General features: G+C 49.3%; 45 protein-coding genes (1 of these 45 running past the window's edge). 6 read left to right on the plus strand and 39 right to left on the minus strand.

Going from position 1 to position 57,671, the window contains the following annotated elements:
* Nucleotides 1-413: 413 nt before the first annotated feature.
* Together MMG03_RS09045 and MMG03_RS09050 are read right to left on the minus strand one after the other, a co-directional pair.
* On the minus strand, nucleotides 414-1,655 hold the full coding sequence (locus MMG03_RS09045) for a pyridoxal phosphate-dependent aminotransferase (RefSeq protein WP_249506135.1): 1,242 nt from the start codon (nucleotides 1,653-1,655) through the stop codon (nucleotides 414-416).
* A gap of 133 nt (nucleotides 1,656-1,788) precedes the next feature.
* Nucleotides 1,789-2,871 carry an expansin-like protein gene (locus MMG03_RS09050; protein ID WP_249506136.1) on the minus strand — a complete coding sequence of 361 codons (1,083 nt, stop codon included), beginning with the start codon at nucleotides 2,869-2,871 and terminating at the stop codon, nucleotides 1,789-1,791.
* Between the two features lie 723 nt (nucleotides 2,872-3,594).
* On the opposite strand from MMG03_RS09050, the gene MMG03_RS16290 reads away from it, so the two are divergent.
* The 3 genes from MMG03_RS16290 to MMG03_RS09060 are packed head-to-tail and all read left to right on the plus strand — an operon-like array spanning nucleotide 3,595 to nucleotide 4,734.
* Nucleotides 3,595-3,849: a PDZ domain-containing protein gene (locus MMG03_RS16290; RefSeq protein ID WP_369077390.1), complete on the plus strand. Its 255-nt coding sequence runs from the start codon at nucleotides 3,595-3,597 to the stop codon at nucleotides 3,847-3,849.
* A gap of 17 nt (nucleotides 3,850-3,866) precedes the next feature.
* Nucleotides 3,867-4,277, plus strand: coding sequence for a hypothetical protein (locus MMG03_RS09055; RefSeq protein ID WP_112131961.1), 411 nt, complete (start codon nucleotides 3,867-3,869; stop codon nucleotides 4,275-4,277).
* 10 nt (nucleotides 4,278-4,287) lie between these two features.
* Nucleotides 4,288-4,734: a hypothetical protein gene (locus MMG03_RS09060; RefSeq protein WP_112131960.1), complete on the plus strand. Its 447-nt coding sequence runs from the start codon at nucleotides 4,288-4,290 to the stop codon at nucleotides 4,732-4,734.
* A 456-nt stretch (nucleotides 4,735-5,190) separates the two neighbouring features.
* Here the strand turns inward: MMG03_RS09060 and MMG03_RS09065 are convergent, their stop codons facing one another.
* From MMG03_RS09065 to MMG03_RS09080, 4 genes are all read right to left on the minus strand, one after another.
* Nucleotides 5,191-5,853, minus strand: a complete 663-nt coding sequence (locus MMG03_RS09065; RefSeq protein ID WP_073285226.1) for a hypothetical protein — start codon at nucleotides 5,851-5,853, stop codon at nucleotides 5,191-5,193.
* Nucleotides 5,853-6,584 carry a tetratricopeptide repeat protein gene (locus MMG03_RS09070; protein WP_073235836.1) on the minus strand — a complete coding sequence of 244 codons (732 nt, stop codon included), beginning with the start codon at nucleotides 6,582-6,584 and terminating at the stop codon, nucleotides 5,853-5,855. The genes MMG03_RS09065 and MMG03_RS09070 overlap by 1 nt, the downstream gene beginning before the upstream one ends.
* 84 nt (nucleotides 6,585-6,668) lie before the next feature.
* Entirely contained in the window at nucleotides 6,669-8,444 is a 1,776-nt protein-coding gene (locus MMG03_RS09075) for an NPCBM/NEW2 domain-containing protein (protein WP_249506137.1), read from the minus strand.
* A complete protein-coding gene (locus tag MMG03_RS09080) occupies nucleotides 8,444-9,682 on the minus strand; it encodes a M18 family aminopeptidase (protein WP_101480009.1) in 1,239 nt (412 codons plus the stop codon). Before MMG03_RS09080 ends, MMG03_RS09075 begins: the two co-directional genes overlap by 1 nt.
* A gap of 87 nt (nucleotides 9,683-9,769) precedes the next feature.
* Here MMG03_RS09080 and MMG03_RS09085 point away from each other — a divergent pair, with 87 nt between their 5' ends.
* Both MMG03_RS09085 and MMG03_RS09090 read left to right on the plus strand, forming a co-directional pair.
* On the plus strand, nucleotides 9,770-10,777 hold the full coding sequence (locus MMG03_RS09085; protein WP_073235830.1) for an MlaD family protein: 1,008 nt from the start codon (nucleotides 9,770-9,772) through the stop codon (nucleotides 10,775-10,777).
* Nucleotides 10,771-11,571 carry a hypothetical protein gene (locus tag MMG03_RS09090; RefSeq protein WP_073159012.1) on the plus strand — a complete coding sequence of 267 codons (801 nt, stop codon included), beginning with the start codon at nucleotides 10,771-10,773 and terminating at the stop codon, nucleotides 11,569-11,571. The genes MMG03_RS09085 and MMG03_RS09090 overlap by 7 nt, the downstream gene beginning before the upstream one ends.
* Nucleotides 11,572-11,643: 72 nt before the next feature.
* Here the strand turns inward: MMG03_RS09090 and MMG03_RS09095 are convergent, their stop codons facing one another.
* The 10 genes from MMG03_RS09095 to MMG03_RS09140 form a co-directional block, all read right to left on the minus strand.
* Nucleotides 11,644-12,501, minus strand: coding sequence for a hypothetical protein (locus tag MMG03_RS09095; protein ID WP_112131959.1), 858 nt, complete (start codon nucleotides 12,499-12,501; stop codon nucleotides 11,644-11,646).
* Between the two features lie 21 nt (nucleotides 12,502-12,522).
* Nucleotides 12,523-13,416, minus strand: coding sequence for an orotidine-5'-phosphate decarboxylase (pyrF, locus tag MMG03_RS09100; protein ID WP_073159016.1), 894 nt, complete (start codon nucleotides 13,414-13,416; stop codon nucleotides 12,523-12,525).
* 23 nt (nucleotides 13,417-13,439) lie between these two features.
* Nucleotides 13,440-14,786: a TrmH family RNA methyltransferase gene (locus tag MMG03_RS09105; RefSeq protein ID WP_073235828.1), complete on the minus strand. Its 1,347-nt coding sequence runs from the start codon at nucleotides 14,784-14,786 to the stop codon at nucleotides 13,440-13,442.
* A complete protein-coding gene (gene dxs / locus MMG03_RS09110; protein ID WP_073235826.1) occupies nucleotides 14,783-16,651 on the minus strand; it encodes a 1-deoxy-D-xylulose-5-phosphate synthase in 1,869 nt (622 codons plus the stop codon). Before dxs ends, MMG03_RS09105 begins: the two co-directional genes overlap by 4 nt.
* Nucleotides 16,651-17,538 carry a polyprenyl synthetase family protein gene (locus tag MMG03_RS09115; RefSeq protein WP_249506138.1) on the minus strand — a complete coding sequence of 296 codons (888 nt, stop codon included), beginning with the start codon at nucleotides 17,536-17,538 and terminating at the stop codon, nucleotides 16,651-16,653. Before MMG03_RS09115 ends, dxs begins: the two co-directional genes overlap by 1 nt.
* A gap of 68 nt (nucleotides 17,539-17,606) precedes the next feature.
* Complete coding sequence (locus MMG03_RS09120) at nucleotides 17,607-19,370, minus strand: hypothetical protein (protein ID WP_073159022.1); 1,764 nt, start codon at nucleotides 19,368-19,370, stop codon at nucleotides 17,607-17,609.
* Nucleotides 19,367-20,203, minus strand: a complete 837-nt coding sequence (locus MMG03_RS09125) for a TIGR02147 family protein (RefSeq protein ID WP_073159024.1) — start codon at nucleotides 20,201-20,203, stop codon at nucleotides 19,367-19,369. The genes MMG03_RS09120 and MMG03_RS09125 overlap by 4 nt, the downstream gene beginning before the upstream one ends.
* 46 nt (nucleotides 20,204-20,249) lie before the next feature.
* Nucleotides 20,250-20,645: a hypothetical protein gene (locus MMG03_RS09130; RefSeq protein ID WP_073159026.1), complete on the minus strand. Its 396-nt coding sequence runs from the start codon at nucleotides 20,643-20,645 to the stop codon at nucleotides 20,250-20,252.
* A 4-nt stretch (nucleotides 20,646-20,649) separates the two neighbouring features.
* Nucleotides 20,650-21,978, minus strand: a complete 1,329-nt coding sequence (locus MMG03_RS09135; RefSeq protein WP_073159027.1) for a GGDEF domain-containing protein — start codon at nucleotides 21,976-21,978, stop codon at nucleotides 20,650-20,652.
* A 51-nt stretch (nucleotides 21,979-22,029) separates the two neighbouring features.
* On the minus strand, nucleotides 22,030-23,151 hold the full coding sequence (locus MMG03_RS09140; RefSeq protein WP_249506139.1) for a GDSL-type esterase/lipase family protein: 1,122 nt from the start codon (nucleotides 23,149-23,151) through the stop codon (nucleotides 22,030-22,032).
* A gap of 59 nt (nucleotides 23,152-23,210) precedes the next feature.
* Between MMG03_RS09140 and MMG03_RS09145 the strand changes: the two genes are divergently transcribed.
* The gene (locus MMG03_RS09145; RefSeq protein WP_249506140.1) at nucleotides 23,211-23,690 is read left to right on the plus strand and encodes a c-type cytochrome; all 480 of its coding nucleotides are present in this window, start codon (nucleotides 23,211-23,213) and stop codon (nucleotides 23,688-23,690) included.
* Between the two features lie 11 nt (nucleotides 23,691-23,701).
* Here MMG03_RS09145 and MMG03_RS09150 read toward each other — a convergent pair whose 3' ends face one another.
* From MMG03_RS09150 to MMG03_RS09260, 23 genes are all read right to left on the minus strand, one after another.
* Nucleotides 23,702-25,555, minus strand: a complete 1,854-nt coding sequence (locus MMG03_RS09150; RefSeq protein WP_249269352.1) for a hypothetical protein — start codon at nucleotides 25,553-25,555, stop codon at nucleotides 23,702-23,704.
* 84 nt (nucleotides 25,556-25,639) lie between these two features.
* On the minus strand, nucleotides 25,640-28,360 hold the full coding sequence (locus tag MMG03_RS09155; protein WP_249506141.1) for a helicase C-terminal domain-containing protein: 2,721 nt from the start codon (nucleotides 28,358-28,360) through the stop codon (nucleotides 25,640-25,642).
* Nucleotides 28,361-28,379: 19 nt separating this feature from the next.
* Nucleotides 28,380-30,158, minus strand: a complete 1,779-nt coding sequence (locus MMG03_RS09160) for an Ig-like domain-containing domain (RefSeq protein ID WP_249506142.1) — start codon at nucleotides 30,156-30,158, stop codon at nucleotides 28,380-28,382.
* A 19-nt stretch (nucleotides 30,159-30,177) separates the two neighbouring features.
* Nucleotides 30,178-31,575: a signal peptidase I gene (gene lepB / locus MMG03_RS09165; protein ID WP_073159193.1), complete on the minus strand. Its 1,398-nt coding sequence runs from the start codon at nucleotides 31,573-31,575 to the stop codon at nucleotides 30,178-30,180.
* A 33-nt stretch (nucleotides 31,576-31,608) separates the two neighbouring features.
* Nucleotides 31,609-32,376, minus strand: coding sequence for a LytTR family DNA-binding domain-containing protein (locus tag MMG03_RS09170; protein ID WP_073235813.1), 768 nt, complete (start codon nucleotides 32,374-32,376; stop codon nucleotides 31,609-31,611).
* Complete coding sequence (locus tag MMG03_RS09175; protein WP_083539722.1) at nucleotides 32,373-32,864, minus strand: copper resistance protein NlpE N-terminal domain-containing protein; 492 nt, start codon at nucleotides 32,862-32,864, stop codon at nucleotides 32,373-32,375. The genes MMG03_RS09170 and MMG03_RS09175 overlap by 4 nt, the downstream gene beginning before the upstream one ends.
* Before the next feature lie 46 nt (nucleotides 32,865-32,910).
* Nucleotides 32,911-33,843: an SUMF1/EgtB/PvdO family nonheme iron enzyme gene (locus MMG03_RS09180; RefSeq protein WP_083538179.1), complete on the minus strand. Its 933-nt coding sequence runs from the start codon at nucleotides 33,841-33,843 to the stop codon at nucleotides 32,911-32,913.
* Nucleotides 33,843-37,280 carry a hypothetical protein gene (locus MMG03_RS09185; protein WP_249506143.1) on the minus strand — a complete coding sequence of 1,146 codons (3,438 nt, stop codon included), beginning with the start codon at nucleotides 37,278-37,280 and terminating at the stop codon, nucleotides 33,843-33,845. The genes MMG03_RS09180 and MMG03_RS09185 overlap by 1 nt, the downstream gene beginning before the upstream one ends.
* A 60-nt stretch (nucleotides 37,281-37,340) precedes the next feature.
* Complete coding sequence (locus tag MMG03_RS09190) at nucleotides 37,341-38,084, minus strand: hypothetical protein (protein ID WP_249506144.1); 744 nt, start codon at nucleotides 38,082-38,084, stop codon at nucleotides 37,341-37,343.
* Between the two features lie 14 nt (nucleotides 38,085-38,098).
* Nucleotides 38,099-40,042 carry a lipopolysaccharide assembly protein LapB gene (locus MMG03_RS09195; protein ID WP_249269355.1) on the minus strand — a complete coding sequence of 648 codons (1,944 nt, stop codon included), beginning with the start codon at nucleotides 40,040-40,042 and terminating at the stop codon, nucleotides 38,099-38,101.
* A 10-nt stretch (nucleotides 40,043-40,052) separates the two neighbouring features.
* Nucleotides 40,053-40,835: a PASTA domain-containing protein gene (locus MMG03_RS09200; protein WP_073159048.1), complete on the minus strand. Its 783-nt coding sequence runs from the start codon at nucleotides 40,833-40,835 to the stop codon at nucleotides 40,053-40,055.
* Between the two features lies 1 nt (nucleotide 40,836).
* Nucleotides 40,837-41,547, minus strand: coding sequence for a Crp/Fnr family transcriptional regulator (locus MMG03_RS09205; protein ID WP_073159050.1), 711 nt, complete (start codon nucleotides 41,545-41,547; stop codon nucleotides 40,837-40,839).
* A gap of 23 nt (nucleotides 41,548-41,570) precedes the next feature.
* Complete coding sequence (locus MMG03_RS09210) at nucleotides 41,571-42,854, minus strand: adenylosuccinate synthase (protein WP_073159052.1); 1,284 nt, start codon at nucleotides 42,852-42,854, stop codon at nucleotides 41,571-41,573.
* Nucleotides 42,855-43,422: 568 nt separating this feature from the next.
* A complete protein-coding gene (locus tag MMG03_RS09215; protein WP_073235799.1) occupies nucleotides 43,423-44,406 on the minus strand; it encodes a MoxR family ATPase in 984 nt (327 codons plus the stop codon).
* A gap of 231 nt (nucleotides 44,407-44,637) precedes the next feature.
* On the minus strand, nucleotides 44,638-45,504 hold the full coding sequence (locus MMG03_RS09220; protein WP_073235796.1) for a BatD family protein: 867 nt from the start codon (nucleotides 45,502-45,504) through the stop codon (nucleotides 44,638-44,640).
* Between the two features lie 110 nt (nucleotides 45,505-45,614).
* Nucleotides 45,615-47,525, minus strand: a complete 1,911-nt coding sequence (locus MMG03_RS09225; protein ID WP_088658779.1) for a glycosyl hydrolase family 8 — start codon at nucleotides 47,523-47,525, stop codon at nucleotides 45,615-45,617.
* Nucleotides 47,525-49,666, minus strand: a complete 2,142-nt coding sequence (locus MMG03_RS09230) for a cellulase family glycosylhydrolase (RefSeq protein WP_249506145.1) — start codon at nucleotides 49,664-49,666, stop codon at nucleotides 47,525-47,527. The genes MMG03_RS09225 and MMG03_RS09230 overlap by 1 nt, the downstream gene beginning before the upstream one ends.
* 194 nt (nucleotides 49,667-49,860) lie before the next feature.
* Nucleotides 49,861-51,321: a glycosyl hydrolase family 8 gene (locus MMG03_RS09235; RefSeq protein ID WP_073159062.1), complete on the minus strand. Its 1,461-nt coding sequence runs from the start codon at nucleotides 51,319-51,321 to the stop codon at nucleotides 49,861-49,863.
* Nucleotides 51,322-51,413: 92 nt separating this feature from the next.
* Nucleotides 51,414-52,424 carry a T9SS type A sorting domain-containing protein gene (locus MMG03_RS09240; RefSeq protein ID WP_249506146.1) on the minus strand — a complete coding sequence of 337 codons (1,011 nt, stop codon included), beginning with the start codon at nucleotides 52,422-52,424 and terminating at the stop codon, nucleotides 51,414-51,416.
* A 117-nt stretch (nucleotides 52,425-52,541) separates the two neighbouring features.
* Nucleotides 52,542-53,588: a glycoside hydrolase family 18 protein gene (locus MMG03_RS09245; RefSeq protein WP_073159067.1), complete on the minus strand. Its 1,047-nt coding sequence runs from the start codon at nucleotides 53,586-53,588 to the stop codon at nucleotides 52,542-52,544.
* Between the two features lie 10 nt (nucleotides 53,589-53,598).
* Nucleotides 53,599-54,693: a hypothetical protein gene (locus MMG03_RS09250; RefSeq protein WP_073159069.1), complete on the minus strand. Its 1,095-nt coding sequence runs from the start codon at nucleotides 54,691-54,693 to the stop codon at nucleotides 53,599-53,601.
* Between the two features lie 9 nt (nucleotides 54,694-54,702).
* Entirely contained in the window at nucleotides 54,703-56,883 is a 2,181-nt protein-coding gene (locus MMG03_RS09255; protein WP_249506147.1) for a hypothetical protein, read from the minus strand.
* Between the two features lie 12 nt (nucleotides 56,884-56,895).
* Nucleotides 56,896-57,671, minus strand: partial view of a hypothetical protein gene (locus tag MMG03_RS09260; RefSeq protein ID WP_083538177.1) — the 3' portion only. 1,531 nt of this gene lie beyond the right edge of the window; the window shows 776 of its 2,307 coding nt (coding positions 1,532-2,307); the start codon falls outside the window, past its right edge; it ends in the stop codon at nucleotides 56,896-56,898.

Raw genomic sequence — 57,671 nt, forward strand, 5'->3', positions numbered from 1 at the left:
CGAACAACAAGATAAAGCTACTGATACGGACTGCCTATGGCTTCAGGAACATGAACAACATGCTGTCGCTGATAATGCTGAGCTGTTCCTATGTAGATGTACAGATAGCCTACGAATGGGAATCGGAATCGAGAGAATCATCTAGCAAGGCTGCCTAAATGCTTCCACACATGTTGATGATGCCTCATAAAAGTTTCAAATAAAAAATATGCTCTTCTTTTTTGCAACGGAAAGAAAAATCGTCTCAAAAATCAGGGCAACGGATTCTTTTCAAAAAAAATAAAGATTCCCAGCAATGCAATTGAAGTACTTATAGAAGTCTCTGACACGGAACATGGGCGATATGAAGCAATTGCCAAATATCCTGTAACAAACAATGCAAATTTTTAGCATGCATTCCCATTTTCAGGATCCTATTTAAGCAATTTACGGGCACTTTCCAAGCGGTTCAATGCCTCAATCAAGGTTTCGTCCTTCTTGGCGAAATGGAATCGCACCAGATGGTTCACAGGTTCCCTAAAGAAGCTACTGCCAGGCACTGCGGCGACACCAACTTTCTTTGCCAAGTCCATGCAGAAAAGTTCATCGGGACGAACGGAACCCGAGCCCGTCATGCCGATTCCTAGACCCGCGGCGGAACCGCTTGCTACGAGGCTCGCCAGCTTGCGATCGTAACCGAATTCTGAAATATCCACCATCACGAAGTAGGTGCCCTGAGGTTCTGTAAACTTGAATCCCAGATTGCGGAGGCCGTCAGTAAACAGTTCCTTCATGTGAGTGTAATGGGCCTGCAGTTCGGTATAATATTCGTCGCCAAAATTCATGGCGGTCACGCCCACTTCTTGCAACGGCGAAGAAGCCCCCACCACCGTAAAGTCGTGAACTTTCTTAATGCGTTCCATGATGGGCTCGGGCGCAAGAATGTAACCCAGGCGCCAACCTGTAATGGAATAAGTCTTGGAAAGGCTGGAACATTCGATGGTACGCTCACGCATGCCAGGCAACGTAGCCATGTGGGTATGAACGTGAGGCGCAAAAATAATGTGCTCGTACACCTCATCCGTAATCACATACAAATCATACTTGATGGCAAGATCCGCAATAATCTGCAGTTCCGCACGAGTAAAAACCTTACCGCTAGGATTCGAAGGATTGCAAAGCACCAGAGCCTTTACGCCCGGCTGCTTCATGGCATCTTCAAGGACGTTGGCGTCGAAGGTAAAATCGTCAGGATTCAACGGCACATAAATAGGAGTAGCACCGCTGAGAATTGTATCCGCCGTATAGTTCTCGTAGAACGGAGAGAAGATCACCACCTTGTCGCCGGGATTGCAAACCGACATCATGGTGATCATCATGGCTTCGGTACTGCCGCAAGTAATGACGCATTCCTTTTCGGGGTCAAAGCGCATGCCGCTGAAATGTTCCTGCTTGTTGCAAACCGCCTCACGGAAATTCTTGGCACCGATGGTCAGCGCATACTGATGAGGACCGGACTTGGCCACTTCCGCCATGCGGTTCTGCAATTCCACCGGCGGGTCAAAATCCGGAAAACCCTGAGACAAATTGACGGCACCGCAAGAATAGGCAATGCGGGTCATGTAACGGATAACAGATTCCGTAAAATGGCTAGTGCGATCGCTTAAAGGTTTCATAAAAAACGTTCTTTTTTACAAATTCATTTTTCAAGTTTGCGGAAACAATCTGCTTTAAATATGGGTTTAAGCAATTCAGATCCGCATACTATAAAAAAATAGAAATATGGAAGTCACAAAAGGAACTGCAAACTTACAGGTAGTAATTCGCCTCGCCCACAGCCAAGTCGCTTCCCTTGATTTGCAAGGTATCGGGCACACCAGTGCGGTACTCGATAATCAACTTGACCATATCATCACTCCGCAAAATTCCCTGAGGGACCGTCCAGAAGTTTTCCGCTTCGATGGCGTACTTCAAAGCTACAGGTTCCGCATCCGTCACCGCAGAAATTTGCGTCACGGCATCCTTCGGGTTACGAACCTGCACAATGCTCCAGTAAGGGCCAGCCCCTTCCTTCACCCAGACGCTGGTGGAATCGCCCCACACGCCTTCAACGCCTTCGCAGGATACGAATTCCCATTCGCCGTAATAGCGGCCCACCGTAATGCCCATGATGTCGCTAGCAGGTGCGCCACCCAAATCCACACCGCAACTTTCGTCGGGGCAGCGGTCCGTAATGCGCACCGTAACGCGCTTCCAGCCATCAGGAGTTTTCGCCTTTACGCGAACGCAGCCACCGCAGGCAAGGCCCCCATTCCAGGGTCCTTTATCGTCACCGCTAGAAACGTTCACATGGATGGCGGCATAATACTGGATGTTGGTCTGGCCGTAATTGCAGGCGCCACCCAGACTGGTTTCTTTCTCAGTTATGCTTCCGTAAGTCGTAATGGAACCGGCACCGCCGCGTTCATTCAGCACCGGGTCCTGAGCCGTATAGTTGTCGCACTTTTCGCAGGCACCGTCAGCGTCGTCAAAATACCATTGATCGGATGCATTTGAAGAAATCGGCTGGGACGCAGAACTTTCGGGAGAAGAATCTGTAGAATGCTCTGCGGAACTGCTCTGCAAGATTCCGCCCGCGCTAGAAGTTACGCCGGAATTTGACGACACCGCGGAGCTTATCGGAGCTTCGGCACCAGACGACCCCGCCTGCGTCATACCGCCACTGGATTCCTGCGAACCGTCGGACGAACTTACTCCAGACGATTCGGAAACGGCAGCGGAACTATCAACTGGTCCCGCATCCGACGGACTTGAAGAATCTTCACCACAGGAAACCATCATGGCTCCCGCAAACAACAAACTTAAAACGTTTTTTCTTTCCCAAAAACTCATATACATGAATATAAAAAGCCCCGCGCATTTTAATCCGCGCAGAGCTTAATTTTTTGCGTTTACCTGCTGGTCATTGCGACGCTCGCCTTACCAATCATTGCGCTCTGCGAGCGCAGGACTTGCGGATCGGTCATGCCGGCAAACAAGCTTTTCGTCGCGACGCTCGGCTTGCACGCTTTTCCTTGACGAGTGCGCAGAAGTCAGCCACTTCGTATGTTGGTCTTATGGGCGTTTCCCACACTATCGTGTGGGTCGGGCTATATTCTGGGGGCAATCGGCTGCGCTTACGCTTGCAGCTCACCTCCCAGAACCAAGCCTCGCTTCGCGAGTCTTGTCCCCAAGGGGTCACAATCCCTAACGCAAATTTTAATAGGATACAAAAAAATACCATAAATTACTCAAAGTAAGTACAACGTGCGCAAAATCATTGTGTGACAAAATCTACTCCATTGGGATTTTTGCTAACCCAAACAGACTCCTGAATTCAAAATGATCTTCAAAAACTCTTTGCCGAATGTTTGTAAACAAATTTTTTCTTTAAATCTTGCGTTTTTCATACAAATTCGCATTATATTTTAAACATCTTTTTCTACAACATAATAGGAGGATTAATGAAAAAAGATGGCCTTGATGGCGTTTGCTCTTTGTGCAACGACACTTTTTGCTGACGAATCGTTTGGAGGCATTGGTCTTGTTGTACAAGACTGAAACATTGGATTAGGAATTGAAGCTATCATCCCAAACACACCTGCGGCAAAATCTGAATTAAAGGTAGGCGATTTAATCATCGCTGTAGATGGTAAAGGGTTTGAAAATCTGTCGTTCGAACAATCCGTTTCCTTATTCCGTGATGTAAAGAACAAACCGATTGTTCTCACATATATCAGTGATGGCGACACACCTATGGTCAAATTGTTCATAACTACGAGAAACCTTTTGGTGGTAAAACATATTGGGCGATGTTTACTGCATGCCTAACATTCAAGAAAAGGGAGATGGATCCTTTTCCTTGGTTTAACGGAATTCATTCCATACTTGGTTATAGTTCGTCTTTTCATCCTTACGAAAATGAAACGTACAAAGTAAAATGCGGGCTGTTTAATCAATTCAAATGCTCTCGAACAAGACATTCTTATTACGTTCAAAGAGATTTTGCAGAAAATTGGATTGAAGATAAACAGAGTATTTGGGATTCTTACAAAAATGCAGTGTATAGATGGATGGTTCAAGACCGTAATTATGGAATAGAGCCAGTAATTGTTTTCCTTTTTGGCTCTGTTGATGGAAAAGATTTTGATTCATCGAATGAGACCCTTGAAAAATCCTATCAAAAGCCATTGTATAGGAACTCAAATTTAAAGTTGGCTTATAAATGGTGCACTTTTGGCACGCCTGAATATGATTAGGAGAGTCTTTATGAATAAATTATTGTTGCTATTTGCCATGATATTCGCTTTCGTTGCCTGCTCAAGCGGCAGTTCCAGCGATATCGAAGATGTGTCATATAACTATGATACTTCTCTTGACTATAACGAAGAACTTTTAGTCCTTGATTCTATATCAAATTGCATAAGAAACGCTGAAATGCTGGATAAAATTTACACAAGTGATTCAATCTTTATCAAACAAGAAAAAAACGGAAAAAAAATAACTTTTCCTTCTCAAATACATAGTTCAATTGATAACATAAAATCAATTGGCGTCTACGAAAAAGGAGACACTTTAAAGGTTGAACTCATTGAAAAAGAAAAAACACATCAAAAGCAGCTTTTGTGTCCCGTTTTTGTTTATGCAACAATTAAAGGGGATATCAAAGAAAAATACATATTAACCTTTACTGGTTTATATCCCTTAGTCAAATAGCCATCTATATTCGAAAAACGGCTGTCCTAATAGGAAGCCGTTTTTTGTATTTCTGCCATATAAGTATTTTAAGGACGTTTTACGCGCTCCTTTTAGAGACTTCGCCAACACAAAGCGCAAATAAAACTGAGGCCTATACGAAAAAAGGCAGGCTCTTTCGAACCTGCCTTTTGAGTTGTAACGCTGCCGACCCTGAGTTTCCTCAGGGTGACGTTTGCGGGCGCTTGTGCCTGTACTGACTACCGCACAACCTGGCGGTCGGCGTTGGTCATTTCAAGGAACTGGGCAACGGTCATCTGACCCTTGGGGACTCCTTCGGAGTCCTTCCCGCTCGCCTCTGTCCTATGCCGGCAAACAAGTTTGCCGTCGCGACACTCGCCTTACCAGTCATTGCGCTCTGCGAGCGCAGGACTTGCGGCTCACTCAAGAACAAGCAAGCTTGTTCTTGGTTTCGCCTTACCAGTCCTTGGCAGGTCTTGCCTGGCCGCGGAGGGGTTTCCAAGGTTTACGTTCACCATTCTGTTCGTCAAAATCCTTCAAAAGCTGGCTGGCTTCTTCAGGGCTCATCTGACCTGCAGGAACCTCCTGCGGTTCCTCGGGCTGCTGGGGCTGTTCGCCCTGGCTATCGCTGGACTGTTCCTCAGGCTGCTGCGGTTGTTCGCCGGAGCCGCCTTCGCTATCAGAACTCTGACCCTGACTATCGCTAGACTGGTCACCATTATTCTGATCTTGATTCTGGTCCTGCTGATCCTTGTCCTGATCCTGGTTTTGATCTTGGTTCTGGTCCTTATTCTGGTCTTGATTTTGATCCTGATTGTTCTGATCATTCTGATCGTTCTTAGGATCGTTTTTCTTATTCTCGTTCTTCTGCTCGTCCTTGGCTTCCTGAATGCGATCCAGGAGCATCTGCAGCTTCTGATCATTGGGATAATACTGCAAACCTTCATTACAGGTAATTTCCGCAGAAGGCAAGCGATTCTCAATGTACTGGAAAGCGGCATCGCTATAATAAGCACTTGCAGACTTGGGAGCGGCAAATGCAGCAGCGGCACACAACAAGACGCAAACCGTCATGCGTACCGGGTTCTTCACTACGTTCAGAATGACGTCCTGGAACATTAGATCACCTCCAAGTCGTTATCGGTGTTGCTGGCATCGATTTTTGCCTTGGGCTTGCGACCGGCCTTGATTTCAATGACATCGTCAACACGCTGCACATAGGCATTCAGCTGACCAGCCGTTTCATCTTCGGCGATAATGTTTTCCAGAATCTGCTTGGCTTCTTCGTACTTGCCATCCTTACTCAGCTGGAGGGCTCGTGCCAGGGCTTCCTTGGCCTTTTCACTTAAAGGAGGCTGCTTCTGGTCATTGTCCTGGTTCTGATCCTGATTCTGTTTCTGCTTATCCAGTTCCTCTTTCAGTTTTCGCTGGACAATTTCAACATTCTTCTTGGCATTTTCAAAATTGTTGTCCAGGTCGATCGCCTTTTTAAGGTATGCCACGGACTCACGCCAAGCGGCAATACGTTCGCTGGGCTCAGCGGCCTTTTCACCAACGCGGAAATGGGTATTGGCCAAATTGTAGGCCGCCTTCGCCGCCATCTTCTTATCGGGCATGCGTACCGCACTTTCCAATTCCTTCTTGGCCTCTTCATAATTTCCAAGGCGGTACTGGCAAGTTCCGATGTTGTAGAACAGCAAAGGATTTGCCGGCTCCGATTCACGGGCCTTCATGTACTTTTCAAGGGCTGCGGCATAATCGCCTGCGGCAAACAACTTATTGCCATCATTAATGGGGCGCGCAAAGCCCATCACCGACAGCAAGACAATCAACAAAATAGACAATCGCATATCAAATTTCCTAATCGACCAGTAATATACAAAAAAACGAGGTCCCAGTACTTTTTGACTACGGACCTCATTTTATCCCTAAAACTACTTCTCTGTATAAACCACAGGGTTTACCCAGTCAGCATGGTCAAAATTCTTGGCGCCCATTTCGTCAGTCACCAGAGATATTCTACGGCCACCGCGAATATCCAGATCCGCCGATTTTACCTGACGGCCTTCCATACGGCCACTTCTCCAGATTTCACGGTTGTCCAGTAAGACGATAAAGTCTACGACACCATTGCCCGACTCATCATCCACGCCGCAAGTCACCGTAAATCGGGTCGCATTCTTCGGCAGTTCATAAACGTGCCTTGAAGGAGCATGGGTTCCAATGCCTGCTACGTAAAGTTCGCCATTGACCCGCAGCGGATTTCCATCAATGGATTTTCCAATATGGGTGTTTCCATAACCCTGTTCCTGATGGATCAAGTTCAAATCATACACAAAGACTTCACCATCCTTCAGGCTGTAAGCGGAACGGGCCATCTGGGCAAAAGTACTTCCCATATCCACGCCATAAACCAACAACAACAGCACATAGGGAACAAGTCCCGGCAAGGGGATTTTTTTGAACAGCCCACAGAGACGTTCAAACTTTTCAGGAGCAATGTTCTGAGCCAGGAAATAGACCATGGCAAAAATGCCGGCAATGGAAATCCAGAACCAAAGCGCGTCGCCACGGGTAGACATCAGCATCGAAATATTCAAGTAAGCGACAGCCGACAAAATTACGGCACCATTGATGTTCGGCTTTCTCTGGCAGGACACCGCCGCAACGCACATGACAGCCGCGGCAAGGCAGTAACGTTCATGCATGCAAGGCAACAACATAAAGAAGGCCAGTGCATTCAGGGCAGCTACCATCATGATGGCGCCCATGTCAAGCCTCCTGAAGAAAGTCACCAGTAGTACCGCGAACGAAACGATTACAAACAAAATCTTTCCCATGAGGCCCGGATTCATAAAAGCCGGAGCCCATTCGAATATGGGCCTGGTATCGGGAGTCATGTTGCCCACGAGGGCCATCCACAAGTTACCCGCATTCATGGCCGCATAAGGGTACTGCCCCACGGAACCCAGATAAGCCTGAGAGAATTCCTTGGCAAAGTTCCCCGCCAGAATAAACGGCAAGAAGACCAGCACAAAAACAGCACCGGCAGCAAACAAGCCCTTCCACATAATCTTGCGGTAGCGGAGAGCCAGGGCTCCGAAAACCGGGAGGAACATAATCATCTGGAACTTGGTCAAAAGACCAAGCATGAACAGAGCCATACCAATCGCAAAAGTATTGGGCCTTGCCGCATACCACAGCGCCCACACGCAAATCGTTACCGGCAAGATATCCACCTGTCCCCACACAGGTCCATCCAGGTAGAACGCAGGATTTATCGCCACCAAAAGCATGACCACAGTCTTTATCTGCGGCGGCCAATCACGACTCCGCAGGCGGAGCCACACGAAATGGGCCAGGGATACATGGGCCAAAATCACAGGTAGCAGGCAGAACTGTTTCAGTTCATAATCCAATTGCAACGAAAGCCCCGTGGCCTTGTAGAAGGCAGCCACCACGCGAAGCCACAAGATATAAAACGGCGGATAGTCGCCCGAAAAATTACCGACGCCCATTTCAAGGTTGCTGATCCAGCTGCGCCAATAGCCCAGGTCAGAACTGAATCCCAGCGCATGGAGCATCACGAAATTCAGGAAAACAATAAGTAAGCCCCAACTGGCAAAAGACTTTCGATCCAAAAAAGAATCAAAGGTAATTCTTCTAAAAGAGTTGATTCTATTCTTTACTTTATTCAATACAAGCTTCATTAAAACTTCCCCATGAAATTTTTCAAAAGACTAATCAAATCCACATGATCCTTAGAGGCGATCATCTCACGAATGCTGTGCATGCTGAGCATGGGCTCACCGATATCTACAGTGGGAATTCCAAGTGAAGCCGAAATGGTAGGACCAACAGTACTTCCACAGGGCATGTCATTACGGGTGATGAACGTCTGATAAGGAACGTCTGCCTTTTTACAAAGAAGTTTGAATTGTGCCGAAGAAAGAACGTCACTGGCATAACGCTTCTGGGCATTCGTCTTTAGCACCACACCGCCGCCCAAGACAGGCGCATGGTTTGATTCATGCTTCTGCGGGAAGTTAGGATGTTCTGCATGAGCCATGTCAATGGACAAGGCTAAGGAATCAGCCAACACTTCAGACAGGCTACGGCCAACACCACCATTTTGGGCATAACGGTTCCAGAGGGTTTCAAGAGTTGACTGGAGGAAGTTTCCGCCAGCACCATCACGAGAAACAGAGCCCACTTCCTCGTTGTTCATGAATGCAGCCACCAGGAAGTCATTTTCGGGAACATCCGAATTCAGCATTGCTTCGGCAATGGCGTGGCAACTGCTCAAGTTATCCAGGCGTCCGGAATAGACCCATTCATCATTAAAGCCACCCACACTTGCAGGTTGGGCATCAAAAAACTGGACGTCAAAATCAAGCAGGTGTTCATCACCACCCAGTTCCGCCTGAAGGACATCGGCAAATTTCCGGGAGGCATCTGCGGCGCTAGAACTGGAACTCCATAACGCATCCAGATCCGTCTGGGGGTTCACCTTCAGACCATCCTGATTCACGCCACGGTTCAAGTGGATTGCCAACTGAGGGATACGGAACAACTTGCTTCCGCGAATCAGTCGAGAACCGACTTGGCCATCCTTTTCAAAAGCCAGCAGACCGGCATATCCCAGATCACGATCCAGCCAGCTTGTATAAAGCAGGCCGCCATAAGTTTCAACATGAAGTTTGTTCACTCCCGCACAGTTCTTGTCGGGATTGGGAGATATCCTGAGCGCAGGAAAATCCGTATGGGCCAGGGCGATACGAAACCTGGTGTTAGAATTCACCTTCCTAGGCAAACGGACCACAATAAGGGCCCCATTTCGTTCAAAAACGGAGTCCTTACCAAAACCAGCCTTTTCAAAAGCCTTCTTTAACTCCGATACCGTGTGAAAAGGTGTTACTGCACTATCTAGAAACTCAAAAAAATCCATGATCTCCTCAAATATCGCTTTTAAAAAATAGAAACATAACGGAAAGACCCATCCAAGTGGTAAATAATTATTTATATATTTCCCAATATGGCTTTTAAACCGCTAAAGCGCATCAACTGGATGGAAATTTCCGGCCTCCTGGTCGGAATCTTCTTTACCGTTGCCATCATGATTTTTGGCATTGTGCTTTACGCAAAGCTTTTCTCATCTGGTATGATCGGCGTGGAAGAATACAAACTCCACAGTAGGTTCGAAAAGGCGTTCGGCTTACGCCCCGGAACCCGTGTCCAGATTAGCGGTGTAGACGTGGGCCAGATTTCCGACATGGAAATTGAAGGCGAAGGCGTCAAGATGGAATTCATCATCCGCAAGCAATACCAGAACTGGATTACCGACAGCGCCAAGGTGTTCGCCATCCGTGACCAGAACCTGATTTCGGCCCGTGTTGTTAACATCGACGTGAACCGCGGCAAGGGACGAGTACTGGAGGATGGAGAATTCTTACCTCCGGGCCAGGCGCAGGATATCGAAACCGTTCTTGAAACGGCAAACGAACTTCTGGGACGCGTAAACGTACTTGTCAACGCTGCCGACACCCTACTCTCCATGGCAATGGATACGGGAACTACCGTCGGCGCATTGTTCGGCTCCCGAGGACTTTACGACAACCTGAACCGCCAGCTAGGTCGTCTAGACGATATGACCTACATCGGCAAGAAGGTCTTATTCCAGGCAGCAGGCTTGTTTGACACGATTCAGACAGAAATGCCTCTCCTGTTAGGAAAGGTCAATATCATCGCCGACGACGTATCCGCTATGATGGGTGAACTGAAGCCCATTCCCCAGCGAATCGACGGCTTGATGGGTAGTATCGATGGTATGATGGGCAAGGTCGACAAGACTTTCGAACGTGTAGATGGAGTCCTTACCGAAGTTGGCGTACTGACAAGCGGAATCGGCGACTTTATGGAAGCCACCGAACAGACTTTGCAGAATGCCGACGACCTTATGGCAGGAATCTCCAACATGTGGATAGTCCGCAGATCCATGCCCTCCAAGGATAGCGTGCCCTTCATGGTGGAGACCCTATGGTAAAGAAACTGCCTAAGTTCCGCCTTGCCCGCACAGCAGCCGTCGCCATGGGAATCGCCCTGGCCGCCACTTCTTTCGCAGAAGCCTCCGAATCGGGAATTCTTGCTGCAAGAGCCCAGCGTTCCTTCAGCAACGGAAAGTTCGCCAAGGGTTACGGCCAGCTGGAAAGAGCTCTTCTCGCCAGCCGCAAAGAATCCGACCTATTTTCTGAAGGTCGAGTTCTGATTAACATGGCACGAATCCGCACCATCAGCCTTGACCTAAACCTGGCAGATTCTCTGCTTACCGTTGTCAGGCCCGAAGCCCTGGACGTCAGCACCTTGGTGCAGCTGGTCACCGCAAAGGCCGCCATCGCAAACGCCCGAGGCGACTACCAGAAGGCAAACAAGAACTGCGAATCCATCGTTGCAGACTCGCTAAAGAATGCGCAAGAAACTGCACAGGCCGCTTATTATAGCGAATGCGCCATTGCCCAGGCTGGGGCACGTCAGATGGATGCCGCCAATGAATCCCTCAAGATGGTCGGAAAGCGAACCGACAAGAAGGGCGGGTTCTATGCCTTTACCGCAGCCCGCATCGCAGACATCTCTGGCAACGCCGAAGCAGACTCCCTCTACCGCATCGCCGAAGCCAAGGCAATCCAGGCAAACCTCCCCTTTACCACGGCAACGATTCTGTACTTGCGTTCCCAGCTGAAGTCTACGCCTAAAAAAGAAGCCGAAGACCTGAAGTTGCGTTGCAAGAATGCGTTCGAACTGATCGGCCTCCCCAACAACGCAAAACGTTGTTCTAAATAAAATTTTTCGGAATTTATATAAGCAAGAAAGCCTTCCTTACGGAAGGCTTCTATTTTTTAAAGTCAGCTGTTTTTAGTTCGACGTAGAATCCGGCAAAGCCACGGCAACGGAATCGCTAGGCGGCTCAACACTGTCAGTCTTGACTTCCGGTTCCTCAACCTTCTTCATAGCCAGCAATTCCCTGTACACAAGGCCAGGATGCATCTTACCCTCCACCATGGCATTCATGAGGAACTTCACCCTCTGATAGGTTTCATTCTTCTCGGGATCGCCAACCATACCTTTATATCCAAGAAGTCGAAGAACCTTGGAATAAAAACCTTCCCTGAACTTCTTGAAGCGAGGTTGCATCATGTCATTCAGCACTGATTCCAGGGCCATTTCGGTCTGCATGGTATCCAGCTCAAAACTGCGGTAGATGGTACGGATATGGGGCGGAATAGTGGTATCGGGGCTATCGAAATAACGGCGCATCACGTTTGCGGCCTCGGTCTTGTTCGGATGGGGACCGCGAGCAAGACGCATGGCATAGTAGAGCGAATAGCGCCAGTTTTCAGGGTAGACCTTACTGGCCCTGCGAAGCACCACAAAGTCAGAAGTATCCTGAGCATCGACAGGAGTGATACCGCCAACAAAATAGTAGGGGGTATTAAAAAGGCTATCCAACTCCGTGCAAAGATTTGCCACATGACCCAGATAGGCATACTCCTTACCCGTCAGGAAGCTTTCACCCAGTTCGGTAAGACCCTTGATCCAGAAAAGCCCCGCCACAGATGCATCGTGACCGGCAGCCACATAGCGAACAGAAGAGGCCTTGGGCAAGAAGGATTCGTCGAAATTGGTACTGGGAAGAGGCTTTGCCATACGGAAAGCCACCGCCACGAGGGCTACTGCAACAACGATTACCGCAATAAACCTAACAGACCGCATTCGACTACCTCAACCTTGTTCCTAGATCTGGCAAGCTTCAGCCAGACGTTCCAGGGCGTCAACGCATTCGTTAGCGAAGTTTTCGGGCTTTTCGCTACGCTGGTAAGCGAAATTCAGACCACTGGAGCTGTTCAGCACATGGAACTTGCGCTTGCCGCCACCGTTCTTGATTGCGGTAAGTACAGTCTTTGCATCGCCACCCTGACCACCGGGCACACCAGGAATGGAAACGCCAGGAATCAGGAAGGGAATTTCGTGCTGGTGGGCAACACAGTAGGCGGTAATCTTTTCAAGTTCTTCGGGATGAGTTGCACCGACCACAGCACCGAAGAAGCCCTTGTCGCCGTCCCATTCAAAGATCTTGTCGGCAACAGAGTAGAAGGCTTCGTTCACGTCGCGGGGATCGTCACTACCGATAACAGGCATATCCTGGAAATCGTGAGCGCCCTTGTTGCTGGTACGGAGCAGCACATAAGCACCGTTCTCGGAATTTTCGCGAACAAAGGGATTCACGGAATCGGAACCCATCCACGGGGAAACGGTCACCACGTCAGCCTTGTACACGTCAAAGGCAGCGGTAGCGTAGGCAGCGCTGGACTTACCGATATCACCGCGCTTGGCATCGAGAATCACGGGAATGCCAGCACTCTTGTAATCAGCAATGAGCTGCTGCAAGGTGAGCATGGCCTGCACGCTGACGCATTCGTAGTAAGCGCTATTGGGCTTGACTACAGCGGGCTGCACATTGCGCTTCAGGCAGCATTCCAGAATTTCGGAATAGAAACGCTTGATCTTGTCTTCGGCAGAACCTGCAGAAACACAAGGGTCAATCAGCTTCATCACCGGATCCATGCCCATGCAAACCGGGTTGCCGCACTTGGCGACGCGCTGTTCTAGACGTTCATGAAAGTTCATTATAAACCTCAGCTATTTCCGTTTTACTTCAGTTCGTCCAGGATCTGGGCGGCTTCGTAAGAAAGGATGCCGTGAGCCACAGCAACATTCAGGGATTCCAGATCGCTACTCATGGGGATCTTGACGGTTTCGTCAGCCAGTTCAATGAAGTAGGGATTGGTGCCAGCACCTTCGTTACCCACCAGGAAAGCCATCTTGCGGAGCTTATGCTGGGGAATTTCGCGGAGGGACTGCTTACCGTGAAGATCAGTAGCAATAATGGTGTAACCCTTGCTGCGGAGGAAGTTGATCTGGTCGATCAGGTCAACATCAAATTCGAAAGGCACGCGGAGGAAAGTACCCGAGGAACCACGAACAACCTTGGGGTTGAAGGGGCTAACGGTACCGCGACCGAGAATCATACCATCGGAACCGAAACCGAGGCTGGTACGGAAGAGAGTACCCAAGTTACCCGGATCCTGCACGGCGTCCACGAGAGTGAGGATGCTACGGCTGGATTCATAGGCAGGCTTCTTGCTGGCAATGCGGGCCACGGCAATCACACCCTGGGGGGTAACGGTAGAAGACAGACGCTTCATCTGGTCTTCAGTCAAGATGTTAATCTTGATTTCAGCTTCATTAATGGTTTCGATCAAGCCTTCGTCAGCGAAACCTTCGACAGCATAAACGCCAACCACCAATTCACGATGATGGGAAACCAGTTCCTGCACAACGTGAACGCCTTCACCAATGAAACGGCCTTCGCGTTCGCGGCCCTTTTCGGTGGTGAGAGCCAGGAGCTTCTTGAACCAAGGCGGGTTGAAGTTTACATCTTCGCTAACTTCAGCCTGGGCTACGCGTGCTTCCAGTGCGGCTTCGTCCAGAACTTCTTCCACAGCTTCTACAGGCTGTTCTTCAGGACGCTGACGGTAAATGGGGCGGCTAAATTCACGACGTTCGCCACCATCGCGGTTAAAGGGCTTGCGGTCGCCACGGAAGGGGCGGTCACCGAAAGAACGGGGGCGACGGTCACGATTGAAGGGGCGGTCTTCGCGGTTGAAGGAACGGCCTTCACCTTCTGCGCCTTCATGGTTGAATTCACGACGGTCATCGTCGCGACGGGGGCGGTCACCAAAGGGACGGTCACCGAAACGGCGTTCGCCGCGGTCACCAAAAGGTTTGCGGTCACCGAACTTGCGATCACCAAAACGGCGTTCGCCACGGTCACCAAACTTTCTGTCGCCAAAAGACTTGCGGTCGCCACGGCCTTCACGGGAGTCACGGCTATCGCCGTCACGACGGGGGTTACGACGGTCAGCAGCTTCGCTGACGCCGAACTTGCGGTTCAATGTGGCCTTTACGGTGCGGTTTTCGTTATTTTCTTCGCTCATAGTTTTTCCATTATTTGTTTGGCGACGGATTCCCCGTCAATATTCAAAAGTTTGTAGAGGGCCGAAATTTCGCCCTGTTCAACGAATTTGTCCGGAAGTCCGAAGCGGAGCAAACGTTTGTCCGTAATTCCGAGATCCATAAGCAGTTCGCCGATAGCAGAACCAAAACCACCAACTAAGGTATTGTCTTCGAGAGTTACAATAGTCTTGTGGCTTTCGAAGAGTGCGCGGTAGCATTCTTCGTCCAAGGGTTTGATGATGCGAGCATCCACGAGAGTCGGGTTGTAACCGTTCTCACGCAAGACACTTGCAGTCTTCTTCAGTTCGTTAGTCATGAAGCCTGCACCCAGGAGCAAGATATCCTTACCCTGTTCAAGAACCTTGGGCAGTTTCGCATCAAAGTTCTCAGTTGCAGGTTCCAAAGTTTCTGCCAAGGCAGTACCGCGAGGATAGCGGATCGCCACAGGCCCTTCCATGTCGATAGAAGCCTGGATCATATCCCGAAGTTCATTCTCGTTAGACGGAGCCAGGATGGTAATTCCCGGAACCGTACGCAAGAACGACAAGTCAAAAACGCCATGATGGGTAGGACCATCGGCCCCCACCAAACCGGCGCGGTCAAGCACCATCACCACATGCAAATTCTGCAGGGCGATGTCATGCATGATCTGGTCGTAGGCGCGCTGCATAAAGGAGGAGTAGATTGCCACTACAGGCACCACACCATCACAGGCAAGACCAGACGCAAAAGTCAGAGCGTGTTCTTCGGCAATACCCACATCGATAACGCGATCAGGAAGTTCCTTGGCAACGATATCCATGCCGCAGCCCGTGGGCATTGCAGCCGTAATACCGATGACACGGTTATCCTTCTTCGCAATTTCAAGAAGGGTCTTACCAAAGATGCTGGTAAGAGACGGATTGGGCTTACCCGGAGCCAGGGGCAGACCACTTTCAGGATCGAAGGGACCGCAACCATGGAACTTGGTGGGGTTAGCTACAGCCGCAGACATACCACGGCCTTTTTCCGTCAGCACATGAACGAGGCAAGGCCCGGGCTGGGACTTGACTCGCTCCAGAATCATAATCAATTCATCGATGTCATGACCATCGATAGGACCAAAGTAGCGGACGCCCAGATCTTCAAAGAACTGACCGGGCTTCACAGCCGTCTTGGCAGCACTTTCCACCTGCAGGAACAGATCGCGGAAACGGGAACCCAGAATACCGGGAAGACGCTTCATCAGGCGGTCCAGGTCCGTACGCATCTTGTTGTAAACCGGATCGGAAATCACACGGTTCAGATACTTGCTAAAGCCGCCGACATTGGGCGCAATGCTCATCTTGTTATCGTTCAAGATGATGGTCATGTTCTGCTTAGAAATGCCAGCATTGTTCAGAGCTTCATAAGCCATACCGCCGGTCATGGAGCCATCACCAATAACAGCCACCACGTTGTTCTTGCGCTTGAAGTGGTTACGGGCAACAGCAAAACCCAGAGCAGCAGAAATGGAAGTGGTTGCATGACCTGCACCATAGCAGTCATACTCACTTTCGTTACGCTTCAGGAAGCCCGAAATACCGCCCTGCTGACGCAAGGTACCGAAGCGATCGATACGGCCAGTCAGAAGCTTGTGAACATAAGCCTGATGACCCACATCCCAGACAATCTTGTCTTCGGGAGCGTTGTACACATAGTGCAGCGCAAGAGTCAGTTCCACTACACCAAGGCTCGAAGCCAAATGGCCGCCATGCTTAGAAACCTGACCAATGATGGTCTCGCGAATCTGGGAGGCCAACTGTTCAAGTTCCTTCACAGAACAATGCTTAATGTCCTGAGGCGACTTAATGCTCTTAAGGTCCATTATTTAACTCGGGTAATGATGAAAGCTGCGACAGAGCGAAGGATCGTGGTATCGTACTTAAGACCGTCCAATGCCTTGATAGACTCGTCATAAAGTTCGCGAGCCCTTTCCCTGGACTTTTCCAGACCAACCAGAGCCGGGTAGGTTGCCTTGCCCTTCTCGATATCGGAACCGGCGTCCTTGCCCAGTTCTTCGGTGGTAGAAACGATGTCCAGGATATCATCGACAATCTGGAAAGCCAGACCGATAGAACGGCCATAGTCGCGAATAATCTTGATTTCGTCTTCGGTTGCGTTTGCCAGACGGGCACCCACTTCCAGAGAAGCTTCCAGGAGAGCGGCAGTCTTGTGGTAATGGATATAGTCCACAGTTGCCAAATCAACAGCCTTACCTTCGGATTCGATGTCGATCATTTCGCCACCGATCATACCATAGGTACCCAGCAGGTGAGCCAGGATTTCGATAGCCTTGGCATTGCCGGTCTTGCCCATCATTTCAAAAGCGTGGATGCAGAGGGCATCGCCAGCCATCACGGCGGTAGCTTCGCCAAACTGCTTATGGCTAGTGGGCTTGCCGCGACGGAAGTCGTCGTTATCGACGCAGGGCAGATCGTCGTGAATCAGGGAGAACGTATGGAGCATTTCCAAGGCGCTCATGGCGTAATCCACAGAGTTTCCCTTACCGCCGAACATGTCAAACGCAGCCTTGACCAAGGCCGGGCGCAAACGCTTGCCACCTGCAAACATGGAATAGCGCATAGCCTCATGAAGGCGACAGGGCTGATCCGTCACAGGGGGGAGTAATTCATCAAACTTCTTTTCCGCTTCCTGGGAGACGCGGGAAAGGTAATCCAGGGCAATAGCCGCTTCTTTTTCAAGAGATTCCATATTTACCAAATTTACATAAAAAAAGGCCCCCACAAAAGGGGCCATTCCTTTAAATGAAGCGTTTGAAGCTAGAAAAGCACACCATAAAGTTTAACGTCATCCACATAGACTTCATTCTTCGGACTCAGGTAGCAGTTGTCCTTGCAACCCGGGAAGAAATGAATCTGACGGACGCCGTTCTTTACGCGCTCCCAAGTACTCTTGCAATCCTTCTTTTCGTCATTATCGATGCAAAGTTCTGAAGGCTTGATTACAATACGCTTCCAGCTTGAATCCAGGGAAATCCTGGATGAGGCAGCCTTGGTACCCTTATCATAGTTCTCCCAATTTTCGAGAGTCACCCTGATGTTGCCATCGCCCTTGGCATAGAATGCGATGGAATCAAGATCCGAAAGATTCAGCGTTTCCTTAAACTGAGTTCCCAGCAGAACCCATGCGTAAGGATCAAAGGCAACCGAGTACTTTCCATGGAATACGGTAGATCCGCGAGAAGAATCCGCTTCTAGGTAATCGGCAATCTTATGGGAAGAATCAGCCTTGCCGTTCTTGTAGAAAGAGGACCCCTTCCACAGAGTATCGACACTCATGTACCAACGCGTATCGTCTTCTTCAAAGTCGTAAAGAAGTACCGACGGCTTTTCAGACTTGGAAACCTTAGAAGTCTTTACAGTCCAGTCAACAAAGGGTTTGGTTCCGTCATTATGAACAAAGTAAACTTTTAAGGAATCGTTAGCAGGAAGCGCAGGCAGCACATAGGCGCCAGACGCATCCGTCTTCACCAGTTCATCAAGGCCATAAACTCCAACCCAGGCAAAATCTTCGTCGGCAGTCAAGGTCACATTGCTGGAGTAGCTTACCGAAGTAGTCAACGTAATAGAATCAACATCCTTCAGCTCTTCTGCAGAATAAACTCTGGAATAGGACTGGCTTCCCGAAGTGACAGTCAGACGGTAATCGCCAGACTTAGGCCATTCCATATCAAAACGTCCATTCTCGTCGGCATACTTATCTGCAACAACCATGAAGCTCCTGACAAAACGAATTTCGCCAACGCTATCAAGGGATCTCAGGGCAACCGTGGCATAAGCCGCCGGAGAGCCGTTCTGAAGCAGCACGGAAACCTTGGGCAGAGAATCGGCAACCACCTCCGAAGAATCCGTTACGGAACTGTCAATTTCTACGGGAGTCTTATAGTTGTACTGCACCTGTTCGTAGGGCTGCAGGAACACGGACTCACGTCCCAGGTCTTCCTCATAGCCGTCATCCATGAAATACAACTGCAAGGTGTCGTTAGCAGGAATTGCCGGAATAAAGAATACACCATTGGAATCAGAACGCACCAGCACATCAGTGCCGACAACGCCAACCCATACCGCCTTGCTGCCTTCAGGAATATCGGCAACACCCGTCAGGGTTGCAATAGCAGAAAGGTCTACAACCCCTTCCAGAGAATCCAGAGCCTGATAGCTCTCATGAGAAACAATCTTTGTATAGGCAGAACCGTCATATGACACGGTCATACGGTATTCGCCAGAGTCGGGCACGGTCAATGCAAAGCGGCCAACACTATCGGTAACCGTCGTCGCCACGGCGACCACCATAACTTCTTCCTTAGCCTCGGGTACGGTATAGTCAACCTGATGCAAGGACACGCTGGCATTAGAAACAGGAACGCCACCAACACGGGCAACGATACCATTGGTAGTAATACTACCCGGTCCACCAGCGAGATTATTTCCGGAATCGGAAGGATTATCGGAGCAGGCAAAGAACGACGCTACCAATGGTAGCGACAAAGGCAAAACAAACTTTTTCAGCAACTGGCTGTTCATTTTTCCTTCTCCTGCAACGGTTTTGTAAAGGCAAGAGGGAACAACTGGATATTCAGCTGGAAAACCGTGTTGTCGCCTTCGCCTTCCTGAGATAAACGTAGTAAATCCGTTCGAAATTCATTAATCTTTTCGCGAATCAACTGGATATCATCCATGTTGAACGTCATGGTGACAGTGCTGATATCTCGCAGGTGCGGTGCATGACGTTCCAGCGACTCCCCTGCCAGGGCGATAGTGTCTTTCTGGAACTGTCGAACAGCGGCAGAGCGCCAGTTTCCGCCGGTACTCACGAAGGTATCGTTTACCTTCCAGAAGCCGTCGCGGTCTGTTGAAATCATGTTCAGTTCGTAAAGCAACTGAACGGCCGCTTTCGCCTCGTCCTCGGTAATCTGGGGAGTGCAGCATTCGGCTAGGCCTTGATAGTCATCCTTGAACTTGCAAATACCGATAATGGAACGGATTGCGTTGTAGTACCAGTGGCGGTAGAATTCCAGTTCCTTCTTCTGCAGAAGCTTGAGAGACACACCCTTTAAAGCCTGCATACGTTCGTAATGCTGCAAGGCTTCGTTGTCAGTCTTGGCTCGGCCAAAGAAAACCATTTCTGTCCAGTAGGCAGTTTCCTTTTCATCCAGTTCGAAGAACTGAGCCGCCGGCTCGATAAGCGCGGTAGAAAGGTGAATCTTGCCCTGGGAAACACGAAGCAGATTACCAGGATCGGCACCCATCTTCATAGCCATATAACGCCACGAAATCACAGTCTTGCGCTGCTTAAAGTCATCGAATGCGTCACGTAACCACTCGCGGTAGTCGGTATATTCAAAAATCTGCTTCATACAGAAAAAGATAAATCAGCCCGATGAGAAATCCCACCACCGCAGACTAATCTCCGTTGTGAAACTTTACAACGATATCCAGGTCCTTGCTGCAGGTCGCCTTCCACCGACATTCGGGGGCGGAATTTCTTTCCGCATCGACGCAAACCCCAGTAAAATAAAGGGTTCCAGCCTCTTCCTTTGATTTTCCGTATGCCACTCTGTATGCAAGATCCGCCACCGGCGAAGCCTGAACCAAATCCTCGCCCATCAGTTTAGCCGTGAGCCGAATCACACAATTATCCTTGGTGGGCATGGATTCTTCATCCTCGCCCACTCCGGGAATCCAATGAATCTGCAGGGGCCGGAACTCCGGCTCGGGGCTCTTCTTGGCGCAACCCGTTACGAGGACCGCGGCAAGAGAGCAAGCAACAGCTGCGATATAGAAGGCAGCCTTATTCATATCGTTAACGGGTACGCTTGAAGGTGGCGCTAGTCACCCTGTTGCGGCCGTTCTCCTTAGAAGCGTAAAGGGCCTTGTCAGCACGTTCGAACAGGCGCTTAGGATCTTCGCCAGCCACCATTTCGGCAATACCGAAGGAGCAGGTCACCTGCTGCTGCTTGATCAGCTGAGTATTTTCAATAGCCATACGGAGCTTTTCAGCAAGGAACTGGGCATTCTGGATCGGCGTGTCGCTGCAGAGGATCACGAATTCTTCGCCACCCCAACGGACCAGTGCATCCGTATTACGGATCTTGCTCTGGATCAGCTTGCAGAGGTTCACCAACACTTCGTCACCGACGCTATGACCATACTGGTCATTGATATGCTTGAAGTGGTCGATATCCAGAATCACGAAGGAAACAGGGCTGTCATTCTTGACCAGGTTTTCCTGTTCGCGCATCAGGATGCTGCTGAAACCGGCACGGTTGAGGCAACCGGTCAGCGGGTCTTCCTTACTGGACTTTTCGTATTCAGTCTTTTCGATTTCGAGAGCCTTCAGGTTCTTTTCCAGTTCTTCACGCTTCTTCTTGGCTGCGGCCCGTTCACGGCTATAGTCAAAGAAGCGGATGACCAGGATCATGAAGAAGGTCACGAACCACACACCGACGATGCCGGTCGTAAGGTCTTCCTTGGCAATCTTCTTGCCCTTGAAGCAGAGACCGCGGATTTCAAGAGTACCATAGCCCAGGGGAGCGTTGGTACCGGTCTGAATTTCGATCAGGGGGATGTTAGAAAGGTCTACACGAGCCTTATGAACGTCCACCTCGTTCTGAGCAACCCACCAGCCGGCCACGCGGAATTCCTGGGGAACGAACACTGCCGGATAGGTTTCATTCAGGGGGAAGAATTCTATTTCGTTGAACTTCAGTGAAGTTTCATCACCGTCGCGATAGATAGCGCTATCATAACCGCGCATGTAGAGACGGACGGAACCTTCACCACGGGGCTTCACCCACACGAAGATACTGTCGTAATGGGAAAGATCCTTACCGCGGACCTTACCATCTCCAAGGAAAATCTTCACGCCAGCATAAGGATAGGCGTAGCCTTCACGGAGTTCATAGTCCATGATGACAGAGGAATCCGTACGGGTCAGCTTTACAGCAGATCCGCCGCCATCCACAGAGTCGGACTGGGCGATGACGTAAGGGAAATCCGACAATTTGAGGAATTCGATATTATCTAAGCCATTTTCGTACGCAAAAAGGGCGATGGCGGTAAGAGCCAACAACACGAAAATCAGGATATTCATCCTGAACAGCACATAGATTTTCTCAAAGAGCCTAGACATAGGAAACCTATACTTATAAGATATTGTCCCTCAAATATATAAAAATAGGGGCTAACGGGATAGCCAGCCACCCAGTTTAGCTACAAATGGGCGCAAAGTACGGGCCAAATCGGCCTGGGAATGCACATCCGGATGCCCAAGGAGGCCTGCATTATCCGTACGGACCTCCACAAATTCCAAATCCTTGTGACCGGCAGCCAGTTCGGACTGGTAAATGGCCTTTACAGTGGGAGTCAGGTCATCATTGGGCCAGATTTTTGTGGACACCAGCAGGAACTTCACCCCTTCATGGGCCTTGCGCAGTTTCTGAAGGAGCTCCGCATAAGCCTTGGAGAATTCCTTCTTGTCGCCATAAGGAGGGTTTCCCTGGAAGTCATTGATGCCAATAAAGATTACAACCACCTGGGGGTGGAAGCTGCCAAAATCCCACTTGAGGGATTCTTCGGGCAGCTTGCCAGCCAAATCCGCCGGGGCCTCACCGGGAACGGTAAATTCATAAAGGCGAGGCACCTTCCATTCAGGCACAATATTGTCGTAATTGCGGACCATGCCGCGACCGCTAAAGGCGTTCACCTGAAAATCAGCCTTGAAGCCATCGGCAAGCAGGTAGGCATAGCTCTTGGAGGCGTTAGTCTTTTCGAAAACCAGGGACGGGTCATCGGAACCGCTACCTTCATTACCGAAGCCCACGGTAAAGGAGTCCCCAATAAATTCGATACGTCGGCCACTCTGCTTGGGAACGGAGCCAAAACTTCCGGAACCATCCAAAGAAATTCCGTAGACCTTTACGGAACCGGGATTCGTCTCGCTGATTTTCACCAGGCGATAACGGTGGGATTCACCATCTCCGGCCACCTTGACCGACTGGACCTTACGCGCACCGCTAACAAAGGCGGCAACTTCCCTTGAATCTTCTACGAGGATCCAGCGGGATTCCCCTTCCAGATCGAAATCAATAGACTTCGCCACGGCATTAAACTGAATAACTGCCGCCGGAGCGCTAGTCCTGCTGAACTGATTCTGATGATCCCAGCGGCCATTAAAAATGCAATTCTTCGCCAGCGAGCTTTCAGACAAATTATTCATAGAATTTTCCTTGGCCTGGGGAGAAGCCACAAAAGAAGCAAGTGCGAGTCCAAAGACCGCCACTTTAAAAAAAACACCTAATCTCATAAACAAAATTATAGTAATTGTCCCGACGTCCTCAAGCAAGCCTTACTAAATTGTCGTTTATGGGCGTAAACAAGTTTAAATGTTTATTTACACTGTTAGCTGTGTATGGGATGCTGCTAGGCACCTCCATTATGCCCGCATTCGCAAACAGCGAACCAGACACTTCGCAAAGCCCAGGCACCCCCGCCCCAGGTTCCGAAGGAGACACCCTCACCCGCGAAGACGCACGCATGGCCCTTCTCGTGTACAAACTTCTTCAACCCGATGGAAAATTAAAGGGAGCCAACCCGGAACGCGGGAAAAAACTTTTCAATCAAAACTGCAAGTCATGCCACGGCGAGGAAGGGCATCGACTCAACTTCGCCCACGATTACAGAAAGCCCCCGGTTTTCATCGGGGACCGAGCTAGAAATGACATGCCAACTTTCTGGTATCAGATGAATTTCGGCGATGATGACCGCAACATGGAACCCTACATAGACGAATTAACACTGGATGAGTTAATCGATATAGCGGGCTATGCGCAGACCCTGCCATAAGAAAACGAATTCTAGGGTTCCTTGCCGTTAAAGACCTTCACTTCCTGAATAAAGGACAGGTCCAGCATTTCCCTTTCTTCCTTTCCATAAATCTGAATTTCAATGACCTGGGGAGACTTGGCCAGTTTCAACGCATGGACAAAGAAAATCTTTTCTTCTTCCTTGGCATTACGCTTGACAGGATCCTTGGCCTTGACGCCAACCAAGGTTCCCACAGTCTTGGCATAACGCAGCACCTTCACCAGATCGAACGTGCTCATCTTCTGATAGTTGCTGCCATACTTCGTAGAGTTCAAGGCCGTCTGCAAAGTATTTTCATCGGCATCATCTTTCAGTTCATAGTCGGGAGCCTTCGCCTCGGGCCATGCCACGACAAAGTCCTTGCGCCATTCTTCGGTAGGTGCAGGAAGACGGTTCACGTCATGCTTTTCGACAAAGGGGCAATAACCGTAGTTTTCCAGAATTTCAAAAGCCTTATGTTCCAGTTCCGGCTTCAAGATAAAACCGTAACCGGGAATGTATTCGGTCGTAGCTTCGGTAAACTGCGGGAAGCGGGAAAGTTCCGCAAGCACTTTCAGATCTTCAATTTTCAGAAGTCGAACGGTATGAACTCTGGCCCCATAATAGGAGGAGTTCCATTCCGAAATTGTAGAGGCAACATTTTCGGGAGGCTTAATCCAGTTCTTGAAATTTTCGATTTCCGCTTCAGGCAGACCACACCTTAAACCCTGAATATAAGTTTCACGGTTCAAGGCAAAGCGGAGGAACACTTCATCATTTTCAACCTTGGAAAGACTTGCCAAAGTGAAAAGCACACGAGGAGAAGTTCCCGTCGATACGATCAGTTCAAAATTGGGCAGGCAGGAAATGTTCTGTTCAGGAATGGAGGCGATAGATGTTTCCACCCAGTCCTTGCCAGACTGTTCCATGACAACACCGGCCACCTTACCGTCAACCATCTGGAATTTCACAAATCCCAGCAGCCACAATTCACGCAAGGGGCGAGGCAGGTATTCCCAAGGGAGCTCCTTGTTCTTCTCTACCATGCGGAACGTCGGGTCAAGAACCCACAGCAGATTGCAGGCGTCGGCGACAGGACGAGGCTGTTCCAAAATTTTCAGCAACTGGACGCAGTGATTGCGATCGCCGCGGAAACGTTCCTTTAGCCACCAGGACACTACATCCTGATGCAAGCGGAAACCATTCTTACGAATAAATTCAAGAGCCTTTTCAGACGGAACCAAGCAGGAGTCTTCCTGTTCCAGCCAACCATTCCCTGTCAGGAAATTGAAAATAAAGGACAGCTCGTTTTCGGCAGCACGTTCAGACAGTTGCTTTGTAGACGTAAAGGAATCCACACAAATCTGGTAACCACGACGATGGATGGTACCATTGGTATTCACCTTCAGTTCCTTGCGCAAGGCGTACGACAACACCAGGCAGATGTGCCAGTCCAGCAAGTTCTGAAAACAGGCGAACTTGGCTCTAGCCGGGAACTCCATTTCAGAAGCCATTCCAAAGCAGCCCCAGAAATTAGAGAAACCGTAGTAGACCATCGTACTACCAGTAGATGTGCGCCACAGCAAATATTCACGGCACATATCCAAAAGGAACTTCTGCAGGTCGCGTACTTTTCCAACCGGAACGGTCAGACGCAATTCATTATAAGTCAAGCCGCGGGAACCGCTATTGTAAACCAAGCTGATGCAGCGACGCTGCCATAGTTCCATCTTGCTAAACAAGTCGGCAGCACGTCTGCGATCATCAAAATAAGACAAGGCTTCGCTCTGGATCAGAGCGTTATTCAAAAGACCCTTATGTCCGAAGGCCTTCGCATGGACACCACGAAGGAGTTGCTTGGACATTCCATCAAAAAACGAATTTAAATCGTACATCAGTCACACCCTATTAGGGCGCCAAATTTAGAAAAAATAATCCGGAGCCAAAGTCTAGGACTTCACAAAAGACTTGATGTCTTCTATGGAGTCGGCAACCTTCTGCTTCATGTTCCAGATCCGCATAAAGCTCTTGCCATAATGTTCCAGCACCACGCGGTTATCAAGAATCAGAACCTTACCAGAATCTTCTTCAGAACGAATCAGACGTCCCAGCCCCTGACGCAATTCCATATAGGCTTCCGGCACATAATAATCCTTAAAGGAATTCTTACCGTCGGATTTCATCTTGGCAGAAATTCCCGCAACAAGAGGATCCATGGGATTTGGGAACGGAAGCTTAGGAATCACCAGAAGTTTCAAGGCGTCACCCGGGAAATCAACACCTTCCCACAAGCTTTGACAGCCCAAAAGGCAAGCGCCCCTTTCCTTGCGGAACATGGCAATCAGTCCATCCAGAGCACCGTCGACATGTTGGCAAAGAAGCAGTTTGCCCTTTTGCGCAAACAGCGGAGCAAGTGCCGCCTGGGCCTTCATCATCGCCGAAACGCTGGTAAAGAGAACCATGGCATTTTCTTCCACCTCCGGCAAGAACTGACATAGGGTATCGTTCAAAGCCTCGTTATATTCCGGTGCAGAAGGTTTCGGCAAATATTTAGCCACCATTACAGACTGGCGAGCATCCTTTGTAGACGATTCGTTATACACTCTAAGGAAGGGGGCCCTCTTTGGATCCTGGACGTTCAAGCCCATTCTTTCAACAAAGTAAGTCAAGTCACCCTGTACCGCCAAGGTCGCAGAAGTAAAGGTAGCAGACTTGATCCAAGGATAGAACTTTTCTTTCCAGATAGTACCGAAATTCAACGGGTAGGCATGAAGCTTTATGGTATGAGGATTAAAAGGTTCCTCCATAAAGAAGATCCAGTCTTCGCGAGCGCCCTTGGTCAGGAACTCAAAATCAGAAACGAATCTTTCGATCTCCGTCATTCGGCCATTCAGATCATGCACCAATCCAGAAACAGATTCATTGACCCTGGAAGCCATGGCGGAAAGTTTTTCTACCAGTTTCTGAACCTTGGCATACTGGTCCATAAAGCCTGCAGGATCGGCATCATATTCTGCCATCATGCTAGAAGAATACGAGAAGCCATTCTTATTTTTCTGCTTTGTCAGCTTCTTGCCGATCTTCATAAAGAAACGATGCAAGGCCTTTTCCAATTCGCCCAGGCTTTCAACCAAATTAGCGCATACCTCATGGGCTTCAGTACACTCCGCCGGAATTCCAGCCTCGATTTCTACAACGAGGCCATCCTTTTTAGTGCGGGACGGAACCATAGTCTTAATGACATTACGCAGGCCAAAGAACGACACCGTACGGCACAGCGACTGGTTGCTGATTTCAGGCAGACGGTGAGCTTCATCAAACACAATATGTTCGTAAAGCGGAAGCAGCGCAAAATCCAATGACATGTCTGCCAGGAACAGAGAATGGTTTACCAGCAGCAAATTGGAATTCATGGCACGGCGCTTTGCGGCAAGGGCTGGGCACCTGCCATAATTCGGGCACTTTTCTCCAAGGCAAGACTTTGCAGAACTTGCCATCTTGGACCAAAGCACACGATTACGTCCCTGACTAAAAGAAGAGCATTCATTCACGTCACCAGTTGTCGTCGTATAGACCCAAGGTATAATAGCCATGAAGGAATCTCTTTCTTCCGGCAAGAGCATATTTTCGGGGGACGCAAGAATTGCCTCAAACTTTCTTAGGCACAAATAATTTTCGCGCCCTTTCAAAACAGAAGCCTTCAACTTGCCATTGTACAAGCAGGACAGCTGGGGAATATCGCGATTCCACAATTGTTCCTGAAGCGCACGGGTTGCCGTACTAATGACGACTCGTTCACCGGATGCAGCCTTGTTAGCAGCGGCCACTAAATACGCAAGCGATTTTCCAGAACCCGTAGGAGCCTCGATGACGCAAAGCCCACCCTTATGCATATTGCGTTCCACCACAGCGGCCAAATCCTGCTGGTTAGAACGGGGCTGATACCCAGCCATATTCTTGGCAAGAATGCCGCCTTCCTGGAAGAATTCTCCCACACGAGGAACGTGGTTCTTTACAGGAACCTCTTCCAGGGGGACTTCCGGCAACTTGTAAGAAAATTCATTTCCGGATTCACCAGAAACGGGCCAGATTGCAGACCAGTTGGAATTGACTGCAACCTTGGAAAGGGCGTTATACAGCCAGCGGTCTTCACCCTGAATTTTTTCCAGGGACATCACAAAAAGTCTGCCGCAGGCATCGGCATCAGGCAACGCGCGGTGTGCCCGGCTCCTGGGAATATTCAATTCCTGGACCAGGGTATCCAAGCGATGATTAGGAACATTCTGGAAGGCGATACGAGAAACCGTCAAGGAATCCCACACCATATGGTTTTCAAAGGAAATACCGACCTTTGCAAAAGTCTGGGTCAGAAACTTCGAATCAAATGCGGCATTATGAGCAACAATGGGATAATCTCCGATAAAGGAATAAATCTTGCCTGCCACACCTGCAAATGATTCTGCATTTTCAAGATCGCTCTTGTATATTCCAGTCAGATTTTCAATAAAGGGGCGCAAGGAAGCCGTCGTTGGCTTGACCAGATAATCCACATCTTCAACAGGGACCCCATTTTCAAAACGGACCAACGCGACTTCGATAATTTCATCTTTTTCAAAATCAAGACCCGTTGTCTCAAGATCAATCGCAACAAAAGTCGGAATATTTCCCATATTTATCCTCACCAAAATTCTAATGCAGAGACGGAATTGCAGCCTGCAACTGGTCTAGATTATTTTCACCATTCTTCAGCTTCAATGTATCGTTAATCGCTCTCCAGGGAGACCCATAACGGAAAGGTTCAATGGAACCTCCATCAGGAATATTCTTTCCTTCCTGGGGATAATAGTAGTCCATAAAATAGGACCCTTCGACCAGTCCGTTAAACTTAAAGCGGCCCGCATTATCACAAGGTTCTATAAAATCCTTATCAGACTCGATGGAATGCAGACGGACCAGGGCACCTACCTTTGCACCGGGGACAGCACCCTGCAACGTTGCAAGTTTCAACTTCGCCACCGTTTCAAATTTCTGCAGTTTCTTGTACTTCAGTTCAACAACGGTATCACGAACGCCATTACTGTCGGCAGCCGCCAACGTCGTATCGTTATACCCCATCAAGAAGTTCATCGTAAGGTCCGTTCCCCACGGGTCAGAATTCAATACCACAAAACGCACCGGATCGATTTGCTTGACCTGAACCTCGGTCGTATCCTTGTTAACCGCCACATAGAAGGATTCTTCTACAGAATCCAGTTTGGGCTTATTAAACAAGACGATCAGGGAATCGTCAGGGAACAGGTTCTTTGACTTCGAGACAGCCTTCACCGTACTTACCGCAGGCGGAAGCGTATCGGACTCCATCTTCTTCCATTCCCATTCCACTTCATTTCTTGCCGTATCCAAAGTTCGATAAAGCGAATCCTTTCCGGCAAGACAAGTAAACTTGTAAAGAATTTCACTTTTGGGTGCCGGATCAAAATAGAACTGCGGCTTATTGGAAGATGCTCCCAAATAAACAAGCTTCGGATACACCTTCTCATTTTCAGGAGAAGTCAGGAAGCAGTTGGCAGAATCTCTAAACAGGGAATCAAAATAGACGTTTCGTGTAAAGTTCGCTTCCAGCACATTTGCAAAGGGCTGAGATACAGATTCCAGTTCCAGATGAGACGAGTCCATATCTGCCACGGCAATCCATAAGGTATCCGTTGTCTCTGCAGTCAGGTGAATATCCTGGGTCCAAACGCCAGCCTGTTCCGTTGCCAGTTCCACCTTCTGGTTACCATTGCCATCCACAAAGGCTACGACACGATACATTCCCGCCTTAAGACCCGTCAAGGTAAAATGCCCCGCACTATCGGCTCGAGTCACATACAGGGGCGGTTCCTTAAGAATCATAGGCAGGGAGTCCAGCGCCTTGGTTACAGAATCGCGGTACTTATCCAGATAATGTTTCGTTTCACGATCTGCACCCATCAGGAACAAACCCACACTGGGAAATTCCTTCTTCTTTGCCATAGCCGCATTCACAAGAACTCGGCCCGAAAGAGTCAACGAGTCAATATAGGCTCCCGTCGAGAACACAACCTGGAAAGGCTTTGCAAGAGCATTGCCGCGCAAATCCTTGATACCACCCGCAAACGTTACTGTGTACGTCGTTCCAGAATCAAGCTCTGCACGAGACGACAACTCCAGAGTTTTGCCGCTGACGTCAAACCGCACTCTTTTATCAATCGGCGGAGAAATAGAAACAGCGCTCCTGGGAATAGAGGCGTTAATCCATTCGTCAAATTCAAGCTTTACATAAAGTTCGTTAGGATGGTTTGTCGTATACGGAGCTGGATACACCCCCGCCACACGCGGAGGCAACTTATCTTCGGGGCCACCGGACGGAGCCACCTGCGTCGCACAGGCCACAAGCAAGCTCGCAACAATCGCACCTAGAACGTATACGGTCTTAAAAAATTTCATCCTAACAACACTTTCAGACTTAATCAATCAAGTGGATAATCTTGCCCAGTCGGCTCCAGCGGATCTTGAAGGGCAGACGCCACCAGGTAAAGGGATTGGACAAGGCGAAAGACTCATCTTCATTTTCAAAAGAGAAGTAAATGACAAAAGCCTTGGCGCGCATATTACGGAGCGACACATATCCCCAATAACGACTATCTGCGGAATTATCACGGTTGTCACCCATCATGAAATACTGAGGAGTCTGAACCACATAGTAATCCATTTTTTTACCGCCGAGAGTCAAGTTCTTCCTGATTTCAAAAACAGGAGAACGAGCCACATCAGCCTTCAGCGAATCAGCCAGGGAATCAGCAACAACGGAATCCGTAACCGCAGAATCGACGACAGCGGCACTAACAGCCGATGCATTTAAAGCGTTCACATTGTCTTCCAGATCCTTCAACATAGAAGCTTCGAAACCGATGTAGCTAACTTCGCGCATCAGCCCACCCTTGGCATGGGGATCCAGCATAGGCAAATAGCAGATACGGGCCAGTTCCCTGAAATAGGCGAAGCTCATCACCCCAGAAACGGTGTCCCCCTGGGTCACACGCTGCTGAAGGATAGTACGATTGCGGCGGAACAGTTCATTCATGGCCAGCCCGCGGTCATTTTCTACCGGTATGCGGAAGTTCTCGAAATCGTAGTTATTGCTTTCGACACCATCCTTCCACAGAGAAATATCAAGCTTGACGGAGTCATCCGGATTTTCCTGGGCGACAAGGGAACGCAACCACCAGAGCTTATCCAACGGCAGGGAATCCACATACAGAGTATCACCTACAGACGGCACAACAAAAGGTTCTCGTTCGTCACGAGGAGACATGGTTCGAACCGTACTAGTCCATTTACCACGTCCGGGCAAGGTATCCTGCTTAACGCCATTCACATAAAGACGACCGCCATGAACGGCAACCGTATCGCCACTCACGGCCACACAGCGCTTGATGTAATCCTTCGGACCATCGCCATAATGAACCAAGTGAGGCTGTCCCTCTTCAGGTTCATGATCCCAGTAGAAATTGCCAAGCATCAAGGCGTTAAAGAGATGAGTATAGCGGCGAGGATTACCATCGGGATATTCAGGTTCCCCGGGATAACGGAAAATTGCCACATCCCCAGGCACGGGATCGGTAATAGCTGGGAACTTCTGATTTCCAAAAGGTATGGGAGAGCCATAGGTAAACTTCAAACCGAGAAGGAAGTCTCCTGTTTTCAGCGTATCTTCCATAGATCCGCTAGGAATCTGGAATGCCTGAATCACATATTGGATTACAATCAACGCCAGAGCAATGGGAACAATTATTTCCCTAAACAAGCCCTTCACAAAACCCTTCACAGAAAAAACTTTCTTCTCTTGCAAGTTGTCCTTCATCTTATTTTCCAAATTAAAATCTGACTTATAATTTTACAGGCTGCGAATCTTTTTGAACATGGCCTGGCTTACTACCAGTTCAGTCCTGCTCTTATCTCGAAGCACCATGGTAATGCGGGAGTTCACCTTGCGATACTCTGCGATATGGTCAATCGAAACAATGGTCGAACGGTTAACGCGTATAAAATGCATGGGATCCAGACGTTTCTCAAGTTCCATGGTCGACACATCGACTATATGCATCTCGTTCATCGTATAGGCCATGGTAAAACGGCCTTCCGTCTGAAAACGGACCACTTCATCTACACTCAGAAAGATACAACGATCTCCTTTTCGAACCTGAATTCGCTGCAGGTAGAAATTGCTCAAGTCTACCACGTTACGGAACTTCTTCCAGGTAAAATCAGGAGGCGCCGGAATACTAAAACCATCATCGGGAAATATCTTGCGCAGTTTTTCAACTGTGGCCATCAAACGTTCCGAATCAAAGGGTTTCAGCAAATAATCAACCGTATTTTCTTCAAAGGCCTTTAAGGCAAACTCATCATAGGCGGTCGTAAAGACCACATACGGGACTTCCTCCGGATTCAAGGCATGCAGAACATCAAATGCATCCATATCCGGCATCTGGATATCCAGAAAGACGACATCAGGAAGATGGTCCTGAATAGCCTTGATTGCCTGAGCTCCAGATTCTGCCTCCCCCTGAATATCAAACTCGCTCGCGTAATCCTCCAACATGGAGATGATGCGGGCACGAGCCCAAGGCTCGTCATCAATCACTAAGGTCTTGACCTTCATTTCGGATCCTTGGATTTCTGGACGGGAGCCGTCATGATTCTAAACAGTTCTGCACGACGGCCATTTTCATCTTCATAGACCTGACCTGCAGAATTCATATAAACCAGATTTCCAGATGCAGAGCGTTTAAAATTCCAGTGAACACTATCTGCACTTTCAGAAGCAGAGGGCAAAACAATCCTTATGGAACTATCCACTACAGAAAACACACCCTTCAGGGAATCCACCTGCATGGAATCAGTTACACGGGTCTGCACCGCATTAACAGTGGAGTCTTCATTCAAGGTTATGCGCAATGCCTTCATGGTGCAATCATCACAAGGCATACTTCCCGAATAGAGGCCCGTCACATCCTTCGGCAATTCAACAGGCGGAAGTTCCGGTAAAGGTTCAGACTTTTCTTCAGAGCAGGAAGAAATCAGCAATGCCATCCCAACAGGAAGCAAAAACCTTACAAATGAAAAAGCCATGGAGTTCGAAATCTTCATGGCTACAATTTAACAAATTAGCCGTTTAGGCATTAACAGAAATTATCTAAAAACCAGTCGAATGCACCAAACGAAGGCCCAAATCCTTACCCCGATAAAGGGGTTCCCTTTTAGCAACAGTATCGGCGGCAAGGGCCTTGACTTTATCGCCCCAGCCACCTCCACGAACGACTTTCAAACTGCCGGATTTCGCCCCGGTATAATTCATCTGCGATTTTGTCGGTTTCACTCCGTACCAGTCGTTAGTCCACTCCGCCACATTGCCAGCCATATCATAAAGGCCATAGGCATTAGGCATAAACTGAGCCACGACAGTGGGGCCACTACTTTGTACATAATAAGCGTATTTAGAAGCTTCTTCCCGATCCCAATAATATGTCGTAGTCGTTCCGGCACGGTAGGCGACTTCCCATTCCATTTCCGTAGGAAGTCTCACGGACTCAACGCTGTAATCAACATACAAGTTCTGCAGATATTGTGCGTTTTCGGCAGCCTCATAGACATAGGCCGTATCAAGCCCCACCTTTTTCGATAGAGCATTGCAGAACAAGATTGCCTCATACCAGTTTACGTTCGCCACCGGAATACTGTCACCAGAGACACCCATTGCCGGCAAGGAATCCATAATGGTTCTATACAAAGACTGGGTCACCTCCGTCTTCCCGATTTCAAAGGAACTCACAGAAAAAGACATGGAGCCTCTTTTTACAGAGGACGCAGGAATCTTTACCCAGCTTACATAATAAGACAAAAGGGAATCCGAGCTCAATGCAGAACTACACGAAGGTTCCGCAGAACCCGAAGACTCTTGAACAGGGCTTTCCGATCGGCTAGAAGAACTTTTGACAACGGCACTAGACTGACGTTCATGCCCACTGGAGGAGGTTTCGTCCAGATCTTCAGGCGCCCCACCAGCAACAGAACTGCAGGACACCATCAAACCCATGGCAAGAAACCCTAGGCATAAGCGGAACCTCATCAGCGGATAACTCCCACACGGTACAGTTTCTGCTTAGTCTTTCCAGACTTGAAATCTACACGCAGGCGAGCGGTGTATACGTCCGAACCTAGCTTTTTCAGGTCAAGGTTTTCAAACTGATTGCGGCCAGCCACAACATCAGACATTTTCTGCTTGAACACGCAGAGGCCCGTTATGTCATACAATTCAATCGTTGCGGAATTGGCTTCTGCACCAACTTCAAAACGGGCCTTGGCCACCCCGCCACGCACCGGATTGGGGAACATGAAGAATTCCGTAATTTCATCCTTAGACTTAGAAGCCTTCACATCCTTCAGCTTGGAGGCATCAAGATAGCCAGTACGTTCGTTACCGCCGGCAGGCAAGGTCCATGCGGCAGCATTACCCGCAGCATCTTCAGCAGCCTTCTGCAAACGGAATGCACTAACGTTACTTCTGTGGAAGGCATAAAGTTCCGGGCCAGCAGACTTGCTACTACCAACAGCGTCCGTTACATAAATACTCATAGGCTGCAATTCACTCAGGGAGTCCACATACTCAAAACTACCTGCAGCAAGGGGGAACTGTCCAGAAACCCGCTTGGCCTTTCCCGTATAGGCATAAATCAATCCGTCATTGTTAGGAACAAGAATTTCCGGAACATCATCACCAGTCACATCAACCAGCAACGGGTCGCTAAAGAATCCATACACAGGACTACCCTTTGAAATCTTCACGGGGAATCCAGAAACGGGCAAGCCAAAACGATCGAGGGCATAAACCAGGTTATCTCCCAGGAATACGATTTCAGGATAACCATCTCCGTTTACGTCACCCAGGGCCATACCAGAAGTTTCATCAGAGAGGCCGCTGGAGCCAGCAGCTCCACGCTCATAATTCTTGGTCCAGACAACAGACTTTCCATTCCGTTTTCTAGCAGACACCGTTCCACGGCTGCCGAGGACAATAGCTTCCTCAACACCGTCGCGATCCATGTCTGTACAGGAAACGCGGTAGAATTTTTCAGTTCCGTGAACTTTTGCGGGTTCACTTTCATAGGTAGCAGAATTCACCTTGGAACCGAAGCCCACTTCACCTTCGTCCGTAACATAGGCAATCTTGGAATTGCCATCCTCATCCGTACCACAGAAAGCCATATCTGTAATATTTCCGTCGGCAGTCACCTTGACGTCAAATCCCCTAGAGAACTTTCCGTCGCCAATTTTCACATTTCGAATCTGATGTCTAGTCGCATACCACAGTTCATTTCCAACCACCATGGGGCCAGCCACCACAGAGTCCACATCCAACGCCGTTTCACTTACGTAGGATTCGCTTTCAAACTGCGTACGGACCAGATGCTTTTCGTGAAGCGAATAAACGTATTTGCCATCGCTAGCCATACCCAGCAGGGGACCATAATTGGAACCGATGCGATAAAGCGGAATTTCCTTTTCAGTCCCCTTATTCGTCAGCTGTTTTTTAACAACGACCGTATCCGCATCAAACAAGGTATCACCCAAAGCGCTAAATGCCTGCAGGGATCCATTGTCTGCACCGAACACAACAATTTTCTCCCCGCTCTTTTCAGGATTATCCACAAAGACTGCGCCACGGACGATTCCGTTCAGGCCAACCTCTCTCGGGAACTTGCTGTCTTCAATACTTCCATCATCAATAGAAACGGTCACCGTAATAAGAGTCGAGGCAAAATTAAGGACGCTATCCCCCATCAGGCCGTTAGCCGTCTTTTCCTTTCGGAAATCTTCGGGAACGGAAACAGAAATCTTGATACCCGTATAACCGCCCTGGGTCGTCATGGTATTCGCATAACCGGTGGGATTGATGGTCTTTACCGTATCGAATTTCTGCTTTGAAGATTTGTCCGCTACGCGCAAATGAGGCAGCAAATCCGCACCACTTCCGTAATCATAGGTATCTTCGCCCAGGGCGTTCTTAAAGGTCTTTCCGATACTCAGCACGCCATCGGCTTCAATCAGTGAAAGTCCAAACTGATGGTCACGGAATTCATCGCCGGCCCAATAGTTGGCAACACCATCTTCCAAATTTCTACGAAGGAACCATTCGTTCACCTTCCACACGGCAATACCGCTTGCAGGGATGCCCGCATCAAAGGAGCTTACATCAAGAATGACACCACGGGCCTTCTTCTTGTTCACCTTGCATTCCCCCTTGACACAAGTGCTATCCTGGAACACAAGGTCAAGACTATCTACGGGAACGGTCCTGATTGTCGTATCGGAACTTTCGTCAGGTTCACCCAGCACCACGCTCACCTCGCCATCCTTGTTCCAGGAACGCTGACGATTTTCTATAAGCAGGTATTCAGATGCGCTGAGAGGCACCTTCAGGACTTCAGTACAGACATTTTTACTCTTGGATTTTGAGCAGGCCCCGGAACCGGCTGCAGCCACATCCACAGAAATTTTCTTTCCTGCAGAGGGGCGAACTTCCTGAACGGAACTCCACCCCATATAGGTTCGTTCCCAGGCCGCAGGCAGTGCAGGCAAGAATCCATTTCCTGCATTATAGCCGGCAAAGTCCATCAAGTCAAAATAACCCAGGCGAGAAATTCCCTTCACCACATCATAGGTATCGGGCATACCAAGCTGACGGCCTATCTGATTTACCAGAATCCCGTTTACACCCCAGTTCAAACCATCCTGGGAAGCGGTTTCGCTCATGACCATTATAGAGCGCAAGGTATCGATAGAGGCCCCCTTAAGAGCAAGACCGTCAACTACAGACTTCTTGCTAGAGGAATCAGCCTTTAGAGCAACATTTGCCAAGGTATCAGACAGGAACGGCCAATACTCCCCGCTAACAAAAGCGTCTATAAAATCGGCAGGGGTGTCGGCATTGTTCGAACCCATGGTACCGCCATCCATCAACCGGCTGGCACCGGCATGGATAATCATAAAGGCACGTTTCGTATTCGGATTTTTCGAAAGGGGAATGCTAAAGGGCGAATCGCTGGATTCATGAGCGGCCATTACGGCATCGTACACGAACTGCATATAATCGCAAACACGGGAAGAATCAAATTCAGCAGTCTTTTCGCCATCCCTCTTGCTGGTTCGATTATAGTCGATGATTTGCTTCTTCAGCTTGTAAGCACTGGAAGATTCCGGAAAAATTCTGGACTTGATTACAATATTTCCGCCACTGGCAGCCTTGTAATAGGCATTCGCAAAATCAAAATGCTTTTTCCAATAGGGCACACTATTGCGACGGCCCGGCGGATCCAACTTATACGAATCCTTCTTCTTTTCGTCAGAGTCGAAAGTTCCATTTCCCGTGGTCAACGAATTGTCAGTCTTTTCTTCGGCAAACTGAACTCGAATCGCAAATACCTCCAAGGTATCTGCAGCAAAACTAAAAGACGCCTGGAACAAAACCAAGGCAAACAAAAGGCTAATCTTATAAAAAAAACTCATCTTCACAACCTCAATCTACAAAAATCAAAAACAGCCGCACCGGAATCACAACCTAAAAAATTACTGTTCAACAAGCTTAAAACTCCGGGGAACATTCAATTTCCAGGTTCCACCGCTAAAAGACTTTCCGTGGGTCACCTTCTTGATTTTTATTTCCAGGAATCGCTTTTCCCCACGTTCAAAAACAATGGTCTCGGGTAACACATTTCCCTCAAATTCGCGGAACCCGAAAAACTTCAACGTTTCAGGTTTTCCGTCACGTCCCGTATAGGTTAGCTGAACCACTCGCGAATCCTGCAATTCATAGGTAAAGTGACGTCCCGTCCCATCAACGGCTTCGTGGCCAGGCACCACATCCTCGTAATTATCCGGAAGTAACTTACCCTCAAAAAAAGCTGCAATCTGATGGATATGAACCAGGGGTAAGCTCCGGTCATTGAGCAGCCCAACCATATAGCCAACGCCCTTCACATAAAGTTTTTCTGTGGGGAAGGTCATGAGCCAACCTTCTTCCGTCCAAAGCATCGAGGCAACCCCAATGCCCATGGGGCCCGTCAACTCCATGCGATAACGTTTTCCAGGTACAGAAAACAGGACGGCATCCAGCTCCTGATTTTCACCATTCTGGACAATGGTCAGCTTAAACTTAGCCCGCAGACTATCCTGAGGGGCAATTTCCTTTTCCGCCACAGGTGCGTCTGTGCGAACCTTGCCCCCCGTACAGCCGGCAACAACAAACATGGCCAGTACCAAGGCACAGACAGGCAGCAAAGAGAAAAGAGAGCGAAATCTAAACAGCGGCATAAAGCAACCGCCTTTTACTTTTTCTTGATATTAAGGAAGCGCCTTGCTTCAGGATGCTTCGGAATAAGCTTCAGCAATTTCTTGTAGGCAGCCGTGGCTTCAGCCTTATTGCCAAGGGCTTCCTGAATGGCAGCCATATGTTCCCAATAAACGGCATCCTCATCAAACTTCGGATCCTTGATTTCCTGCATGGTCTTCAGGGCCTCTGCATAAAAGCCCTTGCGATACTGCCCCCATGCCTTGGAATCCAGATAAGCCTCAGTGGGAGTTTCCGACTTTTCCATGGCAAGAGCCTTCAAAACCATCTGGAAACCCTTTTCCACTTCGTCTGCGTTGCGGTTCAGGTCAATCAAGGTATAGCCATAATAATTCAGGACTTCGGGCTGATCTACACTGCGGGCGCGAACGCTATCCAACAGGAATTCAAACATCTTGAAGGATTCTTCATAGCGTCCCATGCGTTCCAGATTCATGGCCATCAGCATGCGCACATCCATGTTCAACGAATCGACGGCGGCAATTCCCTCGTAAAATTCCTGTGCCTTGGCACGCTTCGCATTTGCAAGGGCGATCTTGGCAGAATCATACTTATCGGTCTGCAAAATTTCCTGGGCTTCATTAGCCAGAATACGTCCATAGACGCTACGGAACTGCAACTTGTTCCGTTCCACTTCCGCGTTCATCTTGCGCAAAGTTACAGAATCAGCCACTCCGGCCAGCGGGCTCCACTTATCCCAAACGGCGATGAGGGAATCCAGCATCTTGTAGGCCTTGTCATACATCTTTGCAGAGCCGTACATCATGGCCAACATGGCCTTTTCTGCACCCATCGACACAGAGTCAGCCTTCTCGGCATAAAGCACGGCATCGTTCATGCGCTTTTCCTTGACGGCGATTCCAGCCAGGGCGTGGTAAGCATTAGCCGCATAAACCTTCTGGTCGCCCAACGATTCAGCCGCCTGCAGCAGGTGAACCTTGGCGCTATCGACGTCTCCATGAATATTCTCGTAATGGCCCAGGAAGTTTGTCAGCACAGGAGAACGGACACCATCCTCATAGTATTTCTTCTTGAGCAGGGTATATGCAACAGCACGGTCCGTTTCCGCCAAAGTCGTCATCAGGAGAACGACCATGGATTCGTTGTCTTCGCTAGAGCCAGTCAAAGTATCTACGACAGCTCGGGCTTCCTGCAATCGGCGCTGGAACACAAGTCCCTGAACCATCTTGGTCAAATATTCCTTGTTGCCCGTAGCATCGTGAGCCCGTCCAAAAAGATCGATTACAGAAGAATCCTTATGATGTTCCAGCAACAAGTTCAGCTGACGCTGTAACAAGGACGGCATATAGTTCACCTGGGGCAGCAGCAAGTCATAAACACGGATCAGTTCATCCGCATCCTGAACGGCCTCCAGGAACAAGCTATAATCGTAAAGCAAGGTCATGTCCTGATACTTGCTGGAATCAAGGGCTGCCTTGAAATACTTACGACAGGAATCGGCCACACCCGCCTTCACATAAAGGTGTGCCAGCAAGGACAACTGAGAGGCAAGAATCTTACCCTTCAACTTCTGGCCACGCATGGCCTGAATCAAAGCCAGGGAATCATTGCCCTCGGCCATGAGCATTTCGGCCAACTTGAAGGTCAAGAAGCGGTTGTAAGGGTCAGACTCCGCGGCATGCTGCCAGAACACATTGGCCAGAGTCTTTTCGCCACGCATTTCCATTTCGAGAGCGCGGATAAAAGATTCATGGGCGGCATCGATATTTTCAGGAAGGCGCGGTTCCTCGGCACTTACAGCCACACCGCCTTCAGCAATCTGTTTTGCCACAGCGGCGGCAATCGCCAGGGAATCCGCCTTGCTCAAGGTAACGGCCTCTTCCTTTTTCGCAGGAGCGGAACTGCAGGCGTTCAGCAAGAACACCGCCACCACCATCAGCGACAAAAAGAAAGACTTCACCAAAACAGACCTACTCGACAATTACAAAGTTAATCTTGGTATCCGGCGGCAGATAATCGCCATACTTGGGAGAAGTTTCGATCACTGCACCCGGAACAGGATTTTCCATATCTTCGGGAGCCTTGGCGCGCTTGATACGTCCAACCACAAAACCCAGCTTTTCAAGCTTCGGGTAAACTTCGTCAATGGGAGTACCGGCAAAATTCGGCAACAAGGTCTTACCGGTAGTCACACCGGCAGAAATCACCACCTTCACGGTATCGCCAATACGGACCTTTTCACCTGCGATAGGAATCGTACGAATCACCACACCGCGAGGAATGCTCTGGTGGGCCCCCTTCACAATGGCACCCTGCACAAGACCGGCACGGGCCAGAGAAATAGAAGCCTGCTTCTGGCTCTTGCCACGAAGATCAGGAATCTCGACCTGACGGAGCCCCATGCTGCGGGTCAGCTTCACGGTACGACCAAGCTTTGCCACACGGCCTGCAGCAGGAATCTGCACAAGAACCTTGCCGGAATCAATAGTCGCACTGTAGCGCCCCTCTTCCAGCCATTCAAACTTAAAACCAGCATCTGTCAGCGCAGCCTCGGCAGCCTCCTGACTCATGCCTTCCAGATTGGGAACCTCACCCGTGCTGGCAAACTTACCGGCAAAAGCGGGCATCAATACTTTATCTACAGCCAAGGCGAGAAACACCAAAAGGACAATCCAGATAGCGATAGCCTTAACCACGGGAGCCTTTTTCAGCCACCCGCCAACACGACCCACAAGGGATTTTAATTTATCCATATTAGCCCTTGCTAGCCTTTTCCTGCAGGGCGTTTTCGTCGAAGATGACGATATCCTTGCCGGTCATAGCAATAGCATTCGCCTTCACCAACATAGAGCAAATGCGGCTAACCGTTTCACGGGTAGTACCAGACATGTCGGCCAGCTGTTGCTGGGTGGGGCGGTTGTGAATAACAGTTACCATAGTGCCGGCATCAGTATGAATGCGAACACCACGTTCTTCCATCAAGTTCAGAAGAGTTCCAGCCACGCGTCCGCTTACAGACATCGTAGACAAGGAACCGATCTGCTTGTTTGCCTTACGCAGACGCTTACTAATTTCGCTCAGCAGCGCCATGGCAATTTCGGGAGTCTGACGAATCAGGGTCAAGAAGGATTCACGGTGAATGATCATCATCTGGGCATCCGTCACCGTACGCACAGAGGCAGACCTAGGTTCACCGTCAATCAAGCTCATTTCGCCAAAGAAGTCACCGCGTTCCAGGAACGAAAGAATCGTCTCACGACCATCAACGCCGGTCATGTACACCTGGACGGAACCGGAGGCGATCAGATACAGAGCCTGCATCGAGTCGTCGCCCTCCAGCACCACGGTTTCATCGCGGTTATAGTTCTGGACAACAACCAGATTGGCCAGCATCGAAAGCTGATCCTCGTTCAATTCAGAAAAGAGCTCCACACCCTTCAGCAAACCAACAACGTTATTGTCCATAAGAACTTCTCCTTCCGCTTCAATTAGTCCATGTCAACGATAATGCTCTGATCGCGCTTAGCACCGATAGAAATCATACCGATCTTCACGCCAACCAGTTCTGCCATACGGTTCAGGTACTTCTTAGCATTTTCCGGAAGATCTTCCATCTTGCGGCACTTGGTAGTATCGCACTTCCAGCCCGGCATTTCTTCGTAAACCGGCACGCAACGACCGACCTTGGACAGCTGGTTCGGGAACACTTCGATCTTTTCGCCATCGCATTCGTAGTGAGTGCAGATCTTGATGGTGTCGAAAGTATCCAGGACGTCAAGCTTGGTGATAGCCAGGTGAGTCAGGCCGTTAACGATAGCAGCCTTGCGGACAACCGGAGCGTCGAACCAACCGCAGCGACGGTTACGACCGGTGGTTGCACCATATTCGTTACCGATCTTACGGAGGGTGTCACCCATTTCGTCCAGAAGTTCAGTGGGGAACGGACCGTTACCAACGCGAGTGGTATAAGCCTTGACAACACCAACGACCTGGTCGATAGCGGTGGGGCCGATACCTGCGCCGCAGCTTGCATAACCAGCAACAGTGTTGCTGGAGGTCACGTACGGGTAAGTACCCTGGTCCACGTCCAGGATGGTGCCCTGAGCGCCTTCGAACACCAGCTTCTTGCCTTCCTTCACAGCCTTGAACAGGAGGGCGCTAGTATCGCAGACGAACGGCTTGATCTTCTGACCCAGTTCCAGGTAATCCTTGATCACCACTTCCGGATCAATTTCGGGAACATCGTACATCACCTTGAATTCTTCGTTATGAACCTTGGCCATAGCTTCGACGCGGGGGCGCAGTTCACGTTCGTCCATCAAGTCACCGACGCGAACACCGATACGGTTCACCTTGTCGCTGTAGCAGGGGCCAATGCCGCGGCCGGTAGTACCGATAGCAGCCTTGCCAGCCTTCTTTTCCTTGGCCTTGTCCAGAGCAGAGTGGTACGGCAGCACGACCTGAGCATTGTCAGCAATGAACAGGTGGCCTTCCGGGTTGATGCCCTTAGTATGGAGGTCGGCAATTTCTGCAAGAGTCTGGATCGGATCCAGCACAACGCCGTTACCAATAACGCAAAGCTTGTCGTCATGCATAATGCCAGACGGAATCAGATGGAACACAAACTTCTTGTCACCCACTTCAACAGTGTGACCAGCGTTTGCACCGCCCTGGAAACGCACCACGATATTTGCGTCCAGAGTCAAGAAATCCACAACCTTGGCCTTACCTTCGTCACCCCACTGGGAGCCGATTACAACACGATTTGCCATATATCCTTCGTTTTGTTTATGACCCATTCGGGTCGATTAGTTAAACAGGAAATTAGCTACCCAGAGCGTTTCTCCGGGACCTTTTTCGCCTACAAGATAGTAAAGAGCGTAAAGCGGAAAGGATAAAGGCTAAAGAAATGACGCATAAAAACCTGCTTTACACTTTAAACTTTAACCTTTAAGCTAAAAAGGGCGGGGCACCGCCCCTCGCTCCAACCGGCAAAGCCGTTTTCCGCTACCCCACCCAGCGGGGACACCCCGCAACACCCCACAGCAGAAAGTACAGACAAGGTAACAGGCGCGAGGTATGAGGTAGTGAGCGACGAGCCGCATGCCTTTGCGCTGTCATCCTGAAGGCGCTCAGGGTCTCGTGCGTTCATGGGATTCTGAAACAAGTTCAGAATGACAGTCCACACAGTTCACTTCTTTCGTATCTCATAATTCATATCTAAATTCCTCCTCCGCAAAAAAGGAACAGTGAAGTCGAACTTCACTGTTCCTTTTTTATTGTTAACAGCTCAAACCTCTAGGTAGCAAAGCTACCGACCTCAAGCCTCAAACCCAATAACTAGGGTACGTCTACGGAATCCAGGATCTTCTGGACTACAGTTTCTGCAGAAATTTCTTCCGCTTCAGCTTCATAGCTCAAGATGATACGATGGCGGAGAACTTCCATAGCCACAGCCTTCACATCTTCCGGAGTCACGTAGGCACGGCCCTGGATAAAGGCATGAGCCTTTGCAGCCTGGGCAAGACCGATGGAGGCGCGGGGAGAAGCTCCCACTTCAATGAAGCCCACCAGATCAGCGCGCTTGATGCTGCCCGGATCACGGGTAGCCAACACCAGGTTCACGATATATTCGCGGACACGTTCGTCCACATAAACCTGCTTCACAAGCTCACGAGCCTTCAGGATATCTTCCTTGGTGGCCACAGCATTAGGCTGACGGAGACCAGCACCGGCGACAGCATCCAGGATGCGCATTTCATCGGCCTTGTTGGGGTAAGAAACCTTCACCTTCAAAAGGAAACGGTCCACCTGGGCTTCGGGCAGCGGGTAGGTACCTTCCTGTTCGATGGGGTTCTGGGTAGCCAAAACCAGGAACGGTTCATCCAGCTTGAAAGTTTCGTCGCCAATAGTAATATGGCGTTCCTGCATGGCTTCCAGCAAAGCACTCTGAACCTTACTGGGAGCGCGGTTGATTTCGTCAGCCAGCACCAGGTTGGTAAACAGAGGGCCCTTGCGAGTTTCAAACTTAGCTTCGCGGGCGTTATAGATTGTAGTACCCAGCAAGTCAGCCGGCAGCAAGTCCGGAGTGAACTGGATTCGCTTGAAGTCCAAAGAAACGGCATCAGCAAAAGCCTTCACCGCGGTAGTCTTTGCAAGACCCGGAAGGCCTTCCAGAAGAACGTGACCATCAGCAAGAATACCAGTCAAAATACTTTCCACCATGGCCTTCTGGCCAATGACGGTATCTTCCACTTCACGCAGCAGATTCTGACAGAAAGCGCTCTGCTGACGAATCTTTTCAGAAAGTTCCTGAATATCCATTTTATTATTCCTCAAATTATTTCAAACTGAATTTAGCAAATTTCATAAAAGGGATGAGGTACGAGAGACGAGAGAAAAAATCAGATACGAGATACGAGTTATTATAATCGCGCCGAAGACGCCTAACTTATTAATTCGTAATTCATATCTAATTTCCTGGATTCTTCGACTTCGTGCTTCGCACTCCGCTCAGAATGACACGTAGACGAATCACCACTCACCGCTCATAACTCACCACTCTTCCCTGATTCCCATTAGTTTCATGGCCAGTTTCCAGGTTTCCCTGTTTTCAAAGCCGTCACGTTTGCCGCCACCATAGCGGGCATGGGAGAATTCTTCCAACAGGGATTCCCATCCTTCCAGATCGCCCTGCTTCTGCAGCACTTCCAAGTTAACCTTTTCTGCATCTAGGTAAAAACGTTCAGCCGCATATTCCTTGCAGATCGCCTCCAGATCCAAAAGCCACTGGCGACTATCAGCCGAATTCACACGCTGTTTCAGAACAGTCATCTTCCCCAGCAATTCACTTTCGGCAGCCTTTTTAGCCGTCATGGCAGCACGGTTCGAGGCACGGCGTTTCATCCGTAGCATCCCAGCCAAAAGCACGACAACCGCCACCATAACGCCAATCATCACAGGCAGCACACTGGCAGGAGCATCCACACGCAAGGGCACGCTTTCGGTTCGCAAGGTCAAGGGCATCCCCATCTGAGTGGGAATATCGTACTTCAACACGGGAATATTCAGATTCCCCGTATCTTGAGCCAAAATCTTATAGTTAAAAGTAATGGAAGCGATTTCCTTCCCGTCCTTAACGGAGCGGGCCGATTCCTGGCTAACGCCAATCTGCTCCAACCCCTTTGCGGTGGCTGAGTTCGTAGGCAATACCAGCAAGGCGCTTCCGCTAACACTCCAGCTCACCGTCACCGGAAAGTCAATGGTATCCCCCACAACAGCATTCATGGGCAACAAAGTCCCATCCTGGGAATGAACCCCTGCCACAACGGTAATCCCCAACTGTTCCGCAGAGGGCATCTGAATTTCTTCTACCGCAGCACTATCCTGGGCCGCCTCCACATTCAAAGAATCATTTTCCATACCGCAGAATATACAAAAATCAATATGGATGGGGTTTGTCCATACTTTATAAAAAAAGAAGGGTCCGCCTTAACGACGGATCCCTCTTCAATGACTCGCTAGAGCAGCAATTAGTCAGCGATATGAATCTGCTGAACCTTCATGCCAGAAGACTGCTTGACCACAACCAGATAGTTGCCTGCAGTCAGGCCATTCAGCTGGATCTGAGTCATACCAGCTTCTGCCTTTACAGCGGGAACAACCACGCGGCCCTGCATATCCATCACAGACACGCGTGCGGCGTTAGTCAGCTGGACATAGGCGATCTTTTCAGAAACGCTGATCTTCATCTGCTGAGCCTGAGCCACTTCGGCAATGCCATCAACCGGACCCGGATCGACAATTTCAACAGCCTGGCCATCAGCGGACTTCAAGGCCAGATTAGAAATAGCCACCTGAGGTTCATCCCAGTTATTCAAGACAAGGGCCAGGTAAACACCACCAGACTGGGTAGCAGTGAATTCGCAGGTCTGAGCAACGGTCTGGCCGCCAACAAGCTTCTTCATGGCTCCGCACAGCTGCTCAGTCATAGTTTCATCAGCATACACGGCGTAAGTCAGCCACAAGTTAGAACCTTCGGACTGGGTAGCGTCCCAACTCATGACATAAGCCTTGCCGGCTTCAACGCTTTCTACCTTTCGATAGACTTCGCGCTTGTCGCCCTTAATCAGCTTACCCATGTAAACGCCAGTGTTGGATTCGTCGGAAAGTTCCACAGAGGTAGAGTTCCAACCGTAAGCACCGGAGTTTTCGTAGTAGGTGGTAGTATCCTTACAGGCGTCTTCAGGAATAGTAAAGGTCTGAGGTTCAACCGGAGTTGCCTTGGCAAGGTTCTGCATGTTACCAGACATCAGCAAGCCGGTCAGCAAACGGAGGGAAGAATGGAAGTATCCCTGCTGCTGAGACATAAGAGCACCATAGTTGGTATTCAGAAGGTCCTTATACTTTTCGTCTACGATAAGAACGGAGCTCAAGGTACCAATAGAAGAACCATTGGCCTTGCAACCATTGGACTTACAAGGTTCACCATTCTGGTTAATCGTACCATCAGGCTTCATATTGATATAGAGCTGACCATTGTTCCTGGTGCTTACCCAGGCTGCCAACTTGGTAGAAAGTTCCTTTGCATCGGAGTGACCATACCAGGCATAACTCCAGGCCCAACGCCAAGGAGCGCGGACAGCATCATAGTCGTAACCGGCGAAGTTGTAGCCGTTATTACCGACAATGGGCTGGAAAGTGTTATTGTCTGCCCAACCAGAGGGAATACCCGTGCTAGCGTTCTGATTCTTCTTCAGCAAATTGTAGTTGGTAGTGATAGCGGATGCCCAGAAGCTGCTGTTACCGGTATCCACATCCTTGAACAATTCGTAAGCGGCAGGGCTAACATAGCTGGGGTTCTTGTACGGATCCCACTGGTCACCCAGCTTGTGCATACCATTGCTGGAGAATTCGCTCTTACGCATGTTGGCAACCAAGGTTGCTGCGTCAGACAAGTACTGGGAATTACCGAACTGGTAATAAGCCATGATCAAGGCCACAGCCACATCTTCTTCGGCATCAGTAGCACCACCGGTACCAATAGCGCCACCGAATCCCTGGATGTTCCAGTTCATGATGCCGTTACCGTTCATGTTCTTCTTGTAGTAATTCCAGAGCTTCTTGAATTGGCTTTCGTAGCTGGTCTGATTGTCACTGAAATACACGCACATGAGCATGCCGTAGCCAATACCTTCAGAGACAGTACGAGCCTTGTCATCGAACTTGATACGGGCGAGATCACCCTGTTCTTCGTAGTATTCCTTCAGGTAGGTGACAAACTGGTTCTTAAGCATGGTAGAAGCAGTCTGACCAGCGCAGTTCCAGACATCGGCAATAACACTGGTATGCGGATAGCCATGAGCCTGAGGATAGGGGAACTTTACAGCAGCGGAAGCAACCGTAGCTGCAGCAAGACCAATAAGAGCTAAATGTTTAATCATTACTTATTGCTCCAAGGAATAGTCTTCACCATGGAAGACTGTTTAACATTCACGAAATAGTTGCCGTGAGCGACTTCACCCAAATCCATCACGTTAGAGCCAGCAGATACGTACTTAACGACGTTCTTTACGGTACGTCCAGCCATATCAACAACCTGCACGGTAACAAAGCCAGAATGCTTTGCAGTCATCACAAGCTTATTGCCGTTCATACGAGCGTTCATGCTCACGTTAGCCATAGTCTTAGGAGAGATACCTTCAATCATGGACAGGTTGCCAGCACCGATATTGATCATGATTGTTTCGTCAATAGCTTCATAAGTTTCAGCTTCGGGGGCAACAGCGTGAATGGTAATGGTAGCATCGACATTACCAGCCACCAGCATTTCACCGTCCTGAGTTGCATAACCTTCCGGAGTAATGGTATAGGTCACAGGAACCTTATGAGCTTCAACAGTAAACACCTGAGTCGTGGAACCCAATGCAACAGTCTGGTTCTTGAAATACTTGGTATTCAGGGAGTTCACATTCTTTGCATAGGTAAAGGTCACGGTAGTATCAAGAGCGCGATAACCGGGAACAGCAGCTGCAGTAGCGCGGATATGGGCAACACCGACACTCTTGAAGGAAGCGATCCAGACCTGCTGATTCTTGTAGGAATAGCAGTTTGCAGAAGTACAGGTCATCTTCTCAACAGAAACCACATCCGGATTGTCAGAGGTGTAAGTAATGGGGCTACCTTCGATAGTAACAGTTTCGTTCATCTTCTGCTGCATCTTGGAATCACCGGAGAAGTTCTGGCAACCGCTACCACTCAGACGGCAGGTCACATTGGGCTGGGTAAAGGTCTGGTTCGGCATAGCGGTAATGTTCACCACAGTCTGAGAACCGTCGTTACCAGTCATAATTGCCACACCGGCACCATGAATCTTGATGGAACCAGCTTCGATAGTAGCAACAGATTCATCGCTAGAAGTATAAGTACAGGAAGCGCTAGCCTTGCCTTCAATGGAAGTTTCCATTTCAGAAGCAGAAGCGTGAGCGAAGGCGCAAGCACCAGTGTGCTTACCGGCAGTAATAGAGTCTGCCCAGGTGCCTACTCTAGACTTAGAGGTAAGATAGTTCTTGACGATAGTGCCAGAAGTGGTGTAGCTAGCTTCATTCAAGGCAGCCTTGGAATTCAACACGGTGCTACCCTTGAACATGGCAGAAGCTTCAGGCTTATTGCCGACAGTTTCGTGACGCAGAGACCAGTTACAGTTGGAAATACCCTTACCATCCAGGTAGTCCAGCCATTCCTTAGAGCTGCCTTCGCTAATGCTACCGGCACCAGAAGCTTCGGTAGTACCCCATTCGGTAACAAACACGGCATTGTTGCTCAAGCAACCTTCAATGGCATTCTTGAAAGCCCCCAAGGTATGTGTTGCTGCGTAGAAATGGAACACGTAGCCTACGTTGGTCTGGTTAACGCCACCGCAGCTACCCATCTGGGAGTAGAAGGGGGTGCCCACCAGGGCCAGGTTCGGGGAGCCATTTGTACGGATGGCGCTGATAACGGTGTTTGCATAGGAAGCAATTTCACCCATGCCATCATTAACAGGTTCGTTGAACACTTCCCAGATGATATTGGGAACGTTGGCATACTTTGCAGCCATACGGCCAAAGAAATCCGTTGCCAAAGCCTGTTCGCTTCTTGCGCGATGGCTATGCCAGTCAACGATGATGTAGATATCGTTTTCAATGGCGACCTTCACCATGTTGTCCAGCTTAGCTTCCAAGCCAGACGGATTGCTCTTATAGGATGCGGCAACCTTTTCGTCGCTATTGTTACTGCAGTCGCTTTCCTTATAGCAATCAATTGCCATGGCAAAACGGAAAACATCGATGCCAAGCTTTTCGGCAGCCCAGCTGATCACTTCGGAATTGTAATAGGGGGAGCCGGTAGCATCGGACCAGAACAGGCTCATACCGCGGAGGGTCACCTGCTTTCCGCTGGAAATGCTAACAACCTTGCTACCACTGGTACCCAAAGCACCATAGGCAGAAACGGGACCGACACGGAGCGGCTTAGCTCCATCGTAGACTCCTGCAGCAAAGGAAACTGCGCAGGACAAAAGTAGTGTCGACAATAACTTTTTCATACTAAAAACTCTCCGGCTAAAATATTTACCATCCCAATAGTAAAGTTAATTTACTATGCCTAGTTTTATAACCCTTGAACTAGCTATTTTTTGTTTACATAGGTAGACAAAAAGCCCGCCAGAGGCGGGCCTGTGATATTCTGCACGTTTTAGACTACGTTTCGTTTACAATAGTTTACCACATTGACAGTCAACTACTTAACAAAACCGCCATTCAGCAACGTTGCAAACAAGTTCATCAAGATTTCCTTGAAGTAAGTACCAGTGTATCCCACCGGATTGTAGCCTGCCATTTCGTTGTTGAATCTAGCGTAGCAAGCATCCAGCCAGGGCTGATTTACACCCATACCCATCAAGCAGTAAGCACCGATAAAGTGGGTACCCTTAATAGAACTGGTAGAAAGTTCGCCAGTAAGATAGTTATAGGAGTAATCAGAAAGGGCGTTAGGATCGCCTGCAGTTGCAGTAGAGATGAAGGTAGACATCTTGGTCAAGATAGTCTGCGCTTCTGCACTCTGATTCCAGTAGTAATCCCAGGCAATACGCCAGGGAATACGCACAGATTCCTTATCGAACAGCATATAGGACTTGGCGGCAGATCCATTCTTCGGGTCAGTAGCTTCTGCGGCTGCGTTAGACCAATCCGGGAACAGAGGGATAGCGCCCTTATCCTGAACATCCATCATGTACTTGTAGTTTGCAGCCAGGATGTCCAACCATTTACCTTCGGGCTGAACGGCATCAAACAGGCGGATTGCAGCCGGGGAAAGGTAGCTCAGGTTATAGACGTCCTTGTTTGCCCAGGTGTCACCCGGACGGATCAACAGATTTTCGGGATTGATACCCTTGAGCTTAACGGCATCCAGCAAGACAAGAGCGTCAGCCAGATAGTATCCACCGCCCCACTTGCTTTCTGCAAGAATCAGAGAGGTAGCCACATCAAGGTCAGCATCCAGAGCGGCAGAGTTAGAAACGGTATTGCTGAAAGACTGCAGTTCCCAGGGCATCAAGCCAGCGGTATTGTAGTCACGGGCCACCACGTTGTAAGCCCACAGAGCGTTGTACAGGTCCTTATCGTTGTGAAGGACAGCGAGCAACATACCATAGCCGATACCTTCAGAAACGGTACAACCCAACTTACGACGGAGAGCCACCGTAAAGTTCACGCCATTCCAAGATTGCATATCGGTAAGTTCGCACTGTTCGCCCGTACCGCCATCCCAAATCACTCGGGCCGGATTCGGATGAGGGGCACCCATCTTGGCAGTCATAATATACTGTCCCTGGGAACCGGTGAACATTTCGTAGTTGAGGGTAGAACCACCGGCAACTTCATCATTAAGATAAATAATCCAGCGCTTTTTCCAAGTTTCGTAGAACGCGTCGGAAACTGCGGGAGATGCTCCTGCAGGCAGTGCGACAGTAGAAACAGCAGCTGCGGCAGAAGATGCGGGCTGTTCCGGAGAGGACTCGCCACCTTCATTGCCTCCAACGGGAGAGCTAGTGGGGTCCATAGAACCCTGAGAGTCAGAAGAAACAATAACAGACGGATCATCCGGATTGACAACAGGATCGGAACCGGCAGAGGAATCATCACCACAAGCATATAAAGCAAAAGCTATAGGCAATGCAAGGAAAGCTTTCGAAATATTCATGAGCACCTCATTTTTTGAGTAGTCCTAATATATAATAAAAAGGGGAATTCCGTCAAGCGAAATTCCCCTTTTCTAGAATCTTGTGAGTTAAATTACTTCACGAGGATCTTCTGGTTCATGACAGCGGACTTGCCAGCAGCGCGAACCATATAGACACCAGCCTGAACCTTGGAGAGGTCCATGGTCTTCACGGAGGAAGCGGTCATAACAACCTGACCCTGGAGGTTAACGATTTCAGCCTTAGCAACGGTCACACCGAAGGAGAGGGTGCGGCCAGCGAGGGTTGCCTTAACTGCGCTTGCAGCCTTAACAGTGTTGATAGCGGCGTCGCCGGAGCATACAGCAGCGCCAGAACCGTTGGACTTGCAAGTGAATGCAGGTTCAGCAGCAGCAGACTTTGCACCAGAGCAGGTACCCTTAGGACCGACTTCGAAAATACGGAGCTGACCCTGAGCGTCAGAAGCCTGACCATCCAGCTTGAACTTAACAGCGGTAGCTGCAGCGAAAGCGTCAGCGCAACCGCCCGGCAGCTTTTTATCTGCCCAAGTGGGCTGCTTGAAGTCTGCGATAGCCTTGTCAGCCTTGGTCGGAGTAGCAGCCTTGGTGAGGGTCACGCTACAAGAAGCGTCGCCTGCCTCCGGAGTTGCAACTTCGAGAGTCACAGCGAGGTCAGAAGTATAGGTAGCGCAGAGACCACCAGCAGCGGTGATGTCCATCGGATCCTGGCTAGCACCAACAGTGTTGAAGCCGAAGCCAACGAAGTTGTACGGATATTCAGCGGTCTGACCGGTAGTGGTCGGGTCGACGAGAACGTACTTGATGGTTGCATAACCGAGGTTTTCAATCATCGGCTGAACGAGGGATTCGTACTGGTCAGCTTCGTACGGATAGATAGCGTAGGAACCACCCTTGTCGTTCTTACGGTCATCATAGTCGTACCAGTAACCCATAGTGGTTTCTTCGCAAACCTGGTATTCGTACATGCAGTCTCCACCAGTGTTAACCTGCTGGTTGGTGCCATCGAACCAAATTTCGAGGTTAACGGCAGCGGATGCCATTGCAGCCATGGAAACTGCAGAAAGTGCAATAAGTTTCTTATTCATAGTATCTCTCTCTTTTTTTTCCCGACACCGGGAAGGGGTTTGGTTGAAATATATATACTTTTTTTTGGAATAGTAATTTTTTTAGTGTAAAAAAGCGTATGTTAGTATTTTTTTACACTACTTTTTCTTCTTCGGGGCGTAATTCACTTCCGGACGGAGAACCAGACCGGCAGTCACCATCAAAGACACGATGTTTTCGTCATGATCCTGACTAATATCGTACATGGCGACACCAGCCAAGCTTTCATCCTTAACCATCATGCTAATAGCCTTCACAGAAGGAATACCCATGAAGACAATGGTTTCAGAGTTGCTTACAGCCACTTCAGAGGAAGATTCTTCATCAAAGTTCACCTTGTAGTCCGGAGCTTCGAACTTCTTCATCAGTTCCTTATAGGCCAAGTAACCTTCGTTACCGCTACCTACACCCTGATGAGAAGAACCCAGGCCGCTTGCACCGGCAAAGGACTTACCATACATGGGAACAATGGGAACGATCTTGTCGCTGGAGACACCCTTGCCAGACAGAGCGCGAACAGCGGATTCCACGTCCTGCTTAGAAAGGTTGGGCTTGACGGATTCTGCAGATTCGTCCATCTGGTCGCCTACAGACAGTGTGACATAGTCAGCCTGGCTGATTGCATCGGAATAGGCATCCATGGTTGCAGCATAGGCCATCACGGAAACAGACTTGGAACCCAGCTTATCCTTGAGAGCGGAAACCAGCTTGCCAATGTCGGCGGCATCATCGCCAGTTGCATTGGTCCAGTCCAGTTCCACACCACCAAGATTATACTTTTCGACCCATTCCATAGCAGCATCGCAGAAAGCGGAAAGCTTGGAATCGTCACCGGCGATAGCCTTCAAATTGCCTTCGTTTTCGAAGCCACCGATGGATGCCACCAGGGAAACGCCATTTTCAGAAGAAAGCTTGGCCAACTCTTCGAAGTTAGCGGCATCGCTTTCGTCTGCGTAGGCAATGCTACCGTCTTCAGCCGGAGCCAAAGAGGCATAATGGATATCTGTCACGAACTGGTAACGAACATCCTTCGGGAAGAACTGGCTATACTGAGCCCAGGACGGGTAGTATCCAACAACCTTAAAAGGAGCCGCAACGGCAGCAGCAACAAGAGAAGCTAAAGCGATAAAAGAAAGCTTTTTCATAAAAACCTCGCTACGGATTACCGATTAAATAAACTTCACCGTCAACTTCGGACTTGCAGTAAAGATCAGCGGAGAAATCCCAAACTTCACCAGTGTTGCCAACAGGTGCAGCATTGGGGCTCATGGCCTGAGTAGACGTCTTCTTCTTCTGGTAAATACTGTCTCTCGGAGCACGGTCTACATAATCCTTAACTTCTTTAGTTTCAATGGTGTAGATAGTATCCTTCGGAACGATAGAAGAATCGCCTTCTGCAAGATGCTTCTGATAGGAGGAAAGCAACATTGTGGTATCCTTGCCGTCAGCATCCACATAACTAATCTTAGTTGCGGAGTGAGTAGTATCGGCTCGTTCGGTTACGCTCCAAGTAGTGTCGTAAACCGTTACAGTGGTATCATAGCGGGTAACCGTAACGTCCAGCTGCTTGATGACAGCGTTATCGCCTGCACGGCAGAAACGGTAGGCACGACCTTCATAACGGCCAGCACGAATGTACTGATACTTGATCAAGTTGGAATCAACAGGAACAGACTTCAGGAAAGCCAGGTCTGCAGAAGCCTTGTTTCCGTAAATGTGGTACGGATTCAAGGCCAGGCGGTACTGCATCGCGGTCTGACCGAAGATGTTGATGGAAGAGTCCGGATTGTACATACCGTTCAGGAATGCGGCAGAACCAGGCCAGTAACTTTCGCTAAGACCAGCATAGTTAAGGAAGATTTCCTTTACTGCGGTAGAATCATCAAAATAGGCAGTCCATTCGGCATCGTCGTTGAGGATGATACCGGTGACATAAGTCTTCTTGACCTGCTGTTCTGCCTTGGTCTTGGCAGAGGCGAGCTTTTGTTCATAGGTCTTATCGGAAGAGTCGGCCTCGATAGCAGCCTGAGTCAGCTGCTCGGTAATCAGATTACGAAGAACAGCATTGGAATCAGCCACGGCAGACAGGGCCTGATAGGTTCCCAGGTCCGGATTGACTCTTGCATATTCAGACACACTAAAATCAGAGGGCCAGTTTTCAGCGTCGCTATTGCTAATGCTATCTGCAGAGCAGGCAACCAAAGCGATTGCTGCAGCGAGGCCCATGCCATACTTAAACATCTTATTCATGATAACCTCCTAGAACAGAACCGTAATGTTACCGGCAATCAAGAGCTTGCTCAGGCTCAATTCGCTAGGCTGAGCAAAAGCGACTCCGTTTTCATCTACGGCAATGCCCGTGTAGTTAACAGTGTTGGTCAGGAGACCTCCCTGGAGATCCAGGACCGCACCGGGGCCCAACTTAATCTGCAAGCCACCCATGGCCAGCATTTCATCAATGTCATTAACAATGACTGTTTCAGACAGAGGCAGACCGCTACCAAATTCCTTAGTCAGCATCTGCATGCCGCCGAGGATAGTGAAGGGGCCCCAAACGTCTGCGGTAAGGCCAGCAACAACGCGGGAAGTCTTACGCTTCAGGTAGTTGCTTTCTTCTGCGGATTCGAAGGATCCCTGCAGAATGAGTCGGCGGTTCAGACCGAGGAACGGAGCCACATTCAGGCCAAGACCTGCACCGATAGTGGTATAGTCGTTATCGACATCGCTGCTATGGCTATACTGAGAGAAACGACCATTAATGGTAATGGCATCGTTCCAAGCCACGTTAGCGTTCAGGGCGAAACCTACACGGTCGGGAGTTGCCAGACCCATGGGCATAGCCATGTTGACAGAAGGATCGACAAATTCAGAATAGCTAGCGTATTCCAACTGCTTGCTAGCAACAGCTTCGTAACCATTCTTGTAGAAGTGGCCCAGTCTGTAGTTGTTAGCCAGACGACCGAATGCATAGTAGGAGTCAACAGAGGAACCATTCAAGATCGGGGTTTCAGCGTCTTCAGACTTAGTCATCAAGTTCTGCTGCTGCAAAACGTTGACATTGTAAATGCTGAAGTACATGTTTTCAAGGCTACCGGAACGGAAGCGGCTGACCACATCAGCGTCGGCGCCAGAAATGTTAGCATCGCCATTCAGGATCGTTGCACCGCCAACATAGTAGGCAGAAGCAGCCTGTTCAGACCAGAACTTTTCGTCGTTCTTGACGATGGTAGCCTTAACATCAAAGTTAACACCAGCAATGTCACCGTTTACATAGGGAGACACATGCAGAGCCATGCCAGAAACGTTTTCAATTTCTTCGTCGCTCCAGTGCTTACCGAAAGTCATACCGTCGGCCACATAGAACTTAGTCTGGAAAACAGAGTCCTTGCCGTTGTCGTCAAGAGCCTTGCCGTTTTCATCGAACACGGGGTAATCGTAGCTCTCAACCTTATAGTTGTGGATGGTATCGAGAACCAGGGAGTCGCGGGACAAGGTCCACTTGGAGCCACCGATTTCAGCATCGATACCAGCGCGGATCTTACCGTCCATGATCATGTCCTTGGTGTCATAACCAATAACACCGGTGTAGACCATGTTGTCTTCGTAGTACAGGTTCTTGATAGCAGCATCTTCCTTGGAACGGGAAGACTTCTGACGGTCAAAGGTGTAGACGAAGTTACCACCGATGGTTGCGCCAAAGGCTTCAACGCCCAGGTTTGCGCCATAGAGGTAGCGGTCGCTCCAGTCAAAGTCGAAGAAGACTTCATCGGCCTTCTTGGCGATATTGCGGATACGGGCACCAGTCATCTGGACGTAAAGGTTGGACAGGGGGCCCATATCGAAGCTATTGTACTTGAAGTTCAAGCCCTGCAGCAAACGATTGGAAGAGGTATCCAAGTTGCGCAAAGCAAGAGCTTCCTGACGCTTGGCAAAGAAGATTTCCGGTTCCTGCAGAATTTCAGCCTGGGGCACGTAAATGGTGAGAGGAGTATAACCAACTCTCATGTAGCCAAGATTGAAGTCGACGTGCTTGTCGAGAATCTTGCCATCGTAGCTAAACCAGTGACCGATCACAGGGTTGATCGGTTCGTCGTAAGCGCTCTGCCAATCCTTGTGGAGACGGAGTTCTACTCGAGCTTCAGTTTCTGCACTGGGACGAGCGTTAACCTTGAGGTTTACGTCGGTGTAGGCCTGGTTTTCACGCTGGTCAGCTTCGTTGTAAAGCTGATCGGAACTCATGGTGGAAGAAAGAACCCCACCCTTAGCCGTACCGCCAATGCGAAGACCCAAGACTGAAGAATTCATAGAATCAAGAGTATTGAGGAGGCTCTGCTGACGTTCGACCAAGGTCGAATCTGCAGCGGCAGCGTATACTGCGGCTCCGCAAAGAAGAAGCGAGATTCTGGAAGTCATCTTAAACATATCCTTATTCATTTTCATCTTGCGCCTCCCTTAGAAATTCACGTTCAAGATGGCCTGAACAACAGCCTGGGAGAATTTATGAGTGTATTCGGCAAGGTTCTGGGTATTGCCATCGACATCTGTAACCGTTACATCGGCATAGTTAGGCACATTGGATCCAGCACCTTCTGTGGTATTATATGTGTTTTCAACATTAATCATACCATAGTTCAGCTCGAGATAGACACCTTCTGCGACAGTGTAGTCGAGACCCACCATCCACTGCATCTGCTTACCCTTCAGCAACGGAGTCTCGTAACCCGGAGCAACGTTGAGTATCGGACTAGAAGATACAGCATCAAATGTGGTGTTAATCATCTGGAGACCAGCGTTAATACCGAGACGCGGCATGTACTGAACGTAGAGGCCTGCGTTGATGAAGTCCATGCTCAGTTCACCCTTGTCAGCGAAATAGGGCTTGAATTCATCAGTGAGTTCCTGAGTCTTTACAGCATGCTTGTAGCTGCCGGACAGTTCAAGAGGCAGAGAGAAGCCAAGCATCTTGAACACATCCACCTTAAGACCTGCACCGAATTCCTGGAATTCAGCTTCCTTCATGAAGACGTTGTCGCTCTTCTTCTGCTTCAGCATAGAGAAGATGGCGTTTGCTTCGGCGAAATCCTGGAAGCCAAACTTCATGTCGATGTTGAAACCACTGCGGTTCGGAGTAGCAAAGCCATTGGGCAAGCTCATCTGAACAGACTTATCGAGCATGAAGCTCATCAAAGCCAATTCCCTGCGGGTGTAAACAGAAGTGCTATAGGCAT

This window comes from Fibrobacter sp. HC4 (assembly GCF_023373925.1).
Lineage (GTDB): Bacteria > Fibrobacterota > Fibrobacteria > Fibrobacterales > Fibrobacteraceae > Fibrobacter.

Coding starts and splice junctions, on each gene's coding strand:
- MMG03_RS09250 (WP_073159069.1), bottom strand. CDS start 54,693: ATGAATAAGATGTTTAAGTATGGCATGGGCCTCGCTGCAGCAATCGCT.
- MMG03_RS09075 (WP_249506137.1), bottom strand. CDS start 8,444: ATGAAGCTTGTATTGAATAAAGTAAAGAATAGAATCAACTCTTTTAGA.
- MMG03_RS09145 (WP_249506140.1), top strand. CDS start 23,211: ATGGGCGTAAACAAGTTTAAATGTTTATTTACACTGTTAGCTGTGTAT.
- MMG03_RS09120 (WP_073159022.1), bottom strand. CDS start 19,370: ATGAACAGCCAGTTGCTGAAAAAGTTTGTTTTGCCTTTGTCGCTACCA.
- MMG03_RS09105 (WP_073235828.1), bottom strand. CDS start 14,786: ATGAGCGAAGAAAATAACGAAAACCGCACCGTAAAGGCCACATTGAAC.
- MMG03_RS09160 (WP_249506142.1), bottom strand. CDS start 30,158: ATGAAATTTTTTAAGACCGTATACGTTCTAGGTGCGATTGTTGCGAGC.
- MMG03_RS09210 (WP_073159052.1), bottom strand. CDS start 42,854: ATGGCAAATCGTGTTGTAATCGGCTCCCAGTGGGGTGACGAAGGTAAG.
- MMG03_RS09085 (WP_073235830.1), top strand. CDS start 9,770: ATGGCTTTTAAACCGCTAAAGCGCATCAACTGGATGGAAATTTCCGGC.
- MMG03_RS09190 (WP_249506144.1), bottom strand. CDS start 38,084: ATGCCGCTGTTTAGATTTCGCTCTCTTTTCTCTTTGCTGCCTGTCTGT.
- MMG03_RS09245 (WP_073159067.1), bottom strand. CDS start 53,588: ATGAAAAAGCTTTCTTTTATCGCTTTAGCTTCTCTTGTTGCTGCTGCC.
- MMG03_RS09170 (WP_073235813.1), bottom strand. CDS start 32,376: ATGAAGGTCAAGACCTTAGTGATTGATGACGAGCCTTGGGCTCGTGCC.
- MMG03_RS09200 (WP_073159048.1), bottom strand. CDS start 40,835: ATGGATAAATTAAAATCCCTTGTGGGTCGTGTTGGCGGGTGGCTGAAA.
- pyrF (WP_073159016.1), bottom strand. CDS start 13,416: ATGAACTTTCATGAACGTCTAGAACAGCGCGTCGCCAAGTGCGGCAAC.
- MMG03_RS09060 (WP_112131960.1), top strand. CDS start 4,288: ATGAATAAATTATTGTTGCTATTTGCCATGATATTCGCTTTCGTTGCC.
- MMG03_RS09240 (WP_249506146.1), bottom strand. CDS start 52,424: ATGAATAAGAAACTTATTGCACTTTCTGCAGTTTCCATGGCTGCAATG.
- MMG03_RS09205 (WP_073159050.1), bottom strand. CDS start 41,547: ATGGACAATAACGTTGTTGGTTTGCTGAAGGGTGTGGAGCTCTTTTCT.
- MMG03_RS09125 (WP_073159024.1), bottom strand. CDS start 20,203: ATGAAGCAGATTTTTGAATATACCGACTACCGCGAGTGGTTACGTGAC.
- lepB (WP_073159193.1), bottom strand. CDS start 31,575: ATGAAGGACAACTTGCAAGAGAAGAAAGTTTTTTCTGTGAAGGGTTTT.
- MMG03_RS09070 (WP_073235836.1), bottom strand. CDS start 6,584: ATGCGATTGTCTATTTTGTTGATTGTCTTGCTGTCGGTGATGGGCTTT.
- MMG03_RS09220 (WP_073235796.1), bottom strand. CDS start 45,504: ATGGAAAATGATTCTTTGAATGTGGAGGCGGCCCAGGATAGTGCTGCG.
- MMG03_RS09155 (WP_249506141.1), bottom strand. CDS start 28,360: ATGGGAAATATTCCGACTTTTGTTGCGATTGATCTTGAGACAACGGGT.
- dxs (WP_073235826.1), bottom strand. CDS start 16,651: ATGGACCTTAAGAGCATTAAGTCGCCTCAGGACATTAAGCATTGTTCT.
- MMG03_RS09150 (WP_249269352.1), bottom strand. CDS start 25,555: ATGTCCAAGCAACTCCTTCGTGGTGTCCATGCGAAGGCCTTCGGACAT.
- MMG03_RS09255 (WP_249506147.1), bottom strand. CDS start 56,883: ATGAAAATGAATAAGGATATGTTTAAGATGACTTCCAGAATCTCGCTT.
- MMG03_RS09065 (WP_073285226.1), bottom strand. CDS start 5,853: ATGTTCCAGGACGTCATTCTGAACGTAGTGAAGAACCCGGTACGCATG.
- MMG03_RS09130 (WP_073159026.1), bottom strand. CDS start 20,645: ATGAATAAGGCTGCCTTCTATATCGCAGCTGTTGCTTGCTCTCTTGCC.
- MMG03_RS09235 (WP_073159062.1), bottom strand. CDS start 51,321: ATGAATATTTCGAAAGCTTTCCTTGCATTGCCTATAGCTTTTGCTTTA.
- MMG03_RS09090 (WP_073159012.1), top strand. CDS start 10,771: ATGGTAAAGAAACTGCCTAAGTTCCGCCTTGCCCGCACAGCAGCCGTC.
- MMG03_RS09185 (WP_249506143.1), bottom strand. CDS start 37,280: ATGAGTTTTTTTTATAAGATTAGCCTTTTGTTTGCCTTGGTTTTGTTC.
- MMG03_RS09180 (WP_083538179.1), bottom strand. CDS start 33,843: ATGAGGTTCCGCTTATGCCTAGGGTTTCTTGCCATGGGTTTGATGGTG.
- MMG03_RS09050 (WP_249506136.1), bottom strand. CDS start 2,871: ATGAGTTTTTGGGAAAGAAAAAACGTTTTAAGTTTGTTGTTTGCGGGA.
- MMG03_RS09135 (WP_073159027.1), bottom strand. CDS start 21,978: ATGTCTAGGCTCTTTGAGAAAATCTATGTGCTGTTCAGGATGAATATC.
- MMG03_RS09225 (WP_088658779.1), bottom strand. CDS start 47,525: ATGATTAAACATTTAGCTCTTATTGGTCTTGCTGCAGCTACGGTTGCT.
- MMG03_RS09045 (WP_249506135.1), bottom strand. CDS start 1,655: ATGAAACCTTTAAGCGATCGCACTAGCCATTTTACGGAATCTGTTATC.
- MMG03_RS09080 (WP_101480009.1), bottom strand. CDS start 9,682: ATGGATTTTTTTGAGTTTCTAGATAGTGCAGTAACACCTTTTCACACG.
- MMG03_RS09095 (WP_112131959.1), bottom strand. CDS start 12,501: ATGCGGTCTGTTAGGTTTATTGCGGTAATCGTTGTTGCAGTAGCCCTC.
- MMG03_RS09215 (WP_073235799.1), bottom strand. CDS start 44,406: ATGGATATTCAGGAACTTTCTGAAAAGATTCGTCAGCAGAGCGCTTTC.
- MMG03_RS09055 (WP_112131961.1), top strand. CDS start 3,867: ATGGATCCTTTTCCTTGGTTTAACGGAATTCATTCCATACTTGGTTAT.
- MMG03_RS09115 (WP_249506138.1), bottom strand. CDS start 17,538: ATGGAATCTCTTGAAAAAGAAGCGGCTATTGCCCTGGATTACCTTTCC.
- MMG03_RS09230 (WP_249506145.1), bottom strand. CDS start 49,666: ATGAAAAAGTTATTGTCGACACTACTTTTGTCCTGCGCAGTTTCCTTT.
- MMG03_RS09175 (WP_083539722.1), bottom strand. CDS start 32,864: ATGAAGATTTCGAACTCCATGGCTTTTTCATTTGTAAGGTTTTTGCTT.
- MMG03_RS09140 (WP_249506139.1), bottom strand. CDS start 23,151: ATGAGATTAGGTGTTTTTTTTAAAGTGGCGGTCTTTGGACTCGCACTT.